47 protein-coding genes (1 of these 47 running past the window's edge) are annotated in these 57,671 nt (G+C 39.7%); 22 read left to right on the forward strand and 25 right to left on the reverse strand.

What is annotated here, in order from left to right:
- The 3 genes from H5182_RS12895 to H5182_RS12905 form a co-directional block, all read right to left on the reverse strand.
- The coding region (locus H5182_RS12895; protein WP_182760142.1) for a proline hydroxylase at positions 1 to 488 on the reverse strand (488 nt) is incomplete at its 3' end.
- A 70-nt stretch (positions 489 to 558) separates the two neighbouring features.
- Positions 559 to 3,333: a TonB-dependent siderophore receptor gene (locus H5182_RS12900; RefSeq protein WP_182732449.1), complete on the reverse strand. Its 2,775-nt coding sequence runs from the start codon at positions 3,331 to 3,333 to the stop codon at positions 559 to 561.
- Between the two features lie 279 nt (positions 3,334 to 3,612).
- Positions 3,613 to 6,003 (reverse strand): DNA polymerase II, encoded by a 2,391-nt coding sequence (locus H5182_RS12905; protein ID WP_182760143.1) that lies wholly within the window; start codon positions 6,001 to 6,003, stop codon positions 3,613 to 3,615.
- A 60-nt stretch (positions 6,004 to 6,063) separates the two neighbouring features.
- Here H5182_RS12905 and dinG point away from each other — a divergent pair, with 60 nt between their 5' ends.
- From dinG to H5182_RS12935, 6 genes are read left to right on the forward strand one after another with little or no spacing between them, the layout of a single operon-like run.
- Positions 6,064 to 8,139, forward strand: a complete 2,076-nt coding sequence (gene dinG, locus H5182_RS12910) for an ATP-dependent DNA helicase DinG (protein WP_182760144.1) — start codon at positions 6,064 to 6,066, stop codon at positions 8,137 to 8,139.
- Positions 8,139 to 8,915: a TSUP family transporter gene (locus H5182_RS12915; protein ID WP_182718406.1), complete on the forward strand. Its 777-nt coding sequence runs from the start codon at positions 8,139 to 8,141 to the stop codon at positions 8,913 to 8,915. Before dinG ends, H5182_RS12915 begins: the two co-directional genes overlap by 1 nt.
- 1 nt (position 8,916) lies before the next feature.
- Positions 8,917 to 9,537, forward strand: coding sequence for a primosomal replication protein (locus H5182_RS12920; protein WP_182718407.1), 621 nt, complete (start codon positions 8,917 to 8,919; stop codon positions 9,535 to 9,537).
- 2 nt (positions 9,538 to 9,539) lie between these two features.
- Positions 9,540 to 10,442 carry a histone deacetylase gene (locus H5182_RS12925; protein WP_182760145.1) on the forward strand — a complete coding sequence of 301 codons (903 nt, stop codon included), beginning with the start codon at positions 9,540 to 9,542 and terminating at the stop codon, positions 10,440 to 10,442.
- 38 nt (positions 10,443 to 10,480) lie between these two features.
- Positions 10,481 to 10,753, forward strand: coding sequence for a late competence development ComFB family protein (locus H5182_RS12930; RefSeq protein WP_145240967.1), 273 nt, complete (start codon positions 10,481 to 10,483; stop codon positions 10,751 to 10,753).
- Positions 10,746 to 10,913, forward strand: a complete 168-nt coding sequence (locus tag H5182_RS12935; RefSeq protein ID WP_145240969.1) for a DUF2496 domain-containing protein — start codon at positions 10,746 to 10,748, stop codon at positions 10,911 to 10,913. The genes H5182_RS12930 and H5182_RS12935 overlap by 8 nt, the downstream gene beginning before the upstream one ends.
- A gap of 32 nt (positions 10,914 to 10,945) precedes the next feature.
- On the opposite strand, the gene H5182_RS12940 is transcribed toward H5182_RS12935, so the two are convergent.
- From H5182_RS12940 to H5182_RS12950, 3 genes are all read right to left on the reverse strand, one after another.
- Positions 10,946 to 11,980 (reverse strand): isoaspartyl peptidase/L-asparaginase family protein, encoded by a 1,035-nt coding sequence (locus tag H5182_RS12940; RefSeq protein ID WP_182760146.1) that lies wholly within the window; start codon positions 11,978 to 11,980, stop codon positions 10,946 to 10,948.
- A 123-nt stretch (positions 11,981 to 12,103) separates the two neighbouring features.
- Positions 12,104 to 12,808: a SapC family protein gene (locus H5182_RS12945; protein ID WP_145240973.1), complete on the reverse strand. Its 705-nt coding sequence runs from the start codon at positions 12,806 to 12,808 to the stop codon at positions 12,104 to 12,106.
- Positions 12,809 to 13,162: 354 nt separating this feature from the next.
- Positions 13,163 to 13,861, reverse strand: a complete 699-nt coding sequence (locus tag H5182_RS12950) for a SapC family protein (protein ID WP_182760147.1) — start codon at positions 13,859 to 13,861, stop codon at positions 13,163 to 13,165.
- 63 nt (positions 13,862 to 13,924) lie between these two features.
- Here H5182_RS12950 and H5182_RS12955 point away from each other — a divergent pair, with 63 nt between their 5' ends.
- Entirely contained in the window at positions 13,925 to 14,926 is a 1,002-nt protein-coding gene (locus H5182_RS12955) for a cupin-like domain-containing protein (protein ID WP_145240977.1), read from the forward strand.
- Between the two features lie 50 nt (positions 14,927 to 14,976).
- On the opposite strand, the gene H5182_RS12960 is transcribed toward H5182_RS12955, so the two are convergent.
- From H5182_RS12960 to pgi, 4 genes are all read right to left on the reverse strand, one after another.
- Positions 14,977 to 17,628, reverse strand: a complete 2,652-nt coding sequence (locus H5182_RS12960) for a TonB-dependent receptor (protein WP_182760148.1) — start codon at positions 17,626 to 17,628, stop codon at positions 14,977 to 14,979.
- 1,014 nt (positions 17,629 to 18,642) lie between these two features.
- Positions 18,643 to 19,353: a 6-phosphogluconolactonase gene (pgl, locus tag H5182_RS12965; RefSeq protein WP_145240981.1), complete on the reverse strand. Its 711-nt coding sequence runs from the start codon at positions 19,351 to 19,353 to the stop codon at positions 18,643 to 18,645.
- Positions 19,354 to 19,355: 2 nt separating this feature from the next.
- On the reverse strand, positions 19,356 to 20,828 hold the full coding sequence (zwf, locus tag H5182_RS12970; RefSeq protein ID WP_145240983.1) for a glucose-6-phosphate dehydrogenase: 1,473 nt from the start codon (positions 20,826 to 20,828) through the stop codon (positions 19,356 to 19,358).
- Positions 20,829 to 21,129: 301 nt separating this feature from the next.
- Positions 21,130 to 22,776, reverse strand: a complete 1,647-nt coding sequence (pgi, locus tag H5182_RS12975; protein ID WP_145240985.1) for a glucose-6-phosphate isomerase — start codon at positions 22,774 to 22,776, stop codon at positions 21,130 to 21,132.
- 349 nt (positions 22,777 to 23,125) lie between these two features.
- Between pgi and H5182_RS12980 the strand changes: the two genes are divergently transcribed.
- A complete protein-coding gene (locus tag H5182_RS12980; RefSeq protein WP_145240987.1) occupies positions 23,126 to 24,154 on the forward strand; it encodes a LacI family DNA-binding transcriptional regulator in 1,029 nt (342 codons plus the stop codon).
- Positions 24,155 to 24,235: 81 nt separating this feature from the next.
- On the opposite strand, the gene H5182_RS12985 is transcribed toward H5182_RS12980, so the two are convergent.
- The 3 genes from H5182_RS12985 to H5182_RS22370 form a co-directional block, all read right to left on the reverse strand.
- Positions 24,236 to 26,485: an aminotransferase class V-fold PLP-dependent enzyme gene (locus H5182_RS12985; protein ID WP_182760149.1), complete on the reverse strand. Its 2,250-nt coding sequence runs from the start codon at positions 26,483 to 26,485 to the stop codon at positions 24,236 to 24,238.
- Between the two features lie 178 nt (positions 26,486 to 26,663).
- Positions 26,664 to 27,737 (reverse strand): AI-2E family transporter, encoded by a 1,074-nt coding sequence (locus H5182_RS12990; RefSeq protein ID WP_145240991.1) that lies wholly within the window; start codon positions 27,735 to 27,737, stop codon positions 26,664 to 26,666.
- Positions 27,730 to 27,948 carry a hypothetical protein gene (locus H5182_RS22370; protein WP_145240993.1) on the reverse strand — a complete coding sequence of 73 codons (219 nt, stop codon included), beginning with the start codon at positions 27,946 to 27,948 and terminating at the stop codon, positions 27,730 to 27,732. The genes H5182_RS12990 and H5182_RS22370 overlap by 8 nt, the downstream gene beginning before the upstream one ends.
- A 136-nt stretch (positions 27,949 to 28,084) precedes the next feature.
- Between H5182_RS22370 and H5182_RS12995 the strand changes: the two genes are divergently transcribed.
- Genes H5182_RS12995 through H5182_RS13015 form a run of 5 tightly spaced genes read left to right on the forward strand, consistent with a single transcriptional unit; the run spans position 28,085 to position 31,629 of the window.
- Positions 28,085 to 28,750 (forward strand): hypothetical protein, encoded by a 666-nt coding sequence (locus H5182_RS12995; protein ID WP_145240995.1) that lies wholly within the window; start codon positions 28,085 to 28,087, stop codon positions 28,748 to 28,750.
- 1 nt (position 28,751) lies between these two features.
- Positions 28,752 to 30,212 (forward strand): M48 family metalloprotease, encoded by a 1,461-nt coding sequence (locus tag H5182_RS13000; RefSeq protein ID WP_145240997.1) that lies wholly within the window; start codon positions 28,752 to 28,754, stop codon positions 30,210 to 30,212.
- A gap of 54 nt (positions 30,213 to 30,266) precedes the next feature.
- Positions 30,267 to 30,614: an arsenate reductase (glutaredoxin) gene (gene arsC, locus H5182_RS13005; protein WP_182760150.1), complete on the forward strand. Its 348-nt coding sequence runs from the start codon at positions 30,267 to 30,269 to the stop codon at positions 30,612 to 30,614.
- Positions 30,614 to 31,168 carry an NAD(P)H:quinone oxidoreductase gene (gene wrbA / locus H5182_RS13010; protein WP_182734934.1) on the forward strand — a complete coding sequence of 185 codons (555 nt, stop codon included), beginning with the start codon at positions 30,614 to 30,616 and terminating at the stop codon, positions 31,166 to 31,168. Before arsC ends, wrbA begins: the two co-directional genes overlap by 1 nt.
- The gene (locus H5182_RS13015) at positions 31,165 to 31,629 is read left to right on the forward strand and encodes a DUF2069 domain-containing protein (protein WP_145241003.1); all 465 of its coding nucleotides are present in this window, start codon (positions 31,165 to 31,167) and stop codon (positions 31,627 to 31,629) included. The genes wrbA and H5182_RS13015 overlap by 4 nt, the downstream gene beginning before the upstream one ends.
- 131 nt (positions 31,630 to 31,760) lie before the next feature.
- On the opposite strand, the gene H5182_RS13020 is transcribed toward H5182_RS13015, so the two are convergent.
- Together H5182_RS13020 and H5182_RS13025 are read right to left on the reverse strand one after the other, a co-directional pair.
- Positions 31,761 to 33,098, reverse strand: coding sequence for an ankyrin repeat domain-containing protein (locus H5182_RS13020; RefSeq protein ID WP_145241005.1), 1,338 nt, complete (start codon positions 33,096 to 33,098; stop codon positions 31,761 to 31,763).
- 260 nt (positions 33,099 to 33,358) lie between these two features.
- Positions 33,359 to 33,955 carry a phospholipid-binding protein MlaC gene (locus H5182_RS13025; RefSeq protein ID WP_145241007.1) on the reverse strand — a complete coding sequence of 199 codons (597 nt, stop codon included), beginning with the start codon at positions 33,953 to 33,955 and terminating at the stop codon, positions 33,359 to 33,361.
- 238 nt (positions 33,956 to 34,193) lie between these two features.
- Between H5182_RS13025 and H5182_RS13030 the strand changes: the two genes are divergently transcribed.
- Together H5182_RS13030 and H5182_RS13035 are read left to right on the forward strand one after the other, a co-directional pair.
- Positions 34,194 to 34,736, forward strand: a complete 543-nt coding sequence (locus H5182_RS13030) for an acyloxyacyl hydrolase (protein WP_145241009.1) — start codon at positions 34,194 to 34,196, stop codon at positions 34,734 to 34,736.
- Positions 34,737 to 34,790: 54 nt separating this feature from the next.
- A complete protein-coding gene (locus H5182_RS13035) occupies positions 34,791 to 34,937 on the forward strand; it encodes a DUF2897 family protein (protein ID WP_145241011.1) in 147 nt (48 codons plus the stop codon).
- A gap of 39 nt (positions 34,938 to 34,976) precedes the next feature.
- Here the strand turns inward: H5182_RS13035 and metE are convergent, their stop codons facing one another.
- Positions 34,977 to 37,250 (reverse strand): 5-methyltetrahydropteroyltriglutamate--homocysteine S-methyltransferase, encoded by a 2,274-nt coding sequence (metE, locus tag H5182_RS13040; RefSeq protein ID WP_182734936.1) that lies wholly within the window; start codon positions 37,248 to 37,250, stop codon positions 34,977 to 34,979.
- 289 nt (positions 37,251 to 37,539) lie between these two features.
- Between metE and H5182_RS13045 the strand changes: the two genes are divergently transcribed.
- Both H5182_RS13045 and H5182_RS13050 read left to right on the forward strand, forming a co-directional pair.
- Positions 37,540 to 38,427: a LysR family transcriptional regulator gene (locus tag H5182_RS13045; RefSeq protein ID WP_145241014.1), complete on the forward strand. Its 888-nt coding sequence runs from the start codon at positions 37,540 to 37,542 to the stop codon at positions 38,425 to 38,427.
- Between the two features lie 52 nt (positions 38,428 to 38,479).
- Positions 38,480 to 39,244: an ElyC/SanA/YdcF family protein gene (locus H5182_RS13050; protein ID WP_149982829.1), complete on the forward strand. Its 765-nt coding sequence runs from the start codon at positions 38,480 to 38,482 to the stop codon at positions 39,242 to 39,244.
- A 34-nt stretch (positions 39,245 to 39,278) separates the two neighbouring features.
- Here the strand turns inward: H5182_RS13050 and H5182_RS13055 are convergent, their stop codons facing one another.
- A complete protein-coding gene (locus H5182_RS13055; protein ID WP_182760151.1) occupies positions 39,279 to 40,031 on the reverse strand; it encodes a Nif3-like dinuclear metal center hexameric protein in 753 nt (250 codons plus the stop codon).
- A 150-nt stretch (positions 40,032 to 40,181) separates the two neighbouring features.
- On the opposite strand from H5182_RS13055, the gene H5182_RS13060 reads away from it, so the two are divergent.
- Positions 40,182 to 40,553, forward strand: a complete 372-nt coding sequence (locus H5182_RS13060; RefSeq protein WP_145241020.1) for a hypothetical protein — start codon at positions 40,182 to 40,184, stop codon at positions 40,551 to 40,553.
- Positions 40,554 to 40,586: 33 nt separating this feature from the next.
- On the opposite strand, the gene H5182_RS13065 is transcribed toward H5182_RS13060, so the two are convergent.
- Positions 40,587 to 41,060: an HPP family protein gene (locus H5182_RS13065; RefSeq protein WP_182718429.1), complete on the reverse strand. Its 474-nt coding sequence runs from the start codon at positions 41,058 to 41,060 to the stop codon at positions 40,587 to 40,589.
- Between the two features lie 99 nt (positions 41,061 to 41,159).
- Here H5182_RS13065 and H5182_RS13070 point away from each other — a divergent pair, with 99 nt between their 5' ends.
- Complete coding sequence (locus H5182_RS13070) at positions 41,160 to 41,741, forward strand: TetR/AcrR family transcriptional regulator (RefSeq protein ID WP_182734937.1); 582 nt, start codon at positions 41,160 to 41,162, stop codon at positions 41,739 to 41,741.
- Positions 41,742 to 41,788: 47 nt separating this feature from the next.
- Here the strand turns inward: H5182_RS13070 and H5182_RS13075 are convergent, their stop codons facing one another.
- The 7 genes from H5182_RS13075 to H5182_RS13105 all read right to left on the reverse strand — a co-directional run bounded on the left by H5182_RS13075 (position 41,789) and on the right by H5182_RS13105 (position 54,214).
- Entirely contained in the window at positions 41,789 to 44,971 is a 3,183-nt protein-coding gene (locus H5182_RS13075; RefSeq protein WP_182760152.1) for an amidohydrolase family protein, read from the reverse strand.
- Positions 44,972 to 45,078: 107 nt separating this feature from the next.
- Entirely contained in the window at positions 45,079 to 45,903 is an 825-nt protein-coding gene (locus tag H5182_RS13080; RefSeq protein ID WP_145241028.1) for a M90 family metallopeptidase, read from the reverse strand.
- A 142-nt stretch (positions 45,904 to 46,045) separates the two neighbouring features.
- Entirely contained in the window at positions 46,046 to 47,278 is a 1,233-nt protein-coding gene (locus H5182_RS13085) for a M23 family metallopeptidase (RefSeq protein ID WP_182760153.1), read from the reverse strand.
- Positions 47,279 to 47,446: 168 nt separating this feature from the next.
- Complete coding sequence (locus tag H5182_RS13090) at positions 47,447 to 50,341, reverse strand: ligand-binding sensor domain-containing diguanylate cyclase (protein ID WP_182732311.1); 2,895 nt, start codon at positions 50,339 to 50,341, stop codon at positions 47,447 to 47,449.
- A gap of 175 nt (positions 50,342 to 50,516) precedes the next feature.
- Entirely contained in the window at positions 50,517 to 51,152 is a 636-nt protein-coding gene (locus H5182_RS13095) for a CatA-like O-acetyltransferase (protein WP_182732310.1), read from the reverse strand.
- A 93-nt stretch (positions 51,153 to 51,245) separates the two neighbouring features.
- On the reverse strand, positions 51,246 to 52,286 hold the full coding sequence (locus H5182_RS13100) for a Glu/Leu/Phe/Val dehydrogenase (protein ID WP_182734943.1): 1,041 nt from the start codon (positions 52,284 to 52,286) through the stop codon (positions 51,246 to 51,248).
- 401 nt (positions 52,287 to 52,687) lie between these two features.
- Positions 52,688 to 54,214, reverse strand: coding sequence for a fumarate hydratase (locus H5182_RS13105; protein ID WP_145241038.1), 1,527 nt, complete (start codon positions 54,212 to 54,214; stop codon positions 52,688 to 52,690).
- 165 nt (positions 54,215 to 54,379) lie between these two features.
- On the opposite strand from H5182_RS13105, the gene pabB reads away from it, so the two are divergent.
- From pabB to H5182_RS13120, 3 genes are all read left to right on the forward strand, one after another.
- Positions 54,380 to 55,726, forward strand: a complete 1,347-nt coding sequence (gene pabB, locus H5182_RS13110; RefSeq protein WP_182732308.1) for an aminodeoxychorismate synthase component I — start codon at positions 54,380 to 54,382, stop codon at positions 55,724 to 55,726.
- Positions 55,727 to 55,731: 5 nt separating this feature from the next.
- Positions 55,732 to 56,325, forward strand: coding sequence for a CoA pyrophosphatase (locus H5182_RS13115; protein WP_310741347.1), 594 nt, complete (start codon positions 55,732 to 55,734; stop codon positions 56,323 to 56,325).
- 99 nt (positions 56,326 to 56,424) lie between these two features.
- On the forward strand, positions 56,425 to 57,671 hold the 5' portion of the coding sequence (locus H5182_RS13120; protein WP_145241045.1) for an L-serine ammonia-lyase. 130 nt of this gene lie beyond the right edge of the window; the window shows 1,247 of its 1,377 coding nt (coding positions 1–1,247); its start codon is at positions 56,425 to 56,427; its stop codon lies beyond the right edge, outside the window.

Consider the following 57,671-nt stretch of genomic DNA (forward strand, 5'->3'; position numbering starts at 1 on the left):
GCAATAGCTCTACCTTCACTAGGTAGCACATCATTATGCCTTGTTAAAAAATTACCTGATATATAGCGTGTTACTTGTACACTTGCACTAATTACATTTTCATTACCAGTGATCTGTCGAATAAAATTAAGGCAAACATCTGAATTCAGATAATTAAAAAGAGCTTTATATAAAGAAAACTCTGTATTTTTATTGATATTATGTCGCCCATAAAAAAAGCCAATTCCATTTGAAGCATCTTTATAGATTGTCCTTTGGAGTTCTCTTTTTTCTTCTGTAGTCATACTCCCTAATTCACGATCTGAAGATTGAATATATTTACCATCTATAGCAAAAGCATTTAGAAAACTCGTCTTATTTTCGATCGCTTCGTGCAAAAGTGATGCACTTTCATCTGTCCATACGTCTGAGAGCATGACCCTTTTATTTTTCATATACTCTTCTTGTATACTCTCCAGCTTTTCACTTATATTTTTTAACTCAACCATTTTTACCTCATAAAAAAAAGCCACTCTAGAGTGGCTTTAAATTAAATTAAATTAAATTATTAATAATGCATTAAAATTTAATAGTTGCTCGTAAATATACAAAGCGATCCATATTTACATCATACTCAGTAACTGAGAAGTTGTTTGTAGAGATAGCTATATCGTTATTGCTATATTCTGGTGATGGTTCTTTAGCGAATAAATTCTCAATACCTAGTGTTAACTTAGTATTATAAGCATCTAATGCGTAGCCTACTGAAACATCATGTACAAAGTAAGAACCGATCTCCGCTGCCATACCTGGGTAGTTTTCAGCACCATATAAAACATCGTAATAGTTCTGTAAACGATCTACATAACGAGTTTGCCAATGAGCGTCAAAATCACCCATCGACCAATCAACTGCAAATGTACCTTTATATTCAGGGTAACCAGCATCACCATACTGAATCCCAACTTGATCTTCACCATCAAATTCATTCGTCATCACATATGACAAGTCTAGTGACGTTTTAAAGCTACCGTATTCAGTATCAAATTTATAGGCTGTAAAGAAGTCAATACCTTCTACGTTGTATGAACCTGAATTTTGTAGGAAGTTACGTAAATCAACAACATTACCGTTTGCATCGCGATCAATATAATCACAAGACTGAGCATTATCGCCTGTTGAACATTCATTCAGAAGTCTTGAAGCACCATAACGACCGATTGAGTTTGTAACTTCAATATCATAATAATCGATTGTGAATTCTAAACCATCAACATAACTTGGGTTATAAACAATACCAAATGTTTTTGATTCTGACTCTTCCGGCTTAAGATCTGGCGATGATACATTTGTAATACGAATTTGAGTATTTGCTTGTGCATAACCATCTGGTACACCAGCACAACCTGGAAGGTTAGGAACTGCACCCTCAACTGAATTACATGGATCTGTTAGTGTTGGATATGAATCAGCATTACCTGCATATAAATCCGAAATTGAAGGAGCTCTATAACCTTCAGCCCATGTACCACGAAGTAAAATGTCGTCGATTGGACGGTATTCTACACCCACTTTAGCAGTAGAGTTGCTACCATATGCACTGTGATCTGAGAATCGAATTGCTGGTGAAATAGTTAAGCCTTCAAGAACAGGAATTGATAGCTCAACATATGCCTCGTCTAAGCGGAAACCACCAGAAGTAGCATCACGTTGGTTACCTGACGTTTCACCACTTTGCGTTAGTGGATCTGGAGTATCATAACCAGTCTCTTCACGACGCTCTAAACCGATAGCCATACCAACTACACCAGCTGGTAATTCAAATGCATCACCCGCAAAGTTTACTGTATAATCTTTTAGCTCTAAACCTTCACGCGATACGCTATCAAACGTTACGAAATCAACCATTTCCGGTGTAATTGAACCAGCACCACCAAATAAGTTAAGCGGTACACATGACGTTGATGCGTTACAGTTATCACCAAGTGCCTGATTAATACGCGTTAAATTTAATAGACCTGTTGTTAATACGTCTTGGCTATTTTTACCGTATATATATGATGCATCCCAAACCCAAGATGTATCGCCAACATTACCCTCTAAACCAACCATTGCGCGGTATGTTGTATCATTTTGTTTGTAAATACGATTACCCGCTTCTACAAATCGACGTTGACCTGCATAAGGTACATATCCGTCAACACCAGAACGTGCGCCATCACCATATAAAGTTTCACCGAAAGGGTTATAGATATTATTTGCATGAATATCTACTTTACTTGCAGATGCACCAAAAGACGCACCAATAGTAAGTGGCATTGCAGCTAATAACTGAGATGACTCACGGTTTGTCATCATGAAATCAGATACTACTCTAAGATCATCAGAAAGGTCATAAAAAGCTTGTACGTACATACTATTACGTACTTGTGGAGTCGACAAATAGTTTTCTGGTGCATAGTTATACACATCACCACTGCGATCTCTGAATGAATCAATGCCTACACCTGAACCAGCACCATTTGGAACTAAATCGAAGCCAGCATTAGATTTTCCAGCGTTATTTTCAGTATAACCTTGAGCTAGCAAATCATTTCGAAGTGAATCTGAAATAGCACTAGATGTTAAACGAAGACGGCCTTTTTCTGTTGTTGAACTGTTACCCATTGATGAGATATCACGATCACCAGCCCAAATTTCAGCTTGAGTAACGTGGCTAAGGTTCATCATCAAGCCACCTTTATCAGAGGTGGTACCAATTGTTAAATCAGCTGAATATTGACGGCCATCGTTATATTTTAAGTTTTCACCACCATAAACTGAAAGCTCTGCACCTTCAAAATCTTTACGTGTGATGATGTTCACAACACCAGCTATCGCATCTGAACCGTAAATAGCTGATGCGCCATCTTTAACAACTTCAACACGTTCAATTGATGCTGCTGGAATGGTATTTAAATCAACTGTTGAACCTAAAGATGATATCCAACGTTTGCCATTCACTAAAACCAATAGACGCTGTGCGCCTAGGTTACGCAAATCCATGTTAGTTGAACCATTACCGCCATTATTAAATGCAGTATTCAATGCAGCACCTGCGGCAGGGATTTGCTGTAAGATATTACCGATACTGATCTGGCCACTTGCAGCAATATCTGAACGGTCTAGTACAAGTACAGGACTAGCACTTTCTAAATCGGTTCGTTTAATACGAGAACCAGTAACTTGGATACGTTCTACTTTATCAACACCTTCTTCTTCTGCTGCGAATGAAGTTGCTGAAAATGCAGCTGTTGATGCTGCACCAAAAGCGATCGCTAAGCGAACTGCCTTTGAAACTTTATTATTTAACATTTGATTCTCCCTGGACCACTATATTGTGGGTTATTTTTATTTAGTTTTTGTAAACTATCGCAACACTTAATGTTGCAACTGCACAATGATAGTAAACAAAAAAAACCAAGATGCCAACATTTGTTCACATTAATTTAATTTAAATGTGGGGTAAAATCGATAACATACTGAAAAAAGGTACTAAAACGACTAAAATAGCAACAGTGATATTTAAAACACTTTCCTATGTATACTTTTTAGCAACAAAAACAGCTCAATAATACCCATATTTGGAACTATCTAAAGGAGTTGTAATTGTATTTTATTAGACGAGTTAAAATCTTTATTCAAGGGAAGCAGGATCATTTGTGCGATTGGTTTGAGTTGTTTTTCTACATAAATTGCATAGTCATATTTTTGACTTGTCTGGGTTTGCTGCATGTTTGCATAGAGCTCTGCACCAATATGGGTGTACACATATTCAACAATTTGGCCTTTATTAATGACAAACTCAGGGTGAGTTGCTTGGTATTTTTTGACAGCTTGGACTTGAGGAGGGATGTTTTTTTGATAATCAGCCAAGTGTTGGCCGAGTTTTTTTCTGTATACGAGTTTGTCGTCAAATTCCCCAGCATACAAACGCGTAATGTAACTTTCAATAATCGGTGTTAACATTTCAACAGTAAAACTGTCGCTGAATAAAGTTTCAAACAGTTTGGTTTGAAATTCATGCGCTAATTCTGTCCAGTCACTTCGCACGGTTTCCATGCCTTTGAAAATTAGCTCTTTTTTATCTTCGCATTGTACCTGGCCAACATAACGTTTTTTTGAGCCGGTGGTTTTGCCACGGATAGTCGGCATAAAGAATGGGCTATAAAGTGTTTCGAATTCTATTTCTAAATAACTTTGTGTCGCAAAGCGCTGTTTTATTGTTTGCTGCCATTTTTCATTAATAGTATTCGCTAATTGCTTGCCAATTTCTTTGCAGTTATCTGAATCAAGTTCATCTGGTAGGCTCACAAATGTTGAATCGGTGTCACCATAAATAACAGTATAACCAAGCTCTTCGATCCACAGTCTGCTAGTTTGCATTATTTCATGACCACGCAAAGTAATAGAGCTTGATAAGCGTGGATCGTAAAAACGACACCCCTTTGAACCTAACACCCCATATAAACTGTTCATGATGATTTTTATAGCTTGCGATAGCATGGGCTGAGCAGTGTTTTTTGCATGTTGCCTTGATGAGGCTAACTTTTTTATTAAATTAGGAAGGTGATGCTCAGTGCGAGAAAAAAAAGCGTCTTTAAAACCTGCAATCGCGTTATCAGGCTCCTCTAAGCCGCGAATTAACCCAAGCGGATCAATACAAAACGTTTGCATAATCGATGGATACAAGCTTTTAAAATCCAACACGATAACATTTTTATAAAGCCCAGGAATTGACTCCATCACAAAACCGCCAGGGCTTTCAAACGATAAGCCATGATCGCCTAGATTCGGTGCAACATAACCGCTTCGATGCAATAACGGTAAATATAAGTTAGTAAAAGCAGCCACTGAGCCACCCATTCGTTCTAACTCTAATCCTGTTAACTGCGTGCGAACAATAGCAAATTCAATGAGTTTTAACTTTGCAAATATACGATTAACTAACACACAATCTTGACGATTATACGCCGCTAGCGAGAGCTTATCTTCATTATATTGACGAATAATTTCACTCAAGCGGTTATCGCTTTGGATTAACTTTTTCTCGCCTAGTATTTTATGGCTCACATTAGCCAGTGAGAAACTATCAAAATGATAAGTAGCATTTTTTAGCGTATCTATGCCATCGATAACACAGCGCCCAGGCAGAGTTAAACGGGTAAAATGTCCTTCTCTGATCTGTAATTGACCATTACCTCGACCCAATAATAATTTAACGCCAAGGGCATCCGCGCGTCGATTAAGTACATTAAAATCAAATTCAATGACGTTCCAACCAATAATAATGTCAGGATCTGCTTGTTGTACCAGCTGTTGTAATTGAGTCAGCAAATCAATTTCATCATGGCACCAATGAATAGTCTGTTCACTCTGTTGTGGCTCGCCAACCATAATAACGCAATCAATCCCCTCACCTACTAAACCAACTGAAAACAACACGCCTTCACCACTGCACTCAATATCCAATGACAGCGTTTTAAAACGTGGTTTATACGAATCAGCTGCTTTTAGCTGGGCATTGTCGATTTGGATAAAGCCAGCTTGTTGAGTAACGTCGCCTGTCACCCACACCCCACCTCGAATAAAACGCTCCATTAAAAAGCGATCGCTGTGGCGTACATCACCTTCATATACTGTGATCTGGTTTTCTAGGGGTTGGTTTTCTAAAAGCTGCCTTGCTTGATATAACGCTTGTGAGCTTGAAAAATAGCAAGCGATGCATTGTTCGCCACTAAAGTGTTTAATCGCAACGTCTTTAAATTCGACATTGATATTGTGCTTTGATAACAACTGAGCAGCTAAAGCACGTTGTTTTATTAAAATAAAAAATACCGCTTGTTGATTTGGCACTAACACTTTTATTGGACCGTGATCAGAGCTTAGCCAATAGCACAGTGTGATCCCGCTATGGCGGCTATACTTATCAGCAGAATATTGTTGCCTAGAAAGTATAAAGCCTTGATAGATTGCTTGTGTCAATGTTCGATCCCAATTAATATACAGCACTGTGATTATATACATACTTTAGGTTATTAACCCATGCTTTCTGATGCATTAAAAACAACGATAAGAAAAATTCACAAGCATGTGGCCGATAACCTCAGTGATTATCGCCCTCGCAGTAGCCAAAATTACTTAGTAGCCGAAATTGCAAAAACACTGGCGGGCGAGTACCACAAAAAACAGCGGATCTGCGTTATTGAAGCTGGTACTGGTACGGGTAAATCGCTGGCTTATTGTTTAGGTGCATTACCGCTGGCGCTTGCACAAAAAAAGAAGTTAATTATTTCTACTGCAACAGTAGCTCTGCAAGAGCAATTAATAAGTAAAGAACTCCCCTTTTTTAAAAAATATTCAGGCCTTGATTTCAAGTTTGATTTAGTCAAAGGCCGCCAGCGCTACCTATGTGCACACAAGCTACATAATGCGGTTAATGGTGACAATCAAACACAAATGGACTTTATGCCCACCCTTACTTCGCCATTAAGTGCGATGGAAACTAAATGTTTGCAGCAACTCTATGATGCTTACACCAATAAAAAGTGGCAAGGCGATCGAGACAGCTGGGCAGATACTATCCCTGATCGCGTTTGGGGATTAATTGCTTGCGATAAACATGCTTGTCAAAGACAAATGAAAGCACATCAAACCTGCCCTTTTCAACTTGCTCGTCAACGCTTGATGCAAATGGATGTATTAGTGATTAACCATTCATTATTATTAGCTGATCTTGATTTAGGTGGCGGGAAAATTTTGCCCGAGCCAGATAATAGTATTTACGTTATTGATGAAGCTCATCATCTTGCTCATATTACGCGTGACTTTTCATCTGCCGCAGCGACGATTAAAGGCACCATTGATTGGCTTGATAAACTCACTAAATTTAGTGGCAAAATGGCCAAAGTATTAGTAGGTCAAAAAGCCATTGGGCAAAATTTTAAGCTCTGTGACAGTATTAATGATGCCAATAAAGACTTAAAAGTTGTTCGCGATATTTTGGATAATGCCGATTTTAACTATTCAAAAGACGATACATACCGATTTGAACATGGTGAAATACCTGAATCGTTACACGCTAAAGCCAAAGATATCAGCGAGGCGACCCTCGATGCTCTGCGCTGCTTAAATAAAATGCACGATACCTTAGTACAAGATGTCAGTGATGGTGATATCAAACCCTATGTTGCCGATCCTATTTTAGGCGAAAGCGGTCATTACATTAATCGTTTAGAGCAACTAAACAAACTTTGGTATAGCTACGCCACCAAGGGTGAAGGCACACCACATGCACGTTGGATAAAGCGTTTAGAATACAAAAACCATCACGACCATCTACTCAGCGATTGCCCTATTGAAGTTGGCTACTATTTAAAAGATAAACTGTGGCGACAATGTGCCGGTGCGGTTTTATGCTCAGCGACCCTGACTGCACTTGGTTCATTCGATCATTTTGCTTACGAAAGCGGTCTTACTAAAGAAGCAGGTGTAAAATACTTAAAAGTACCTTCTCCGTTTGATTATCCTAATCAAGCCACTTTGCACATACCAACATCACACATCGAGCCGACCGATAAAGAATTTAGTGATCATCTGGCCAAAGTATTGCCGGATCACTTAAATACGCAACATGCTAATTTAGTGTTGTTTGCGTCTTACTGGCAAATGGATCATGTAGTAAAAGCTTTGCGCGCTAAAAACCTCGACATTTTAGTACAAGGTGAAATGTCGCGTGAAGCACTGTTAAAGCAACATACAAAGAATATAGATGCGGGTAAAGGCAGTATTTTATTTGGCACACAAAGCTTATCCGAAGGACTCGACTTACCGGGTAAATACCTTGAGAACTTAGTGATCACTAAAATTCCATTCGCGGTACCCACCTCCCCCATTGAAGAGGCACAAGCAGAATTTGTACAAAGTAAAGGGGGTAATCCGTTTTTATCTATCACGGTGCCTGATGCGGCTAAGAAATTAGTGCAAAGCTGTGGTAGACTGCTGCGTAAAGAGAACGATCAAGGGCGCATTACAATCCTAGATCGCCGTTTAGTGACCAAGCGATATGGCAAAGCCATGCTTGACACATTACCACCCTTTAAAAGACAAATAGATTATTAATGTTTGAACTTGCACTAGACCCAACAACCTGGGCACTTCTTTGCGCAGTGGCACTTGCCGCAGGCTTTATAGACGCAATAGCCGGTGGTGGTGGCATGTTAACCGTGCCAGCACTTTTAACAGCAGGATTGCCGCCCCATTTAACACTTGGCACTAACAAATTAGCCGCTAGCTTTGGCTCACTCACCGCAAGTGTTACTTACTTCCGTAAGCAATTATTTAATCCTCAATTTTGGGCAGCGTCAATTATAGCAACCGCCATTGGTGCTTTACTTGGTACCCTTATTGTTGACTACCTGAGTATTGAATTTTTAAACAAACTACTGCCTATTGTTATCATTATGGTAGCCTGCTACAGCTTATTTGGCAGTTTAAGTACGGTAGAACATGATCAATTACCACCATTGAACAAAACAACTAAAATAAAACAATGGCTACAAGGCTTAAGCTTAGGCTTTTTTGATGGCTTGGCAGGCCCTGGGACCGGGACTTTTTGGACTGCATCAAATAGTTTACTCTACAAAATGAGTTTACTGCTAAACTGTGGTTTAGCCCGTTCAATGAATTTTGTGTCAAATTTTGTATCACTGATCACTTTTGTAGCGCTTGGTCATGTTAACTTTTTACTCGGCATCACAATGGGCTTCTTTTTGATGTTTGGAGCCTGGCTTGGAGCTCATTCAGCAATTCGGTTTGGCAGTAAGTTTATTCGTCCTGTTTTTAATACTGTGGTGATAATTTTAGCGTTAAAACTAATTTACGAGGCTTATTTATAAAATGCGAACAGCTTCTTTTGATAAGCTTTGCCAACAAGTTGCAACCTTAAAGCAGCATGCTGAGCAATTTGATAAAGCCAAGTTATTTGCTAAAAACCGCTATATGCAGGCACAACCCAGTTTATTTGACCGAGGTGTGTTTACTACTAAAAGCATGAAATTAGTTGATTATGTGTTAGAAATTGAAGATGAAGTTAATAGCCTTCCACCACTGGAGCGTCGCCATGCTCATAATTATGCTTTAGAGCGTATAGGTAATCAGGTGCAAGCCGTATTTAACGTCATTAAATCAACCCCTATTTGGGAAAAAGAAAACAAAAGCACTTACAAACCCCGTAGTAAAACCTATAATAAATCGGCACCTTACCAACAAGCTGTAAAACAAATTATGCAACCCGCCCATGAGCTATATGACGAACTCAAACAAAATCATGAGTTCGAGCGTCGCTTAGTGCTAATGGTTGAAGAATGTAAGCTAAGAATGCAAAATGTGGGTCCTGTAAAAGCAAAAGCCATTAATTTAGAGATCCTTGCTCTTCATGGCCGCCTTGGTCGCTGCCGTAAGGCAATATCTGCCACCGAAGAAAAAATTCAAATAGTTGAAAAACAACAATTACGCTAGCTATGACTGTTTTTTATCATCCACTATACTCTGCGCTTGAACTGCCTTTACGACATCGTTTTCCAATCGCTAAATATAAATTGCTAAAACAAGAAATTGCAGAGCTTGGTTTTACTGACTTTATTAGCCCAAATAAAGCGACTAATGAACAGCTCCAGCTTTGCCACAGCCATGAGTATGTTGAACGCTTTATTAGCGGGCAGTTAACTGACAAAGAAATAAAGAAAATGGGTTTCCCATGGTCAAATCAACTGGTAGAGCGCACTTTATTTTCTGTTGGTGCAAGTATTCAAGCCTCTGAATACGCTTTAAAAACGCAGCTGGCGGTAAATCTCAGCGGCGGATATCACCATGCTTATAATGCTTACGGCAGTGGTTTTTGTATTTTCAACGACCTCGCGGTTGCTGCCGCTCATCTCATTAACACTGAGCAAGCATCAACGGTGCTGATTTTTGATTGTGATGTACACCAAGGTGATGGCACAGCCGAAATTTGTGGCTCTCTTGATGGAGTGATTAGCTGTTCGATTCATTGTCAGCAAAACTTTCCACGTTTAAAGCAGCATTCTGATTATGATTTCTCACTCAACACTGGCTGCAGCGATAATGAATATTTAAAAACAGTCGCTAATGCCTTGGCTTTTTGTATCCGTCTTCATCAGCCTGATATTATTTTATATAACGCCGGAGCTGATATTTGTAGCCAAGACGAATTAGGCTATTTTGATGTTAGTTTAGAGGGTGTATATCAACGCGATTCGCTGGTTTTAGCAACCTGCAAACAGCACTCAATTCCTTTAATGTGCGCGCTCGGTGGCGGTTATCAGCGAGATACACAAAAGTTAGTTGAGGTTCATAAGCTGCTTTTTCAAGCGATTGTCGATTTATACCCGCACTTGGTATAAACTAAAAACAGCTTAATACTACCAAGGTAGATAACACAGTGCGATTACATGACGACATACACAATTACTATGAAAAAATTATGATTGAAGAAATCATTAAACGACAACTTGAAAAGCACTATAATGAAGACGTAATGGCTGATTTTTGCTGTACTGTATTAAACCAACTACCTGCCCGATACATTCGTTATGATGTGGATATGGAGTTTTACTTACCACAGGTCGAACGGATCCATATGGAGGAACGAGTAAATATTGCCATTGATGTAGCAATCAGCCAAATAGCGAAAAAAAAGGGCGGACATGAGTAAAGAGTTAACCCAAGCACCTACACACGTAAAATTAGCCGTAGACTTAATAATGCTGCTTGAACAACATGAAGTTGCCGCTGATGATGTGCTCAAAGCACTTGAAATAATCAAAAGCGATTATGAAAAAAAGCGCCTCAATACTAACATACAGCCAGCATAATTTTCTGGCTGTAGTACATTTGCATAATCGTATTATTCGTCTTTAAAAATTGCCACGTAGGTCGCTTGCGTATTCGATTTACTGGCCCGATACATACCACTAGTATTAAACGGTAAACTGATATTACCTTTACCATCAACGATGATCACTCCTCCAGTACCACCAATGGGCTTTAGCACACTATTAATCACTTCATCACCCGCTTGTGTAATAGTCTTACTTTGATATTTAACTCGTGCGCAAATATCAGCCGCGACGTTATAACGAATGAAATACTCGCCGTGGCCAGTGGCAGATACCGCACATGACGCATTTTCAGCAAATGTACCTGCACCAATTACAGGGGCATCACCAATGCGACCAAAACGCTTTGCAGTCATCCCACCCGTTGAAGTACCTGCCGCCAAGTTACCATTTTTATCAAGTGCAACAGCACCCACAGTGCCCATTTTATAATTGACGGGTAACGCCTGATGCGCAGCTTGATAATCTTTACTGGTAGCTTTGGCTTTATCTAGTTTTTCTTTTGCTTTTAATAACGCTTTATAACGGTTATCCGTATCAAATAAGTTATTTTCGACCAATGGAACGCCCTGCTCTTTGGCAAACTCTTCAGCACCTTGACCACTGAGCATCACATGAACCGATTCTTCCATCACCAAGCGCGCTAAATTAATCGGGTTTTCAATATGTTTAACACCCGCAACAGCGCCCGCTTGACGATCACGACCATCCATAATTGACGCATCTAATTCATGGCCGCCGTCATAGGTATATACCGCACCTCGACCGGCATTAAAGTATGGCGAGTTTTCTAATACATTGATTGCAGCGGTTACTGCATCTAGGCTTTCGCCACCTTGCTCAAGTACTTTATAGCCAGTTTCTACCGCCTCTTTGAGTTTAGAGCGATAAGCTTGTTCTTGCTCTGGAGTAAAACGGCTTTTTTCAATCGTGCCCGCCCCACCGTGAATAGCGATAGCCAAAGGTGTACTAGCGCTTATGGCTAATGGGCTAAACGTTATACAGCACGCACTAACTAAAGCGCTAAAAAGTGACTTGTTCATACAGGTAGCTTGTGTTGGAAATAAGTATAACCAATGTGAATAAATTGGCGCTAAATTACAACCCTAACCAGATAAAAGACATAAAAAAAGCGCCCAAAGGCGCTTTTTAATATTTCGTTTAAATTACGCTTGTTGCGCTTTCAAACGAGCTAAACGTGCTACTTGATGCGTAGACGTTAAGAAAGAGAAAATAGGCGCTAAATAACCACGCTTACGAAGCTCTAAAAAGTCTTCGTCGCTTAACTCGTTAAGCTTTTTCTCATCAATAAGGTAAATACCATTGATGTCTTTTTTCTCGCCTTTAATATCAACTGTTAGTGTTTGCGCTACTAAAAGCTCTTTATCAGCAAGATATTTTGTGAATGCTTCAGTTACATGAGAAAACTCAATAAATGATACAAGTGCTTCTTTACGACGTTTTAAGTAATCTGTCTCTTCACCGTTTTCAAATAATGCATTTCCTTCAGTTTCACCCACTAATGGGCTTGCTTCGTCAATCACAATACCGTATTGATCTTCTTGTGGGTGTTTAACTAGACCCAGTGGGTAGCGTGTTGTTGCCATAGGAGCAAACGCTGCAGTCCACTTACCGTCTTTTACAAAAAGGTTTTCGCCAGGCTCTAAACCAAACATAGCTACAGCTTGAAATTGACCAGTCTCGTTATTTTTTACGAAAGACATTGGAAACTCATTTGCTACACGCGCGAACTCATGTGCAACGACAGGCACTAAGTGTTGAGTTTTTAAAAATTCTACATTGATGCCGTTTTGAATTTTAGTGTTGGCATGCTTTTCATTGTGTAAAGGCTGTACTTGTTGCTCCGCCATGTTACTGCTCCGTTATTAATAAGTTTATATTTTTGCTGTTAGTACCCTAAGGCTAAAGGTTTTGCCACAAAAATGGAAGTGAAAATTTTGTGTCAATTTGCATGTTACCAAGTAAAATAAGCCTCTCAAACAGTTGCATACAGATAAAAAGTTTATCGTTGTTTTATAGCTTCCTAAAAAGTATATGGCTGGTAATAACCATTTTTAAAAAAGCTATGAATTAATTAGTTGACGTTGAGTACTATTAGCTAAATTCCTTAATACTGCTCTCTGTATAGCTTTTTCTTAAATCAATTATATTTTATTCATAAAAAATAAAATTACTGTTAATTTTAATTTTAATTTTTCGTTATATTAAGTATTTGCAGATAAATCTATAACACGTTGAAATTGACCAAGTGAAACAAGGTGTGAATATATCGCCTCTAGCATCCCTTGTTTTTGCAAAGATAATAAAGACTCATCATCTAGAGATTTTAATAAATCCCTATCAACAGAATAAAGGCCTGAAATTTGCTTTTTTTGACCATCACCTAAATCAAATTTAAAAGAACATTCAGTGAGTAGCCCAAGTTCTACCAGTCGACTAGTGAACTGTGTTGATAACTCCTCTTGTCGAGCAAGTTCTTTTAGTTCAACTTGCTTATAAATCAAATAGTCAGAAGGTTCTCCTACATTGTCAAATAGTGCTTCACCATTCTTTTCTGTATTTAATGCAGCGGTTTCAACAGCAAGAAAAACTTGACCTTCAGGCGTTTTAGCTAGCGTGAATGGTTGTTTTTTAACATGTTGAGGCACGTACATTGCATTGAAATGACCATCGTTGTAAAAAACATTTCGACCCGATTCAAGCCCTAAAATAGCAACCATTTTAAATGGGTTCTCATCGCTTGATTTCATAAAGCATACAGGAAAATTGAGTGCTACTTTTGCAATTTCAATAGGGGTGATAGGAACAACATGCTGATCCTTTATATGTGAAAAATTAGCATCAACTTTTACATACTGCCCTTTGTGTTTTTCCACGTTAAAAACTTCAAATTTATCTGACATTAAACACCTATTAATATATTATTATTTACTTAAAAATAGCACGTATAAGAGGTAATTTAAAGTATGCAAATAGATAGATTAAGTATTAATAACATAAAAAATATACAAGAATTTTTGTGCAATTTAAATGAGCCAATTATAATAACAGATTTATTTTCTAATTGGCCAAGTGTTACACTTGCAAAACAATCACCTTTAGCACTTCTTAGAAGCCTTGTTACTCAAGCATCTACTGAATTAGTGGATACTTTAATTATTGACAAGAAGTATAAAGGCCTAATTGGTTATACTGATAATAAATTTAAAAATTACACTTTCGAAAAACACAATGCACCACTTATTTCTGTACTTAAAAAATTAATAATTAATTTTAATAATCAAGGTTCAGATACTATTGCAGTGCAAAGTGCACTAATAAATGAATGTTTACCTGATTTTTGTATTAAGAACTCTGCACCTAAATTTTTAGCTAACGTTCCTCCTCGTATCTGGCTAGGCAATGCTGCTACGGTTCCTGGACATTATGACACTGAACATAATATAGCCCTAAACCTCTGTGGTAAAAGAACTTTTTATTTGTTACCCGCAAATGAAATAAAAAATCTTTACGTAGCACCCATTGATAGAACTGTGGCTGGCCCTGCAATCAGCTTAGTGGATTTTGAAAACCCTGATTTTGAAAAGTATCCAAAGTTTAAAGCCACAAAGGAGAAAGTGTTAACTGCAAGTTTAGAGATCGGTGAAGCTCTCTATATACCTCCACTTTGGTGGCATAATGTAAAAGCCATTGATCCTGTTAATATACTAGTAAATTATTGGTGGGATCCGACATCTACAAAATCGGATTTAGGATTAGAGGCAACAGATAGTTTATTACATAGTATATTAACACTTCGTAATTTACCTGAATCACAGAGACTTGCTTGGCAAGCTATTTTTTCTCATTATGTATTTGAGAAAACAGATGAATTTAAAAATAAAAGTAATGAATATCACGGTATTCTTTCAAACTCTCATGAAAGTCTAAAGTCAGTTGCAAGTGCATTAAAAGAAAGAATGAAATAGTAAAAATAAAAATGCCGCTATACAGCGGCATTTTTTTACACTCTGTTCAATTAGAATCGGAAGTTTGCACCTAGTACGAATCTACGACCATTTTGGTAGATAGATAGTACACGATCTTCACTAGTGTTGAACTCAACAACTTTTTCATCAGTTAAGTTTATAGCTTCTAATACAACCGAAATATTTTCAGTTACATTATAAGTAGTACTAAAATCTAACTGACCGTAGTCATCATTCCACAATTCTGTACCTGATGAATGAAGTCCTTTGTACCATTTAGTACGATAGTTATACATTGCACGAACAGAAAACATATCATTTTCATAAAATGCAGAAGCGTTTAACATATTTTCTGATGCGCCCATAACTAAACCTGAACCAGGATTTACTACATCACGTTCGCCATCATTATTTGCATCTGTGTATGTATAGTTAGCAGACACACCAAAACCATTACCTAAATCATACTGAAGTGATGCTTCTAAACCTGTTGTAGTACCACCTTCACCATTTGCAGGACGAGAAACTGTTGCTGTAACCCAGCTAGAAGTTTGCTGATCATAAAAATCTTGTGAAGATGTAGCTGTAGTTTGATAACTTTCAATATCTTTATAGAATAACGTTACAGCGAATAATGACGCATCATCAAAATAGAACTCCCAAGCGGCATCAAACTGATTTGCTATTTGTGGAGCTAGATTAGGATTACCGGCTTGTGCTGTAGGGTTGGTTTCACCTAAATCACCAGGCGCTGTAATTGGTGATATATCAAAGAAGTTAGGACGAGCCATTGTTCTAGCAGCAGAAAGGCGGACAATTTGGTCTTCGGCTAAGTCATATGACAAGTTAAAGTTAGGTAAAATCTCTGTATAGCTGCGAGATTCAGTAACCCATTCTAGTGTCGCAGGTGCTAAATCTGCATTTTCACCTGGATTTTTAACTGTTAATAGACTAAAAGAGTCTGAAGAGTATAAGTAACCTGAAGAGTCTTGATCTGTTCTCGCTACACGAATACCGATATTACCGCGGTAATCATCGCCAGAAAAATCACCTTGTACATAATAAGATGTTTTCTTTTCAACTACCTCAAATATCTCGCCTAAATTTTTATGTACAGCATAAGATGCATTTGGACCTAAGCCAAGTTCTATCATTTGAGCGCTGTTATGGGTTAATTGTTGAGTGATATCACCGTTAACAACATCGGCACCAACGCTATCAGTACCTACCGCAAGATCACATTTAGCTAAGGTATCACATTGCGAAGACAAAATCTGGGCCATGTAATTAGGGCTTGTACCATCAGTTGCAACACCCCAATGCCAGCTATATGCATTTCTGTCTTGTGTACGTTTTTGATCGCGATATTTCACACCAAATTTAACAGCTGTGAATGCACCTAACTCTACAGGAACATCAAAGTCTACTTGTCCATATGACTCATCATCAGTTGTTGGTTTATTTCCACCCCAAATCCAACCACCATTAAATTTAGAAGGATCAGTACCATCAACCCCAGCATTTACTGTAGGTGTAGAGCCTGTTAGATCGAAGTTATAGTCACCTTGTCCACCATATTCCCATGATGTTTCATTTAAAGTACCACCTTCAGCTGCAGTAGTACCTAACTCAACATTCATAGAGAAAGAATCAGTTGCAAAGTCAACATCTAGGTGAATTGAGTTTGTATCTGTTTTTGAAATACGGTTGATGTGGTTCCAGCGAACATCGGTACCACCAGTGCCTTTTACTGCATTACTGCCTACGTATGTTAAGTCAGCCCCTGCGCCAGGATTCATAAGTAAGAAATTAGAGTTAGTGTTATTAACATCCATTTTCGAATCTAAGATGTTTAATGTTGCGCTAAAATCATCAGAAGGTGCAAACTGAATTGAACTGAAGAAAGTTGTTCTTTCACGATCTTGACGGAAAACAGGAACGCCCATAGTACGTGGAGTATAAGTACCGTCTGCTGAATTTGCATCCCAACCTAGTACTTCAAAACCTTCACGACGAACTGTACGGTCAGATTTTGAACCTGAGATCAAAATACCAAACTTTTCGTCTTCGTTTTTCCAAGAATAAAAGCCTTCAACTAATGGATCATGTTCTTCTGATGATTCTGAGTACTGGCTCTGTAACGTGATATGAGTAGTGCCAGAATCTAAATCGAGTGGTTTACGAGTTCTTAAAATAACAGTACCACCAATTGAACCTTCATCTAAGCGGGCTTCTGGTGATTTGTATACTTCAAGGCTACTTACAAGTGAAGAAGGTAGCATAGTGAAGTTGAAACTACGAGATGGGTTGTCAAGTATAAACCAATCTGCTGTACCTACGTTTTGACCATTTAATAAAGTACGGTTTTTAGTCGGATCTGAACCACGAACAGTAATTTTTTCACCTTCACCAAACTCACGGCTAACACCAACACCTGTAATACGTGAAAGTGATTCAGCAACGTTTTTATCTGGGAATTTACCAATATCTTCTGCAGTAATGGAGTCGACAACAGCATTTGCAAAACGCTTATTGTTAATATCAGCTTTAGCTGAAGCGCGAATACCACGTACCTCAATGACTTCTACGTCTTCTTGAACTTTTACTTCATCAGCTGCGAATGCAGCACCAGTGAATCCGGCACTCATTACAAGACCGATATTTACTGCTAATAAGCTTTTTTTAAAATTTTTAGCTAACACAGGATTCCCCTTGAATCATTTTGTTGGTTTTATTTATCACTTCTGCCCAGTGATGATGACAGCGTTGTCATCTAGTAACAAACCATACACTCTAAATTACATTTGTGCTACATCTTTTTAGCCGTTTTGTGCAAAAAAATAGCTATAAAAATACTAACCAATTGAATATTAATAGATTAAAAAAATAGAGTTTATAAATTGTTACAGTTTTACGGCGGGAATATAGCATGGTTAAGTTCAAAAAGAGAAAACCAAATGCACTGTTTTAGGTAATTTTATGATTTTAGATAAGTCTTAGTGTAAAAAAAACGTTCCACTTCAACTATACAGAAATGACATTTCGCTTATTTGCTGATAAAGATATAACTTTAGCTGGATGAACAAAAACACATCTTTTCACATTAATATTGCAGAAAAATTAGGGCAAATAATTTATCAAGGGGAATTTATTAATAGTTATCAATATCAATGACAGCGTTGTCATTTTGTATTTTAAAGAGTTACGCTATTAATGTCTACCTTTATTTTCCCCCATAGCCTACCCTTTTCATTGAAAATTTTAGAGAGCTATAGGAACCGTGAAAATTACTCATATAATTGTTCTATATGGATAATTTTTAATGTAGTTAGTGAAGTTTTTTAAACCACTAAGATGCTCATGTTTTTAATAAAGTAGGCATAAGTAGCCACATTTCAACAAACAACTAGTTAACTCACACTATTTGTGAGGCTTGTTATTTAGTGAAGATAAGTCACTTACAGATAGATCACATTACGCTCCAAACTTAATAATTGCCGGGCGTTATATAATAACAATCGACTTAAATATTTAACCATTCTAGCGAAGCTATAAATGGTCAGTAACTTAACACGATTGTATAACTGTTGTTTTCGATAAAAATAAATAAGCGAAAATAATAAAGATCTTGCAAGTGCGATACAGATAAATTTAGAAGAGAAACAAAAATGCAGGCTTTATAGCCTGCATTTTAAAGTTTGGGTCGATTGGGGTCGTTACGGAGCCCAATAAACTTCAATATTTATTGTTGGGTGATTTAAAACTGCACGTAGTGGCATGTCGTTTTCATCTCCACCGGCTTTTGCTGCTTTATATACAGCAAGCTTTTCTTCTCCACTGATCAGTAACTTAACCACTTTAGACTGCGCAATCGCTGCTAAAGTTAACGTCATACGTTCGGTAATATTCCCTGTTACTTCACTTTCAATAGCATTAATTGCACATACCAATTGTGATGTTTCAAGCCCTTGCTGTAAACCGCCCGCATGTGGAAATAATGAAGCAGTATGACCATCCGGTCCCATGCCTAATATAGTAACATCAAATGGACGTTTCAGTTGTTGGTACGCAGCTTCACATTCTGCACTACCCTGTTGCGCAGTCTCGGCATTATTTTTCATAGTAATGAAGTTAGCTGCCGCGCCATGATTTTGTAATAACGTGCTCTTAATAAACGCTTCATTACTTTTTTCATGTGCTACATCAACCCAACGTTCATCAACCATAGCAACATCTATCTTTGCCCAATCTAATGCTAGATTAGATAAGTGCTTATAAGCGGGTGCAGGTGATGAACCACCTGATACCATCAGTACGGCACGGCCATCAGCTTCAATACCGCTGACTAAACTTTGTTCAAGTGTTGTAGATAACTCAGCGGTTAATGCATCTTTTGAATCAAAAAATTTCTCTACGATGGTTGCCATTGTTATGCCTTATCGCCGGTGTTAAACCAAACATGGTTATTTTCAGCTAATAGTTCATCAGCATCATCAGGCCCCCAGCTACCAGCACGGTATAAAGCAGGCTTACCTTTTTCTTGCCAGCGCTCGATAATTGGGTCAATCCATTTCCAAGCTTGACGTACTTCATCACGGTGAATAAACAGGGATGGATTATTTGCAGCCGCATCTAACATCAAGCGCTTGTAAGCATCTGAATGGAAACCATTGCTATAAGCTTGCGATAGTTCAATGTTCATGGTTACCGGCTCTAATTGCATCTCTAAATTATCAAGACGCTTTGACATCAAGGTTAATTGAATTGTCTCTTCAGGCTGAAGGCGGATAACCAAACGGTTTGGTTCAATATTGCCAACATTATCACCGTAAACATTGTGTGATACTTTTTTGTATTCAACGACAATTTCGGCACAACGTTTTGCCATACGTTTACCTGTACGAAGGTAAAATGGCACGCCCGCCCAACGCCAGTTATCAATATGAGCACGAATAGCAACAAATGTTTCTGTTTTACTTGAACCTTCATTTAACTCTTCTAAGTAACCTGGGACAATTTTGCCATCCAAATCACCGGGTACATATTGACCACGAATGATGTTGTCATCTACATCCGTTGCAACAAGTGGGCGTAATGATTCTAATACTTTCAGCTTTTCGGTGCGGATGCTGTTTGCATTAAGTTTATTTGGTGATTCCATCGCGACTAAACATAACAATTGTAATAAATGGTTTTGCACCATGTCACGTAAAGCGCCGGCTTTATCATAAAAACCAGCACGGCTTTCAAGGCCAACAGTTTCAGATAAACTGATTTGAATATTATCGATTGATTTAGCATCCCACATATTTTCAAATAATGAATTTGAAAAACGCAGTGCCATTAAGTTTTGTACCGTTTCTTTACCTAAGTAATGATCAATACGGAAGATTTGCTCTTCGCTAAAATATTCAGCAATTTTTGCATTGATCTCTTCTGCTGAATTACCGCAATAACCAATTGGTTTTTCAACAACGACACGTGATGTAGCAGTGATCAGACCTTTGCTAGACAGTATTTCACAGCAGCTACCATATACCGCAGGTGGAAGTGATAAATAGAACACCCGAGATTTGTCTGCATCGTGCTCATCTAGTATTGTTTTTAATTTATCCCAATCATCGTCTGCTTCGGTTACATTCGTGACTACTGGCACCAAGCACGCTGAAAAAGCTTTCCAATCTTTGGCATTAAACTCACCTTTACCTAAAAATTCTTTTAGTGCTTGATGAGCTGTTTCTATGTATTCCGCACGTTTACTTTCTTCACGAACCGTCGGTAAAATACGCGAACCTTGTGGAAGGTTGCCTTCTTGATATGCGCGATACATTGCAGGTAATAATTTGCGTAATGCAAGATCACCACCGCCCCCAAAAATTACAATATCAAAAGGATTTAGCATAATTTACTCTCTACGTTTGCTATGCCCCGTTGTCGACTATCCACTATTGATAGTGCGGGCATACATTCTTGTTGTTTAGTTGATGTCAGCTTTTTGGCATCGTACTCGAGAAAAAGCCTGTTGAATTCGCTTGTTTTATCGCTGAATATTGATTCAGCTGTATTCATTTCAAACTGGTAATTAAATGAGTCTTAGGGGCTCTGTATATCCTCTCACAAATATACAGGCCCTAAGAACTCCAGCGCTACCCGTTCAAAGGTATTTGGTTGCACAGCAGATGTGTATCTGCTGTACGAATTTTTTATTGCGCTCGACGTTGTTTATAATAGCTCATTAAGCCATTTGTCGAACTATCATGTGGATGGTTTATATTATCATCCAGTAACTCAGCTTCAATTTTTGAGGCTAAGCCTTTACCGAGCTCAACACCCCATTGATCGAAAGAACAGATCTCTAAAATGATGCCTTGGCAGAAAATTTTATGCTCATATAAGGCAATTAAGCGACCAACCGTTTTTGCATCAACCGTATCTAACAGCATTGATGTTGTAGGACGGTTACCACGGTGGATTTTATGATCAATTAGCGCGGCTATTTCAGCCTCTGATTTACCTTTTGCGGTTAAATCAGCGCGAACTTGCTCTGCATCAACCCCCATCATCATCGCTTCTGTTTGTGCAAAAAAGTTCGATAATAAAATGTCGTGATGCTGACCAATATTAACCTGAGGTTTAATAGAGGCAATAAAATCAGCCGGTACAATCACATTGCCTTGGTGCAAACACTGATAAAAAGCATGTTGACCATTAATTCCGGTCATCCCCCAAATAATTGGCACTGTAGTATACGGTACGGTATTACCCGCAAAATTAACGTGCTTACCATTACTTTCCATTTCACCTTGCTGCAAATAAGCTGGCAACATGTGTAATGCTTGATCGTAAGGTAAAATAACCTGTGAGTCGAAACCTAAAAAGCTGGTATTCCATACGCTCAACAAAGCCATTAACAATGGTACATTTTCTGCAAATTCGGCCGTTTTAAAGTGTTCATCAACTTCAAAAGCGCCTTCAAGAATCGCTTCAAATGCATCAAAGCCTAAATACAATGCAATTGGTAAGCCTATCGCACTCCATAATGAAAAGCGACCACCTACCCAATCCCACATTGTGAATACGTTTTCATCAGCAATACCAAACGCTGCCGTTTTTTCTAAATTAGTGCTCACTGCTACAAAGTGCTTAGCAATAGCTTGCTTGTCATCGGCTGACTCTAAAAACCATGCAACGGCGGTTTTTGCATTGGTCATGGTTTCAGATGTAGTAAAGGTTTTTGACGAAATCACAAACAAAGTTGTTTCAGGATCGATGTCTTTCAATACTGACGCAATTTGTACGCCATCAACATTTGAAACGTAATGTACTTTTAATGAGTCATCTGCATAGCTTTTTAGTGCTTCAGTGGCCATTTGTGGGCCTAAGTTTGAACCACCAACACCAATGCTCACAACATCTTTCACGGCTTTACCGGTATAACCTAACCATTTCCCGCTACGTACTTTTTCAACGAACAACTTAATTTTTTGTAATTCAGCGTTAACCACCGAACTTACATTCTCGCCATCTACAACTAATGATGATGCACTACGGTTACGAAGTGCAGTATGAAGCACGGCTCTATCTTCGGTGATATTAATTTTTTCACCGCTGAACATTTTATCTCGCCAGTTAGCGATATCGCACTCTTGTGCTAATGACAGTAACTGTGTCATCACACTGTTATCAATCAATTGTTTTGAATAATCAAATAAAACACCTGGGATCTGAGTCGAAAATTGCTCGAATCGCGTGCTGTCATTGGCAAATAAATCTTTAAGATGAACTTCCTTCATCTTATTTGCACTTATTTTTAATGCTTGCCAACTAGCTAACTGTGAACGACAACTCATTTTTAACATCCCCTTAAACTTGCAACAAACTGATTTATAACTATCTTTATATTAATAAAGTGAACTGATAGCGTATTAACTTACAAAGAAAATTAACGATAAGTTAGAATGACAACGCTGTCAACAAGCTACTTTTATATTTTACAATCGAGATAATAACGCACTTTTACTCATTTGACACCGGTATCATAAAAATTATCTCAATTATTTTACTGCTAATTTTACTGAACATTAGATACACTAACTGGTCTTGATGAAGAAATAATGAATAACACGTTTGTTAAGTCTACTTAGGTGTATTCTTATCAGGACCATGACAACACTAAAACAATAACCTAAAAGTAACTCTATGAAAGTAACTATAAATGATGTAGCGAGGCTCGCCGGGGTTTCGATGAAAACGGTTTCACGGGTAATAAATAAAGAACCATCTGTTCGTAAAAAAACTTACGATACAGTCATGGATGCTGTAAAAGAGCTGAACTATCAGCCAAATCTTGCAGCACGAAACCTAGCTGGTACGTCATCATTTACGGTAGGCTTAGTTTATGACAATCCTAATGCGTATTATGTGATTGATATGCAAAATGGTGTGCTTTCTCGCTGTAAAGATGAAGGCTATGAATTGGTGATCCATCCATGCACTTATACAGATGCAAACATGAAAGATGAATTTATCACCATGATAAAGCGCTCTCGCTTAGCTGGGCTTGTGCTTACACCGCCATTATCAGAGCAAAGTAGCATCACCAATTTACTCGATGAGTTAAATATTCATTACGTTAGGGTGTTATCTGGGCGACCATCAGATGATGATCAAGACACCTGTATTTATGTTAACGATTATAAAGCCGCGTATGAGATCACCACTCACCTTTTAACTCATGGACATGAAAATATTGGCTTTATCTGTGGCGATAAAGAACATAAATCGACGTCTGAACGCCTTGAAGGTTATAAAGCAGCGCTGGCAGATCATCATAAAGAATTTGATAAACGCTTTATTTACGATGGTAAATATTCGTTTGAGTCGGGTGTTGAAGGTGCAAAGCACTTGTTAGCCGAGAATAACACCTTGGCTATTACCGCTATATTAGGTGGCAATGATGAAATGGCCGCTGGCGCTCTATTTGCGTCACGCTTAATGGGTATTGCCATTCCTGAACAGTTATCTATTACTGGCTTTGAGGATTCTCCTTTCTCCCGTCAGACATGGCCAAAGTTAACTACCGCTCATCAAGCAAACGATGTTATCTCTCAACATGCAGCACGGTTATTATTTACCAAAACTCGCGGTGCTCGTAACCAAGATAAAGACATCATCACATCATTTACACCGTCAATTGTGATCCGTGAAAGTTCAGGTCCTAAACAGTAGCTACAGCCTTCACTGATAATAAATAAGGCGCTATAAGCGCCTTATTTATTATCAGTCAATTGCCAGTCTTCTGCCCTGTTATTATAACAGTGCCATTCCACCGCTGAGATTATACACGTCAGTAAAGCCAAGCTGAGATAAGTTAGTTGCCGCTTGTTTTGAACGATTACCACTGCGACAAAGTAAAATATACTTACCCTGTGGGCTCAATTGCCTGTCCACTAATGCATTTGCCATTCTACTTAGCGGAATATTCATCACTCGCGCGGGGCTAACTGCAAATAACTGAGGAATATTGTTTGCCCCATGTTCATATGGTTCACGGGTATCAATTAAATATACATCGCTTGCAGTTAACATATCTTTTGCTTGCACGGCGTTCAGTTCGTAAGCTCTACTGTATTTTAAACTGTCAGCATAACCACACAAAGTTGCAAATTTACATAAATTGTCTTCATCGCTGCGCTGCTTGTTGTTAGCAAATTCAGTATCACTTAGTTCATTGTTCAATAATGAATGCAATAACGGCGTTTGCTGCTGTTGAACTTGCCAATTAATAGCAAAACATTGCTGGTAGTCATGACCAGAACAAATAACTGTCGACTCTGCTAAGCATGTTGATAGTTGACGTAATGAGTGTGCCATAGCTAACGCATCCCCACCGTCAATTGCAGTATTACCAAGCCCAGCAGGCAGCAGCAAATCACCGCAAAAGCAAAATAGCACTTGTTGAGAGTTGTTACACCGCAATAAATAACTAACACTATCTTGGCTGTGCCCGGGTGTTGCTAAGCGCTCAATGGTGCATTCAGGTAATGCAATACTCGTTTGCTGCACTGGCCACCCCAATTCATGCTCGTCTTGCAAACTGAATTTTAAGGCCTGAGCCAACAATGTAGTCGCACAGCATCGCTCTTGATGGGCATGTGTGTCTAAAATGGCTGCTACCGTTAAATTTTGTGTGTGTACTATTTTTTCAAGCCGCGGGATAAGCTCAATAATTGGGTCAATGATCACTGCTTGTTTATCTTGACTGACATACAACCAACAACACGCACCTTGATGTCTAAATTGTGTTAACCCTAATGCACACGCTTCTTGCTGTGGTGATGACGAATCTGAAACCACCAAACAATTAGCTTGTAATATTGGTTTAAGTGAACGAATACGCGCACAGGCAGTGGTTATTTCAGCCTGTGTTGTCGCCGGTCCAAATGATAAACGTATTGCATTTTCACTACGCCAATCACTCACGCCCATGGCATCTAACACAAAACTACGATTTGCGCCTGAGCTACAGGCTGAGCCACCACTGATACGAATACCTGCCGCATCGAACAAATCCATCACTTCTTTACTACTGAGTTCATCAACAGCAAAATTTAACGTTGTTGGTACTGACAATGCAAAAGTATGATTAAAGGTTATATTACCAAAGGTATCTACTAAAGCCTGATGTAATTGTTCACGATAGCCGTTTAACACATCGATTGATTTAAACGTATCGTTTGTTTTATCCAGCAATAAACAAAACAGTTTGTTAAGACCTGCGATACCTGGCAGGTTTTCAGTACCGGAGCGCATGCCACTTTCTTGACCACCACCGGCAATAAATGGCGTATAAGCACTGCCTTGACGAATATACAACACGCCTATACCTTTCGGCGCGTAAAGTTTATGGCCTGAAAATGGCGCGTAGTCAATCGTTGTATCACTAAGGGCCAATGCGGTTTTCCCTAGCGCTTGTACGCAATCCACCATCCACGCAACTTCCGTGTTATGTGCTCGTATTACCTTTTCAATCGCTTTTAAATCTTGATAAACACCGGTTTCATTGTTAACCGCCATGGTACAAATCATCAGTGCATCACCAGCGTGTTGAGCAATAAAATCTAAATCTAAAAGGCCATCACTCGATACCGGGATCGCAAGCACGGTTGCGTTTATACCCAATACGGCATTCCAATGTATTAATGTATTAGGTACTGCTTTATGTTCAGTCGCGCCATACAGTAATACTGGATTTGGTTTAGCATGATCTTTAGCTGCTATGAGCGTAGACACGACAGCTGTTTGAATTCCTTCGGTAGCCCCAGAAGTGAATAAAATATCCCCCTGCTGTGCACCTATCACATCACGTGCTTTTTGACGTGTTTGCTCTAATAAGTGTTTAGCTTGAATACCGGTAATGTGTGAAGAAGAAGGGTTACCAAAGCAGATTTGCATAGTATGCGAAACAACCTCTGCAATACAAGGTAGCACCGGTGTTGTTGCGTTTGCATCAAGGTAAATTTGTGACGATGAGTCAGTAGGTAATATTAAATCAGACATTAAAAAACGCACCATATTACTAAAAGATATATCTTATAACCCATTCTACATAAAATTAATGGGCCGCGTAAGAATCAATTAGTCTCTCAGGTGCGTTTTCTATACCATTTGATACTATACCCAAAATACCTAAATCTTCAGGTGATTTAGGTATAAAGCTAATTAACCAAAGTTCGTGTTAGCTATGCTCAATCAGTTGTTCTTCTTGTTTCGTTGACCAAGCATTGAGTAAGGCTTTTACCAATGACGCTAGTGGAATTGCAAAAAACACGCCCCAAAAACCCCATAAGCCACCAAAAAACAGTACCGCAACAATAATAAATACCGGGTTCAGATCAACCGCTTCAGAAAATAGTAACGGCACCAGCACATTACCATCTAATGCTTGAATAATGCCGTAGATGATCAGTATGGTCCAAAACTGGGTTTCTAAACCAAATTGAAATAATGCCACGGCCGCAACAGGTATGGTAACAAGTGCCGCACCCACAAAAGGGATCAATACTGATAAACCCACTAATACGCCCAATAGCGCTGCATAACGTAAATCAAAAATAGTGAACGCGATAAACGATACTGAGCCTACAATCAAAATTTCAAACACCTTACCACGAATATAATTCATGATTTGTTGGTTCATTTCGTGCCATACCTGCAGGATTAAGCGTCTTTGTTTTGGAACGAGTTTTTCTGCACTTCTGATCAACTCCAGCTTATCTTTGAGCATAAAGAACACCAGTAATGGTACTAAAATAAGATAGATCAACCACGCCACTACATCTTTTAATGATGTCAACGAGACCGACAATAGTACTTGGCCAAACTCAATTGCTTTGGCTTCAACGCTGCTGACCACTGATTGTACTTGCTCTGCATTAATCAAACTGGGGTATTGCTCAGGCAAGTGCAGTAGAAAAGATTTTCCCTGTTCTATCATGTGCGGGCTTTCTTGCACTAAATTACTTGCTTGCTGCCACAGTATTGGACCCATGCCGATCACTAAGGTCAGCATCAACCCTGAAAAAATTAACATCACAATAATAGTGGCAGTAAAGCGGTGTAAGCCAAAACGCTCTAAATGCGCAACTGGCCAATCAAGCAGATAAGCAATCACTAAAGCAATCAAAACAGGTACAATAAGTGCACCAAAGAAATAAAACATCGCCATTAAAGCGAGTAATAAAAACAATAGAGTTACTGAATGTGGATCTGAAAACTTCCTTTCGTACCAAATTTTTACATATTCAAACACGATTTAGCTCCACGATTAACAACCCACGTTGTTGATCTAATTTGTACGGATAATGATTTTTTAGCAAAAAGCGCTCCATATCTTGAGTTGGTTGATCCACTAATAATGTAAACTTTATCGGTTGCGCAGTTGCTAAAGCTTGGCGTAAAGTCAACTTAAACTGGATAAATTGCTGCGGACATTTGAATCCGCGCAAGTCTTGCTCTAGCATAACCAATTATCTGCCCTATAAAAATGAATAATAATACGGTCTTTGTCAGCGTTGTTAATAACAAATGTAACTTTTTCTTAAAACACGCATCGCAATAGTTTATCCTTATAGCATAGTTAGTAGTAAGGATAAGTTAATGTCTGGCACGCATAATAAAGCGCAACTACCGAGTAATCCAACTCTTAAAGAAATTAACTGGTATAAAAAACAAATAAACTGGGGCGAACTTCCGCCCTTCTATCACCTTGTCGCCTCATCAGTGAGCGAGTCAGAGGGGATATTAGAACATGGTTTTGATAATGCCGTAAAAAAAATAATTGATAGGCGCAATTGGAACCTCGATTTACTCGGAGGTCATGAAGACGCTCTTGGAGAGATATATTGTGAAAACAAGCCAAGAATTGCGCTGCACCAAGTATTTACCGACCGGGGCTTTGAATTATGGGCACTGCCTTATGCAAAAGACGTTACAATAGATAAATACGTAAAAGATAACCGCTTTATAGAGTTTAACGAGTGGGATCCAGTGTCAATGAAAAGTTTGATTCGGATTAATCAATTACATAAGTTTATTGGCTTTTACTTTGAGCGTGGTGACAAAGCAGATAAAGCACTTATTCTTCATGCGCACAAAGTAGTACATAAAATCATTAGTTTTTTACAACGAGAATTGAACGTTGTAAAGCTAGATGGGGTCACAATCAAAGAATTGTATCAATTGTGCGAACGAGATAGCAGAGCATGCAGTGATGAAATTGACATTGCTAAACTCATGCTAGGTGAAGATCATAACAAGGAATAAAATGCAGCTTAAATCAGCCTTTATTACATTACTCACTACACTTTTAACTTTTAGTGTGCTGGTAAGTGAGCCATTAAAGGCACAAACTAATTTTACATTACCCGATCTTGGTACTTCAGCATTGCAAGCTTTGCCTCTAGAAAAAGAGCAAGCAATCGGGAAAGTAATGATGATGCAAATTCGTGGCTCATCACCGGTTGTTAATGATCCTGTGCTTGATGAGTATTTAACAACGATCGGCCACAAGCTGGTTGCTAATGCAAATGATGTTCGCTTTCCGTTTTCATTTTTTTGGATCAACAATCCGGAAATAAACGCATTTGCTTTTTATGGTGGCCATGTTGGGGTACACACCGGTTTAATTGCACAGTCCGATAACGAAAGTCAGTTTGCCTCAGTACTTGGTCACGAAATTGCCCACGTTACCCAGCGCCATCTTGCACGTCGCATGCAACAACAACAAGATAACAGCGCCCTCACTATTGCCGGTATGATTGCCGGTATTTTAGCATCAGTTGTGTCACCAGATGCCGGTATCGCGATTATCTCAGCTAGTCAAACACAAAGCGCATTTAGTCAACTCACTCACAGCCGTTCAGCTGAGCAAGAAGCCGACCGAATTGGTATGCAAACACTCAATAATGCAGGATTTGACCCATACGCATCCAGTGAATTCTTAACCAAACTTGCTGCGCAAATTCGTTATAAATACAAGCCACCGGCCTTTTTACTTACTCACCCATTACCTGAGAGCCGCGTGTCTGATGTGCGCTTGCGTGCACAGCAATTTGAAAAACGCCAACTTCCGGATAGCTTAGAATTTAATCTTGCCAAAAGCCGCGTGATTGCTCGCTACCACCAAACACCAGAAGCAGCTGAAAATTTCTTTAGAAAGCTCATACGTGAAAACAGTTTTTATAATAAAACAGCGCTTAATTATGGCTTGGGTATTAGTTTATTGGATCAAAAAAAGCTCGATGAAGCGGCGCCTATTTTAGACGAACTTTTAAAGTCTGATCCTAAAAATTTATTCTACATTGATACGCATACTGATCTACTGATAGCACAAAAAAAAGCCGCCGAGGCAGTAAAATTTTTAGCCGCATTGCATGAAAATCGTCCTAACAATCAAGTTATTACCTTAAACCTTGCCAATGCAGCACTTGAAGCTGAGCAATACGATGTTGCAGTGCAAATATTAAAATCATTTTTACTCGAAAAACCTGAACATAATTTAGGCATGCAACTTCTTGCAGATGCCTATAAAAAGCAAGATAACTTAGCCGCTTATCATGAAGCAAATGCCGACGTTCTTGCACAATACGGCGCCTACTTAAAAGCCGCTGACGAAGTACAAAAAGCACTCAACTTTGTAGAACCGCAAGAGCTAATTAAACAACAACGTCTCAAAGCATTGTTAACGCAATACCGACAAATGCAAAAAGAGCTCGCAAGGCTTTAAGTCTGGTGCTGCTTGCCCTAAAATAGCCTTACTTTATCTAATTGGATTGTTACTATGTCTGTTACTATTTTTCATAATCCACGTTGTTCAAAATCGCGTGAAACATTAGCTCTACTTGAACAAAAATCGATTCAGCCAGAGATAATCGAATACTTAAAAACTCCACTGAATCATGAGCAAATCAGCATTTTAGTTAAACAGTTAGGGTTTTCTTCAGTTCGTGAACTAATGCGCACTAAAGAAGATATTTACAAAGACCTAGACCTTAAAAATGAGTATGATGAAAACGTACTCATTGCAGCCATGGTTAGCAATCCAAAATTAATTGAGCGCCCTATTGTGGTAAATGACAATAAAGCCGCTCTGGGTCGCCCACCAGAAAACGTACTAAGCGTACTTTAATGAGCGTCACTATTGTTGTGTTGTATCATTCAAGTCACGGCTCTGTTGCAGCCATGGCACATGAGATTGCAGAGTCGATTGAATGCCAAGGCGGTACTGCAATGCTAAGAACCTTTGTAGCAAGAGAACCTCACGATATTGTGATCAGCAAAGATGACTTAATCCAGTGTGATGGGTTAGCATTTGGCACCCCTACTCGCTTTGGTATGATGGCCTCACAAGCCAAAGCTTTTTGGGAAACCACCAGCGACTTATGGTTAAAAGGGCAATTAATAGATAAACCAGCCTGTGTATTCTCATCATCAAGTAGCATGCATGGTGGCAATGAGGCAACGTTGCTTAATTTGTCACTGCCGTTATTACACCACGGTATGCTGTTAATGGGTGTGCCGTATGAAGTACCTGAGTTACTTGCCACACAAACCGGTGGCACTCCCTATGGTGCAAGCCATGTTGCTGGTGCACAAAATAGCGCGCAATTAAGTAAAGACGAAATTAAAATTTGCCAAAGCGTTGGCCAACGCTTAGTTAAAATTACGAGAAAATTACAATGACATCGCACAGCGATTTAAACCCACAACTGACGCCGAAAAAGGCTATCACTATCCGTTTTCAACGTATTGCAATAATTGGTTATATTGGCTTGTTACTGCTGATGCCACTTTGGTTGTTTTTATTAGAGCCTAGAGAAGGTCATAGCAATGGATTTATTTTTGTTGTGTATATTCTGCCGCTTTTACTGCCGCTAAAAGGCATCATTCAAGATAAACCTTATACGTATGCGTGGGCAAACTTTATCGTTATGTTTTATTTTATTCACGGTTTTACCCTACTGTGGGTCGCACAAGAACAACTAATATGGGTCGTTTTAGAGCTGCTGTTCGCCAGTATGATGTTTATTGGTTGTACTTATTATGCACGTCACCGCGGTCAAGAGCTGGGACTAAAAATTCAAAAACTAAAAGATGAGTTAGCAACAGAAAAAGCGGCTCATGAATTTAATAAAAAAGACTAAAGTTAATACCAAACGACTTAAATATTTAACCATTCTAGCGAGCTAAATGGTCAGTAACTTAACACGATTGGTATAACAACTAAAAAACGCGCTTAATTAGCGCGTTTTTGTCTACGGTGCATGCAAGAAGCTTAAACAACTTCACTTAACGTTGCCAATGCCACAATACTTGCTAAGCCTAGCTGCCCAACTAAACTGATCAATGAGCAACAACGCAGTACAAATAACCCCCATGGGTGTTTAATATGCGGGTATAAAGCGCAGCGCTTCAAACTCATTGCAAAAAAGAAGCAAACTATAGCTAATATAGTCAAGCAAAGCGTCAACTCACTTTTAATCGCAAGTGTATCATCAAAAAAGAAAAACAACTGTAGCGGCAACAATAAAGTCACGATGGCATGTAAGGCGTGAACTTTTTTGATCCGCGAAAATTGTCCATCCGGCGATAATTCTTTAATACCAAAATCACGCTCTAAGCATTTCACTAACTGACTGGCTTTAACACTCACTGCTAAACGATAACAACTTAAGCCATCACAGTTACGAACACGAAAGTCATAGCCAGACTTCAATAATAGCACCATCAAAGGTTCATTTTTTGCTAGTACCGCATAATGTAAAGCACTGTTACCAAGGGCATCACGTTGTTTTTTATCTTGTTTATCTAATAAGGTTTGTACTAAATTAACAAACCCTTTTTCAACTGCCCACATAAAGGCCGTTTTACCATTTTCATCCGCCAACGTGCCTGTTGCACCTTGCTCTATAAAACGCATCGCCATCGTTTGTTTAGCTGTGTCAAAACGCAAATGCGCCAACAGTGCTTGTTCTAATAGCACCACTGAGTCAACATCTGGTGATACTTGGGTCAATAAGGTGAAATAATCCTTTCCACCAGCAACTTTTTTCGCCGCTAATTCACTTAACGCATTAACGTCATCGATTGAGTCAGGTATAAAGGTGCTAAAACGTTCACGAAAATCAACTTCTTTCCACAGTGCCAAAGCATCTTCAGCACTCATTTTACTGCCCGCATTGAGCGCATACTCGATGATTGTAAAATAGCGTTTTGAGAATAACTGAGATAATAACGTAACGGGTGTTTCTATCGTTGTTTGTGACGCTACAGCTGCATATTTTTCAAGGCGTTGGCAAAGTAATAGCACTAAACTCTCTGGGCTATACTCGTTATCAAAATAGTAATCTTTAGCTGCCGAAATATACTGTTGAGCGGCTTCATCATATTCACAGATATGTTGGAAAAAACACTCTTCAAATGGCTCAAGGGGAGTTAACCAGGTTAAATAATAGATAGGCGGTAGCACAGTTGTACACACGCCATTGTCTTCTTCAGTCGAGCGACAAGCCGGCCATGCTTCTAAAGCGTCTAAAATAAATGCACCGTTTTGCTCAATAAGTCCTTTGACTAATAACGGGTATTCTTTAGGCCAAATAAGTACATTTTCCATTAAAAAAACACAACTCCAGTGTCTATCTTGCTCGGTACAAAGGTCAGTAAAAGAGTTTAACAACTACAAACTGACACTGCGCTTAATATAATTTTAAGTACCCCAGTAAATTAGTGATACCAGTGGGTATGTAAGCGCTTATTCTAGCATACCCAAAACCACACGCTATAGCCAAACCGTGTGATTTTAAAAGAAAATAACAAAGCACCATGCAGTTAACACTGCATGGTGCTTTAGGTTGGAGACTTACTTGGAAATGATTACTTACTGTTAAGCTCAGCTGTCACTTGGTCAAGGCCAACTTCTGAAATTCGTTGAATAACTTCTTTTTGCTTTGCACTGAGTAACGAAATACCTTCAGCGACAATATCATATACTTTCCAGCTACCATCTTTACCTTGGCGAAGCTTAAAGTGTAAGTCAATCGTTGGCGCATTATCTGCAATAATTTGCGTCTTAACCGTGGCAAACTCACCCTCTGCAGCATCGTTACTCTCTTCGAATTTTATTTCTTGCCCGGTATATTTCATTAATGCACTAGCATAGGTAGTGGTTAAGTAATGCTCCACTGCACTTATAAATGCAGTCGCTTGTTGGCGATCGATACCTTTAATGTGCTTACCTAATAATTTATAGGAAACAAATTTAACATCTATATTAGGCATTAAATACTGATCAACAATGTGTGCCATGTCACTTTTACTCGCTGTGCCTTGGCTGTTTATTTTGCCAATTTCACTAAACAGCTGATCGCCTACCTGAGTTAATAACTGATTAGGTGACTGTTGTGTTTGCGCAAACAAGGAAGCACTAAAAACTAGCGCGATTAATAATAAATAACGACCAAGTGAAATCATTGTTGATAAGTCCTAAGTAAATCTTGTAGCGTAATTTACGCTGTTCATAAGAGATTAAAAAGCCTCAAAATAGCACCTTATTAGTGCCAGCACGGCATCAATTGATTTAATCTTTTTATTTCATATTGTTAGCTAAGCTCATGCAATAACACACAGAGTCTGTGAATTTATGCCACTTGAATTAGCCTCCCCCACGCCCTTATTTTGTAAATAACGTTTTCATCTAAAGAGCTTTACCATGTTATTTAAAACATTAACTGTATTGATTTTATTATCTATTTCCATGTTCAGCAGACTATCTTATGGTGCGCCCTATACACTTTCCCCTCATGGCTATGCCATTGATTACATTCAGGGGGAAGGTGATGTTAAAGGCTTAAAATTGGCATACCAATACCATGCTCCGGCACTACAATCATTAATTGAAAATACCCATATTTACTTAGAATCAAGTATTAATATTTGGGAATACGGCGCAGATAATAGCCATCAGACAAATGTTGTCCTTGCAATGTCCCCGGTATTTCAACATCTGATCAGCTCAGTGCGCGGTATTCCTCTGTATTTCGAAGCCGGCATAGGAATTTCATTAGTCAATGACACTCACTTCGCCGGCAAAAATGTGAGTACCCACTACCAGTTTGAAGACCGACTAGGCTTTATTGCTGATTTTGGAAAAACCAAAGCTGCGGTGCGTTATTTACACTATTCAAATGCAGGGTTTAAAAGACCAAACCCAGGTCTTGATTTTATTTCGCTGTCGTTTTCTAGACGTTTTTAACCCTAGAAATCTTTGCTACACTGAGTACTTATAAATGACTCATTAGAGATCACCATGCAAATTTGGCATATACTCATCATCATCTTAGTGTTGGCAATCATTATCGGTAATATTTTGCTGATCAAACACTCAGCAAAAATGGATTTTAAAAAACCAACCGATGAAGATGAACTAAAATCAGAGCAACAAAAAAAGCCCTAACTAAGTTTTGTTAGGGCTTTACATCGTAGGAGATGTTCTTTACTGCAGCTCCTCACGCAGCTCTTTGGTTGCTTTAACCATATTATCAAGAGCTTGTCGCGTTTCTTCCCAACCACGGGTTTTCAAACCACAGTCCGGGTTTACCCATAAACGCGCAACCGGTATTTTTCGTGCGGCTTTATGGATCAACGTTTTCATCCATGCAATATCCGGTACATTCGGAGTGTGAATATCATATACACCTGGACCAATATCATTTGGATAATCAAAATTCTCAAATGCTTCAAGTAGTTCCATGTTAGAACGTGAGGTTTCAATGGTGATCACATCGGCATCCATATCTGCAATCGCGGCAATAATACCGTTAAATTCGGCGTAACACATGTGAGTATGAATTTGTGTTTCATCTTTCACACCGCTTGCTGAGACCCTAAATGCATACGCTGCCCATTCTAAATATGCTTGCCATTGGCTACATTTAAGCGGCATACCTTCACGAAATGCAGGTTCATCAATTTGAATAATATCAATACCGGCATTTTGTAAATCGACCACTTCATCACGTAACGCAAGTGCAATTTGATTAGCGATGGTGGGTTTGTCTAAATCATCACGAATGAATGACCAAAACAGAATAGTTACAGGACCTGTTAGCATGCCTTTCATTTTCTTACTCGTCAGCGACTGTGCGTATTTTGTCCACTGAACCGTCATCGCTTGTTCACGTGATACATCCCCCCAAATTACAGGTGGTTTCACACATCGCGAGCCGTAGCTTTGCACCCAACCAAACTGGGTAAAAGCAAAGCCTTCTAATAGTTCAGCAAAGTATTCAACCATGTCATTACGCTCCGCTTCGCCGTGCACTAACACATCTAAATCAAGCGCCTCTTGCTCTTCAACAGCGTAACGAATTTCTGCTTTCATTTGCCTTTGATAATCATCCGCAGATAATTCACCGGCTTTATAATCACGGCGTGCTTGACGAATTACTTGAGTTTGTGGAAATGATCCTATCGTGGTGGTCGGCAGTAGCGGTAAATTAAGTGCTGCATGTTGTTTTTCAATACGTTGAGAAAATGCATGATTACGCTTACCGTCTTTTGCGGTGAGTGCAGTTACACGCTTTTGTACAGCTGTATTATTTACACGAGTAGAGGTTAAGCGTGCTTTAATAGGTGCTGAATAAGCAACGAGCTCACTGCTATCATTGCTTTCAAGCGCGGCTTTTAATAATGACAACTCTTGGCCTTTTTGTTTTGCAAATGCAAGCCATGAACAAAGCTCATCATCGAGCTTTTCTTCTTGCTCTAAATCAACCGGTGTATGCAGTAAAGAACAAGATGGAGCAAGCCATAGATTATCACCGCGCTTTAGCGCAATGTCTTTTATGCTATTAAATACAACCTCTAAATCAGTACGCCAAATATTACGGCCATTTACTACGCCTAATGATAAAACTTGATCGGTACTTAATAATATATCTAGTTTTGCAACATCAACATTTGTTGCAACACAATCAAAATGTACGCCATCAACAGGGTAACCTGCAATATCATCAAAGTAGGCAGTGACTGAGTCAAAATAACTAGCAAGTAACAACTTCACGCCTTGACCTGCAAGTGCACGAAAGCTTGTTTTTAATGCCTCTTGATAATCTTCTGTCAGCTCTAAACCTAATATAGGCTCATCAACCTGTACCCATTCAATCCCTTGCTGCGCTAATTTAGCGAACACGTGTTGATAAACAGCTAATAGTTTTTCAAGTAAGCTAAGTTTATCAAACTCCTCACCTGCACATTTTGCTAAGTAAAGATAAGTGACTGGGCCGACCAATACTACTTTTGCATTGTGCCCCAATGCTTGTGCTTGAGTAACTTGCTCGAATAACTCAGTCCAGGTTAGTTGAAACTGCTGATCATGAGTTAGCTCTGGAACTATGTAATGATAATTAGTATTAAACCACTTTGTCATTTCGCTTGCTGCACATGAACAACCGCTTGGTGCGCGACCACGCCCAATACGAAATAATGTATCAAGATCAATGCTACCATCCGCTTTTTGATGACGCTTGGGCACTGCGCCAATCAATAAAGAGGTAGATAACACATGGTCATACCAAGCAAAGTCACCTACCGGTAATAAATCAATCCCAGCATCTGCTTGAAGAGCCCAATTTTCTGCGCGGATCGTCTTACCTTGTTCAAGCAACTGCGCTTGGCTGATTTTACCAGCCCAGTATGATTCTACTGCAAATTTTAGTTCACGCTTTCTACCTATGCGAGGAAAACCTAAGTTATGTAATTGTGCCATGTTGAAATTCCCTTCCAGCTGTTTAGATAGCTAAAACCATAAACCTATACCTGACATCAAACAATTGATGCTCCCTCAGTTTCAACTTGAGGTAAATTCATGGAAATATTTTTTTGCAAACTCAAAAAATATAATGACAACGCTGTCAAATATGATGCTATAGTATATTTGTAAATTTCACGTAAAAAAATGGGATTTATAGCCATCTAGACGTTGATGCATCTTAATTTAAGGCGTATTATGGCTGTAATCTGAGTTAAACTCACCTTTACCATGAGAATTATTAAAGATGATTGATGTAAAACACTTAAAGACCATCGCAACCTTGAAAGAAACCGGTTCCTTGGTAAATACTGCGCGCGAATTATTTTTGACTCAATCCGCTTTGTCTCATCAAATCAAAGATTTAGAAAACAAACTTGATTGCCAACTATTTGAACGTAAAACTCAACCGGTGCGCTTTACCCCACAAGGTATGCTATTACTTGAACTTGCCAGCGAAGTACTCCCGCGTGTTGAAGCAACCAAATGCCGTTTAAAAGAAAGTCTTAATCAACCAATTTCACAATTACGACTTAGTGTTGAATGCCATGCTTGTTTTCATTGGTTATTACCAACAATTAAAGAATTCAATAACTTTTGGCCTGATATCAAAGTTGATTATGAGCGCGGCTTTAGTTATGACGCTATTCCTGATCTGCTCAGTGATGAATTAGATTTAGTACTCACTTCAGACATTCGTGAACCAGATAAACTTGAATACGCACATTTATTTGATTTTAAACTTAAATTAATTGTTGCTCCTGATCATGAACTAGCGAAAAAAGCCTATGTAACGGCACTTGATTTGAAAAACGAGACGATTATTTCGTACCCTATTCCACGAGAGCGTCAGGATATCTTCAAACATTTTATTCAAAATGCACGTTTTGATGGCACCTTGAAAACCGTAGATCAGGGCTTGCTCATTTTTCAGCTTGTCAGTGCCGGAATGGGGGTTGCAGCATTACCGGATTGGTTAGTAACACCATATGAAAGCCAAGGACTCATTAAGTCGATTCCATTAGGCGCACTGGGATTAACCCGTCCAATGTATTTAGCCATGAAAAAGAATATGAAAGATAACCCAGTGTATCGCCACTTTTTAAATACCTGTAAGTTAAATAACGGTCGATAAAATAGGTTTAACCCAGTAGCATACAGAAAACCCCTTTATGTGTGCTACTGTGATGTTTGAACTGAAAAAAATCCTCGGTGCAATGCTGATGCCATTGCCTCTGTTTGCTCTACTGTGCTTTGTTTGCTTATTAATCGCACTGCGTACCAAGAAAGTCAGCGTATTTATTGGTTTAATCGCAATCACCAGTTTATTGCTGATTAGTACCCCTTTTATTGGTCAAAAAATAATTGCTCCAAATTCACAGTTAAAGTATATTTTTGATACAAGTAAACAGCCGATACTCGATAAAATAGTGGTACTTGGTTGTGATATAAATCCTAACCCAAAACTTAACGCCAATAGCCAACTTGGTAATTGTGCTAAAAGCCGCCTAATCGAAGGTATGCGCTTAGCATATGTGTACCCACAAGCTCAACTTATTGTTTCAGGTGGCGGTTACAATAAAGTGACCAACAGTAGTTTGATGCAACAAACCGCGATAAGTTTAGGTATTGATGCGCAGCGTATTAAACAAAATCCTACGGCTATGGATACCGCCGATGAAGCGCGGCTTTTAGCACCTGCTCTAGTTGATTTTAAAGTTGCACTGGTAACTTCGGCAAGTCACATGGCACGAGCAAAAGATCTATTTAATAGCCAAGGCGTTGATGTTATTCCCGCCGCCACTGATTTTTACGATTTCTCAGCGTGGCCTCATCACAAACAATATATTCCGAGTGTTGAAGTATTAAAGGCAGTCACAAGTTATTGGCATGAAGTAATCGGTAGTACGTGGATAAGTGTGCGCCGCTGGATTGATCCAGAAGCGCTTTAACATCTCACTCACTTAAAGTGAATTAGCTGGCAACTCAAACTGGGTTGTCTATATCAATAAAGGTTACATCAAAGCCATGTTGCTCAGCCAATAACTCACCGAGCGCTTTTATGCCATAGCGTTCGGTGGCGTGATGGCCTGCGGCAAAAAAATCGATCTTTTGCTCACGCGAACTGTGAATGGTCTGCTCTGAAGCCTCGCCTGTTAAATAGGCATCAATCCCCTGGCTAGCAGCCAAATCAATATAACCTTGACCACCTCCAGTACACCAAGCGATGGTCTCAATTAGCTCATCACGTACTAGGCTAACTAAAGGTTCACGAACGAGCACTGTTGATATTTTTTGTGCAAATTGCTCACCACTCATTGGGATTTTTAAACGCCCTTTGACTGCGACACTATTTGCTACAGGCTCCAAACCATCGAGTATTTCTAAATCAAGTAGCTGTGCTAATTGCGCGTTATTACCGATTGCTGGATGCACATCAAGAGGTAAATGATAGGCAAATAAATTGATATCATGATTAAGTAACGCAGCTATGCGACGCTTTTTCATACCGGTAATAGGTTGCGCTTCACCTTTCCAGAAGTAACCATGATGAACCAATATTGTATCTGCGCCATGTGCAATTGCAGCATCGATTAATGCTTGACTAGCAGTGACACCTGTAACAATTTTTTTAATCTGTTCACGTCCTTCGACTTGTAGCCCATTTGGGCAAAAGTCTTGAATAGAATCAGGTCTTAAAATGGTATTTAGTAATTGGTTAAATTCTCTGCGCTGCATTTTTTTATTCCAGATTAGCGTTAAATTTTGTGCAAATTTTGGCGTTTATAGGGCTAAAATGGAAGGAAAATCGCAAAAAATTGAAAAGTAAGTCAAAAATAGGTATAAATAAATATTCTCAATCTGTGTTTACAACGTATAGGGCCTCTGATGAGCAAACTAGACAAAACAGAAGTATTAAATGCCTTTGAAGCAGCATACCAAGCAGCCAATGGTAAGAAACCTGAAATCACCAGCAAACCTGGTTGGTACAGCATCGACGGCGGCAAAAACTTGCGCCTTGCAGAAGTTGCTGAATTAACAGAGCAGCTAACTTCAGGCGATACGTCTGCACAACCTGCAGCAACAGCACCTGCTAAGAAAACTAAAACTAAATCAGCAGTGCCAGCTAAAGCAGCTGTTAAAAAACCACCATTTACTATAACAACAGCTAATGAAGAAGGTTACACTGCCGAAGAGTTTTGGATTGTGTACCTAGCTAAAAAAGATCACGATTGCCGCTTACCTCGCGGTGTTGTGTAATAACTTTAGACTCATAGCATAAAAAAACCGCTTTTAAGCGGTTTTTTTATGGCCAACAACGTTGAGTTTTGTATTCAACCACCCTGATATATACCCACAGATAACAATAAACACGGTACCAACAAGAACTGGCATAATCAAAAAGTCCCAACTTTGACCACTGACCATAATCAAAATAGGGTTGGCCCCTGCTGCAGGATGTATGGTGTTAGTCAACATCATTACGGTCACAGCTAATCCAGTCGCAATAGCAATACTGATCGGATCCACGCCTATAAAACTAATAAAAGCCAAACCTATCACGGCAGTGATGAAATGCCCTACAATAACATTTTTTGCTTTTGCTAAAGGGCTGTTTGGTACACCAAACACCAGTACCGCAGTTGCGCCAAATGGTGCCATAAGCCATACACCATAATTCCCTAAACTTTCTAAATATGCTAATACCGAAAGTGTCAGTGCTGAAAAGATACCCGCGATAACGGCTTTGTAAAATACATCATTCATTAATATTACTTCCTTCAGAGGTAGACCGACTTGTCTACATTTAGATGATAGACAAGTCGGTCTACTTATGTCAAGCTTACTTTTTGACTAGGAGCAACCATGGATAAACGTACCCAGATAATTAATACCGCACTCAGTGCGTTCTATCAAAGAGGGATCCATGCGGTAGGCATTAATGAAATACTTAAAGAAGCAGGTGTTGCAAAAAAAACGCTTTATAATCATTTTGTCAGTAAAGATGAGTTGATCTGTGCGTGTTTAGAGCTCAGAGATCAGCGCTTTAATCAGTGGTTGTATGAACAATTAGAAAACTGCAATACCCCCTTCGAAGTGGCTGATGCACTTTTTAGCGCACTCTCCGCTTGGATAGACAATAAAGTCTCTGAGCTTGGACCTTTTAATGGCTGTTTTTTTATTAATACCGCAGCGGAGTTTCCACACAGCGAGCACCCTATCGCGATGCTTTGCAAAGCACACAAAGAATCAGTTTTACAGTTATTGTTCGATAAACTCTCACACACAGAACAACTTAAAGGTCAGTTAGAAAAAACCATACAGTTAGCACAATTATTAATGACCTTAAAAGAAGGTATGATCTGTCAGGCTAGAGTGACGCACTCCAGTAATACACTAATGCAAGACCCAGTATTATTACGCCAACTTATAGCAAGTAGCATATAAAAAAAGCGGCTATTCAGCCGCTTTTGATTGGTTTATAACACTAATAATTACTTATCTTCAAAGTACAATTTGTCGCGTGCTTTTTTGCCAACTTCATTCATAGTCGTGGCATCAAATAACCGACCGTTGATCATCGTATAATCAACTTTATCTGTATCACGAATATTAGTCAGTGGATTACCATCGATCACCATTAAGTCAGCCAGTTTACCGACTTCCAATGAGCCGATATTCTGATCAAGGCCGATGTACTTGGCCGGATCAAGCGTCGCCGCACGAATAGCTTCCAGTGGACTCATACCACCTTGAGCAAACATCCAAATCTCCCAGTGCGCTGCAAGGCCTTCGCGCTGACCATGTGCACCTAGATTCACTAAAACACCTAAATCTTGTAGCTCTTTTGCTACCCGTGCATTGTTAAAGTGATTATAGTGGTGATCGGGTGCTTTAACACGGCGCATTGAACGTGGTAGTAATTGGTTTTTTGGCACAAATTTACTTAAGCGCGGGTGATTCCACACATCAGTCTTATCATACCAATAGTTTTCTCCCCAGATGCCGCCATATGCCACACCAAGTGTTGGCGTGTAGCCTACATCACTTTGTGACCAAAGCTGCTTGATATCATCATAAATATTCGCCACGGGAATTGAGTGCTCAATGCCCGTATGACCATCAACCACCATCGTTAAATTATGCTGTAATAATGAACCACCTTCTGGCACCACCATCATTTCAAGCTCTCGGCCAGCTTCAATTACTTGTTGGCGTTGTTCACGTCGTGGTTGGTTGTATGATTTAACACTAAACGCGCCAACTTTCTTTAATCGCTCTAAGTGAAATTTAGCATCATCTAACGAATCAATGTGTGATGTATAACCTGGCATATTGGCACCATATAAAATAGTACCGGTTGAGAAAATACGTGGGCCTACAATAGTCCCCGCTTTTTGCATTTCGCTGGCTGTAAAAATCTCTGTTGTATCGTTTGATGGATCGTGAATTGTCGTGACGCCTAACGATAGGCCCGCTAAGTTTTTCCAATTTTGCTCAGGAATGATCTCATCGCTGCCTTGTGAACCATGCGCATGCGCGTCAACAATTCCTGGCATAATTGTTTTGCCAGATACATCAATTACCTGTGCGCCTTTTGGAATGTTAATATCAGCAGCTGTGCCAACGGCTTTAATATGTTTACCATCGGTTAATAGTATTCCATTTTCAATGACTTGCTCACCTTTCATGGTAATAATACGTGCGCCCGTTAAAGCTATCATGCCTTTTGGTTCAGCCATTTTGCTACTAAAGCCAATGTTATCGCCACTTTTTACTTTGAAGTCAGCGTCATCCGCTTTATTGATATCAAATAAACCTGCCAAACTTGCATGATAAAGCTCTGGGCCTAGCGTCCAATACAGTTTATCGCTGCTGGCGCTCCAGCTGATATTCTCACCGGCACGAACAGATAACTGCTCAATCGGAAATTGGCTGTCTTTAGGACCAATATTAATGGTTTTACCACTTTGCACTAATGGCGTAACAAACACTTTAAAACGTTCAGCAAAAGCGAGGTACTTGCCATCAGGCGATACTCTAAACTCAGTAGCATGCTCTGACTCATAAAGCTTAGTGATTTTTTTCGAATCAAGTTCAACCACACTTAGCGTTGGCTTAGGCCATGGGCTCATCACAAAAACTCGATCATTAGCTGATGCAAACTGCGGCTGATAACCACTTTTAGAAATCAACTCAGCTTTCCCGCCTTTGCTACTCACTGCATAAATACCCGGATGCAGTGACCAATCAGGGTTTAAGATGCTGCCTCCTGAGGCTTTACGGTACACCACTGTTTTGCCATCAGGGCTGAATGTTGGCTCAACATATTTACCTGGCTCTGTGGTAATATCATCACCGCGACCACTACGCGCAGAGACAACTCGAACAGCACCCTGTTCGTTATCATCCCAGGTTACATAAACTATTTTTTTACCATCACGGGAAAACTGCGGGAACAACTCAAAGTGGTCATCTTGTTTAGTTAAACGCTTTATTTTTCCTGACTCTAAATCGCGTTTATAAATATGTCCTAGCGCTTCAAAAATTGCTGTTTCACCATCCGGCGAAATCTGTACATTACGCAACATTTTTACAGCAAATTCATCGCTATCAATGTTTTGTGTAAAACGCACTGCTTGTTGAATTTTTTTACTGGTTTTTACTTCAAATGGTACGGTTTCTACATCGCCATCTTGCACATCAAGTTTATGAATAGTACCGCCAGCCCAAAATACCAGTTGGTTATTATCTGGTGTCCATGCAATGGTTGGATACACGCCATGAATAGCCCAAGTCTCTTGCATATCACGTTCAAGCTTGTCATATAGCTTAGTATGCTTACCGCTGGTTAAGTCATATAGGTAGAGGCTAGTTTGAAAATCATCTCGTTTAATATACGCAAGCTTCTTACCGTCTGGCGACGGGGTTGGTCTAATCGCGCCGCCCATACCATCAATAATCGTTTCTATCTCACCCGTTTCGCGATCGTAACGCTTGATTTTATAAATGCCAGCAACCGAATCTTTTGAATAATGAAAGGTTTTACCCGGCGTCGCATCATGTGAAAAATAAACATATCGGCCATCAGGTGAAAACATCGGCTCACCTAAATCTTTTTGATCATTCTCACGTTTAGTGAGTTGTACACCTTTGCCACCCGCTTTATGATAAAGCCATACTTCACCTGCGCCTAATGAACGGCTCGCTGTAAAATGCTTACGAGCAACAATATAGTCGCCGTCGGGACTCCATGCGGGGCTGTTCAATAAGCGAAACGTTTCATCGGTTACCGCGGTTTGATTCTCACCGTTTAAATCCATCAACCAGATATTATCGCCGCCACCTTGATCAGAGGTAAACGCAATATGTTTACCATCAGGACTAAAACGCGGTTGCATTTGCCATGCGATATCAGAGGTCAGTTGAGTGGCAGTGCCACCAGCCATCGGCATAGTGTAAATATCGCCCAGCAAATCAAACACAATGGTTTTGCCATCAGGACTGACATCGATATTCATCCAAGTGCCTTGAGAGACACTAATATTAGCATCAACAAATTGCCCTTGTGGCGCATCCACTTGCCATTTTTTGTCATCATTATCTTGTGCCTGAGCCTGACCATATAGCGCCAGTGACACAGCTACAGCCATTGCTGTATGAAGCATTTTTTTCATCGCCTTCTCGCTTATTTTTATTGCGGTTTTTCATCTTATAAACATGATTGCAACAAAAACGGCAGCAACTTACCAGCGATATCTGATAAAGCGTCGTTATTTGGCGGTTAATGCCATTTTATTGGATCAAACTGATAATAGCCGACCAATAAACTGTATATTTCAGGATCATAATGGCGCAGCTCACTGGGCTTTTCGAGAAAAGTTTCGGTGATCACGGCAAAAAATTCGGCTTCATTTGTTGCACCATAACTATGAATAACATGCGGCATATTATACGCAACATGCGTTTTTAACTGATTATAAGCGCGGCTAAAAACACGCCCCCACTGTTTATAATCTACTTCTTTAGCTAATATAGGCGTGCCTGTGGTTTTACCTGTTTCTTGATCGAGTTGGTGAGCAAATTCATGAAACACTAAATTATGTCCGTCACTGGGTAAGCGGTTCCCTTCAAGCACATCGTGCCAGCTCAGCACTAAAGTCCCTCCAGGCCATGACTCGCCTTGACGAACAGTATTATGATAGCTTACTAATCCGGCACTATCACGAGATGTCTGCGGCGCGTAATAAGCACTTGGGTACAGCAAAATTTCTTTCACATTTTGATAAAGTGGCCATGGTTTATTAAGCACCAACACACACGCATCCGCAGCAATTATTAACTTCATACTCTCGTTAAGAATTAAACCATCACAACCAATAAAGCGTTTTTCATTTAGAAACCAGACAATATGACGCTCTAATTTTTCCCGATCAGCATCCGTCATTTTTTGATAGATAGGCATATACCGTAACAATAATGTTTTTTGCTTTTCATCTAAACGATAATCTTGATACTTTTTTTGCCACAAGCGGTTTTGAATAACCGGCCAACGCCAATAAACAACTACAAACGCAATCAGCGCAAATATTAATAATCCATTTACCATTAAAAGGTCCTATCAACAGGTGTAGCTTATTAATATGTCCTGTGAGGATAAAATTCAATCATCTAGCCTAGCAACAGCTAAAAAAACCGCCCATAACTATGTTATAGACGGTCAGCTATATTATTTCGTAAAATCAATTATATTAACGATATAAACGGTCCCAAGCACAAGTACGGTAACCATTACGTTCAAAGTAAAAGTTATTACAATTGTCATCGTAGTTGCTATTGCCGACATCAATACGATGACCACTAATATATTGATTATGTAATGACACCTGCTGGCCGTTATACAACAAAGTAAAATGCACGTGAGGACCTGATGATTGTCCCCCTTCACATAGTGCTTGGTAATAATTGTTCGCATAACGACCGAGCCATGCACCTGACTGCACAAAATCACCGCTACTATACTGCAGATTAGACATATGATAATAGTTGGTTGAATAACCACTCGAATGCGTTACGCTGATATTACATGACGAAAAACGTGTGATAGTACCACCATGCGCCGCTTGAACATATGGTGTATTTGCGCCCCAACCACCAGAGCCATTATTAAAATCAAGCGATGAATATGGATAACCAGAGCCAGTATTAGAGTGAGCCCCACCGCTGTACCAATAATAACCTGATGACCATGGTAAGTTCATTGAAAAACTAGCCGCAGCAAACTGCTGATTGCTACTTTGTAGTGCACTTTTAGAGGATCTTTGTAACTGAGCGCGACTATCAGGGAATAGACGCTCAAACGTCGCTAAAAAGCCGGTCAGATCGCTCTTAGCGTAATTAACATTATCTTTGCTTAATGCTTGTTTTTTAAGAACACTGACCAATGCTACTGTCGCTGCAGTACTGCTGTTGGTATTGACTCTATTCGTGATTTCCTCGCCCGCATACTTCGATGTATTCGAGGAGGCTTGGCTATCTTGCCACTGTTTAGATGCATAAAAACGTTGACATAACATCATTACCACATCTTCAAGCTGGGCATCAAAACCGTGTTCGTCCGATAAACCTGCAAAAGCATTATTAAGATCTGCGTCAGGATCAGAAAGTAAGCCACTTTGCAGCTCAATCAAGGCTAAGATAACTTTAGGGTTGATACTTGTATAACCTGCCCAGTGCAAAACACGCTCTTTTTTATCTTCCAGTACTGGCGCATGCAGAGCAAAGAAATTATCCCAATCTTCACGCAACAAGTCATTATTGAACACAAACTGAGTATCGTCCACAGCCACCAAGGAGGTTAACTTAAGTGACTCAATGGACTGTGCAGTAAAGTTAAAATAATTCTGCTTATGGCCTTGTGCAAACACCGCTGGCGACACACCTAAAACACCTGCTAATGCTACATATATCATCTTACTTTTCATCTTTTGTTCCTTCTGTTCACATCAAAAGACCCCAAAGTGGGAACAAAAGGTATAGCATCAAACCCAATTAAATGTTAATAAAATGTTTTAATATATGTATTAGTATATATTATGTACCCGAAAAGCAATGGCCTGTAGCGTGTTTTCCCAAATACTCTACTATAACTTTTAGAGTGTTATAACTTCGACTCGATTTCGCCCATTACTTTTTGCTTGATAAAGCGCCTGGTCAGCTTGCGCCAGTAACCTGTCATAGTCATTAACTGCCAATGAATCAGCGACTCCAAAACTAACCGTTACCGATAACCCGCTAGCGATGTTTGAAAAATCGTAGTTTGCAATTTGCACACGTAATTCTTCACATAATTGAGCGGCTTGTTGCGCGGTTTTATGAGGGAATAGTAATGTAAATTCTTCACCTCCCCAGCGAGCAACTTGACTATCATCACTCTCATTGAGCTCTCCTAGCATATGAGCAACCACACAAATTACACGGTCGCCAACAATATGTGACCACCCATCATTAATTCGCTTAAAATGATCAATATCCATAATCGCAATAGCGAGAGGTGAACCATGCTGTTTAAAATCAGCAAAATTGTCCGCAAGCCAACAGTCAAAGGCACGACGGTTTGGTAAATCAGTTAGTTGATCATGGGTTGCTTGATGAGCAAAGGCATCTGTTTGTTGTTGCAGATCATTAGTTTGTTGCTCAACCCGCTTAATCAGCTCTATCTCTATTTTTTTATAATGATAAAGCCGGTATCTATAAAGCCCGTAGACTAATGCTAATAAACCGATAAAAACCATTATTTTAAAAGTAGTTTTTTGCCAAAAATATGACTGAATCACAAACGTTAAGGTTTTATCATTATTTTGCCATTGCCCATTAGGGTAGCCCGAACGTACCTTAAAAGTATACTTTCCCGGTGGTAAATTAGTGTATTCCGTAATGGTTAATTGATTACGATTAACCCACACATTATTATAACCAGTCAATTGGGTCTGGTAATTCAACCGATGAGGCATAATAAAACTTAGGCCAGCATAATGAAAAGAGAGCCGCGAAACACCAAGCGGTAAAATAATTTCTTCATCTTGCTGCACCAAGGGGGTCATTTTGCCATCTACATACATTGCCTCAATAATTGTCGGTAATGTTTTCTTTGTAGCTTGCTTTAATCGTTCAGGGACGATAGTACTTGCCCCTTGCGCTGTAGCAATCCAAATACTGCCATCTTTGTGCAGCACTGCAGAAGGATTAGACCCGCCATTAGCCTGAGCGCTTAGCATGCCATCTCCTTCATCATATAGCTGATACTGGATTGGCAACGCATTATTTTGTGCTAACTGCGCTAGCCGCTGTTTGACCTGTTTTTGATTTACTTGGATCACACCGCGATTACTAGATAACCAAAACGAATCTCCCTGTGCCACAACTTGAAACAACTTATCAACTGGCAAGCCTTGTTCACGCCCAAGAATACTCATTTCTCCAGTTGGGATATGACACCGGACAAGACCACGGTCTGTCGCCATCCAAATATATTCAGATTCAGCATAAAAACCAAAAGCATATTCAGCATCAAAATGGGCAGGAAACACTTTAGCCGTAAATTTTTCTAAATTTGGGCTAAAAGATGCTACTCCAACGCCGGTTCCAATCCATACATTGCCATAATTGTCTTCACTAAGGGCTATAATAAAATCACCAGGTAAACCATCTGTACTTGAAAACTGCTTCAGAGAGCCATCCACGTCTATTCGTGTCAAACCTGCTGCAGTTCCCACCCATAAGCGCCCTGCACTATCAAATAACAACGCCCTAACTTCATTACTGGCTAAGCCATTTTGACGATCCAGAACAGGATAAACTTTACCATTGATAATCCGCATCAAACCTGAAGTATAGGTCCCGAGCCAAATTTGACCTTGCGCATCTTCGGCTAAACTTAAAACCGATAACGGATCATTCCCATAAGCAGGAGGGAATGTGTTTACTTTATTATCTTCAATGCGATTTAAACCAAGGCTGCTGCCTACCCATAAGCTACCATCAGAATGCGACAACACGGTACGGACATAATCGCCTGTCAACCCTCGTTTTGTGGTCCAAGTCGAAAAAGCGGCTTCACGCAATCGGTATAAACCGCCATTTGTGCCAACCCAAATACTATTTTCACGATCTTGTAATAACGATAAAATCCGATTTGCAGGTAAACCAGCGTCAGCATCAAGTTGTTCAAGTCCTAACGGGCTTAATCGAAACACCCCTTTATTGATCGTACCAAACCAAAGATCATCATGGTCATCTTGTAAAATACTTGAGATAGCCTCATTTTTAAGTTGAGCATGAATACTGATAAAACGATTGTTTACCTGTTTCCATGCACCTTGTTCACTGCCTACTATGAGCTCACCTTGGCGGGTCAAATACAAGGTGTATATTGGGCTTTGTGGTAAACCGGAATCGGGAGTAATTAAACGCGCTGTTTTATTATTAATTTGATACAAGCCATTGCTGGTTGCAACCCAGATAATACCTGCATTGTCTTCTATTAGACGATAAGCACTGAGGTTTTCTAAAATCGCCGTGTCCGGCGCACTATCAAACTCTCGATATACAACACCTTGGCCCTCAAGGGCTAACCAAGTTTCATCTGAAGGCGTTTTTAATACGTGATTTACCATCGCAGTCGCATTTGGCTTGGCATGCCATTGCCCTTGATATAAATGACTGATCCCCCCTCGAGCGCCCACTATGTATAGACCGCCATCAGCTTGTGGGGCTAAACTACGTAAACCAGAATCTGGTAAACCAGTTATTTCCGTACGTGTAAACAGTTTAAACTCTCGGCCATTAAATCGGGCTAATCCTTCCCAAGTGGCAATCCACACGTAACCATCATTTGTTTGTACCACGCTATTGATACTATTATGAGGCAAACCAGAACGGGTATTCCAGGTTTCAGCAAAGTAGTCATTAAGAGGTAAGCGGGTTTGCTCAGCAGCAAAGCAACTAAAAACAACAAAAAAGAAAAAGCAAAGACCTAAACGAATCATTATACTAAACGCCTTCGTAATTATGGCGAGCTAACAACTTAGCATGAACGCAAATTAAATAGATAATGATTTTCCAGTAGTTAACTATCATTATGTTTTCTTGTATATGAATTATACTAACATAGTCTGAGTTTTATTTTCATTAACTAAATAACACAATTCGTTTACGGCCACGCTAAGCACACAGAGCGTCTATACTCTGCTGCAGCTGTTCAATAAACTTCGCTACATGTAAACCATCCATCAATGCATGGTGCACATCTATTGAGATAGGCATTGTCCCTTTTTGTGCATCAAACTGTCCAAACACTAATTTAGGAATGCCGAAATGATTACCTTGTGTATGTGCATGAGAGAAGCTTGTAAAGTTCAACCACGGTAAAACCGAAATATGGATCAAATCAGTCTGACCTTCGGTTTGCGCAAAAGCAGTTGAGAATAATGGCTGTTGCTTTGCCGCTAAGCTAACTCTGTTTGCATGTATTTGAAAGTCGTTCAACGTAGCTTGTTGTGAAAAGTAGCTAAACCTAAAGGTATCATCATCAGCAAGCTCTACAACACTGGCACGTTGAGCAGCTAGTTGCCAAGGTACACCGTCAATGATCCTCAGTAACATTGGTTGATAAGCATTACTTGCCTGCAATGTCGCATAGATATAGGCATGAAAAAAAGAGCATTGCTGTGATTTACAATGCTGATACAGCGCCCCCATATCTAATTGTACACATACATTAAAGTAGGGTTGCGTAAACTCTTTAAACAGTGAGAAATGTTGTTCGCGTGGCCATGTGGCTAAATCGATGGGCGTCATATCTTTAAAAACTATACAGGTCAGGTTGACCGTATCGTGAGGGATTTACTGAATAATGTAAAGGCGTGCAATTGCACGCCTATAACGCGTTTATTATAAACCGTTTTTGATGATCTCTTGTGCGAGTTCGTCTGCGATCAAATGCGTTGATTTTTGCTCTTTCTCACTTCGCGAAAAAATTTCAGTTAAGGTCTTGAAGATCCCCTCAACATGTTTATTTGATGCCTCAGCACTGTAACCTTCTGGCGCTGTTTCATAATAAACATTAATAATACCACCTGCGTTAATCACATAATCTGGTGCGTATAAAATACCTTTTTCACGAATGATCTCACCGTGACGAGACTCGGCTAATTGGTTATTTGCACAACCAGCAATAATTGTCGCTTTAATGCGTGGAATAGTCGCATCATTTACTGTTGCACCAAGTGCACACGGTGCATATACATCGACATCAAGGTCGTATATTTCATCAATGCCTACAGCAGTCGCTGCAAAATCATTCACGACTCGATCAATTGCCACTTGGTTGATATCAGTTACAAACAAGGTCGCACCCGCGTCATGCAAATGTTTACACAAGCCATAAGCAACAGCGCCTAAGCCTTGTACTGCCACTTTAATGCCACTCAAGTCTTGGTGACCACGTTGATGTTGTAACGCCGCTTTAATTCCTAAAAATGTGCCATACGCTGTAAATGGTGATGGGTTACCACTTTTACCTTCAAGGCCTAATACATAGTTAGTTTCTTTATTCATGATAGCCACATCATCACAGGTGATGTTTACATCTTCAGCGGAATAATAACTACCATTTAAGCGCTCTAATTGGCGACCAAATGCACGGAATAATTGTTCAGACTTAATTTCTTTGGCATTTCCAATGATCACAGATTTACCACCACCAAATGGTAAACGTGCTACCGCATTTTTGTAGGTCATACCCTTTGATAAACGAAGCGCATCGACAACAGCGTCGTCATCACTTGCGTAATCCCACATTCTGCAACCACCAACAGCAGGACCTAAATTAGTATTATGAACGGCAATAATTGCACGAAGGCCTGATTCTTTATCTGAACAAAAAACCACTTGTTCGTGGTTATCAAAATCAACTCGATTGAACACAGCCACTTTATCTTACTCCGAAATTTGTAACCCGTGAGAGGGTATGCACGCTGAAATTGCCGAGACTCTACCACTTCATATTACAGCTTGCCACTATATGAGATGATAAAACCTATCAATATCAGGCGCCGTAATGAACAAGCTAAATTATCGCAATTTTAAACATTTTAAATTCAAAAATAGTCACTTTTTAGAATAGTTAATTAACTTAACTAAAAATATAGCATGATAACGTTTACGTGAACGTCAATTTAAATATTATTGTAAAGTTTAAATTACAAGGCAATAAACAGCAACAAGAGAGTAATGATGGGTCTTTGCGGGAGGTTAGGTGGTTTACATCCAACTGGTCAGAGCTGATAAGCGGTATCTGAGAAAACTCAAATACCGCATAATAAAGCGAATACTTATTTTAATTTAGCGTCTAACTCTGCAATTTTAGCTTTCCAAATTGCTGGGCCTTGGGTATGCGCATTTGCGCCTTCACTATCCACTGCGACAGTGACTGGCATATCTTCTACTTCAAATTCATAGATAGCTTCCATACCTAAATCTTCAAATGCCACTACACGGGCTTTTTTGATAGCTTTAGATACTAAATAAGCTGCTCCACCTACGGCCATCAAATACACAGATTTATTGTTTTTGATAGACTCAACCGTTGCAGGGCCACGTTCCGCTTTACCAATCATGCCAATAATGCCGGTTTTTTCTAGCATCATGTCAGTGAATTTATCCATCCGAGTTGCTGTTGTAGGACCCGCTGGGCCCACTGCTTCATCACGTACCGCGTCAACTGGGCCAACGTAGTAAATAAACTTATTATCAAAATCAACACCTGCAGGTAACCCTTCACCAGAATTGATCATATCTTGCAGACGTTTATGCGCTGCATCACGACCAGTTAATATAGTCCCTGACAGTAATACTGTTTCGCCCATTTTCCATTCATGCGTGTCTTCTTTAGTTAGCGTATTTAAGTCAACACGACGCGTGCCCTCACCCACTTCAAATGTGACTTCTGGCCAATCTTCAAGTTTTGGCGCTTTTAAGTTTGCAGGACCTGAACCATCTAATGTGAAATGTACATGGCGAGTCGCCGCACAATTAGGGATCATAACCACAGGTTTTGAGGCCGCATGAGTCGGTGCGGTTTTTATTTTCACATCAACCACTGTTGTTAAACCGCCAAGGCCTTGTGCGCCAATACCGAGCTTATTTGCGCGCTCAAATATTTCTAAACGAAGTTTCTCTTCGGTGGTTTCTGCGCCACGTTCCATAAGCTCATGGATATCAACTGGATCCATAAGTGATTCTTTTGCCATTACTGCGGCTTTTTCTGCCGTTCCGCCAATACCTATACCTAGCATGCCTGGTGGACACCAACCAGCGCCCATGGTCGGCAAGGTCTTTTCGACCCATTCAGCCACATCATCAGATGGATTAAGCATCACCATTTTACTTTTATTTTCAGAGCCGCCGCCTTTTGCTGCCACCATTACTTCAACATTGCCGCCTGCCACTAAATCAATGTGCACGACCGAAGGCGTATTATCTTTGGTGTTTTTACGGCTACCTGCAGGATCTGCAACAATAGATGCACGTAATGGATTATCTGGATTCAAATAAGCACGACGCGTCCCTTCGTCAACCATTTGCTGTACGGTTAAATCTGTTTTGTCCCACTTAACATCCATACCTACTTTCACAAAACAAGTAATAATACCTGTGTCTTGGCACAAAGGACGTTTGCCTTCTGCCGACATCCGCGAGTTAATTAAAATCTGCGCAATGGCATCTTTTGCCGCTTTACTTTGTTCTTTGTTATAGGCTTTTTCGAGCGCTTGAACAAAATCAAGTGGATGATAAAACGAAATATACTGCAATGCATCTTCAATGCTATCAATAAAGTCTTGCTGACGAATTGTACTCATAGGGGTTCCTTAAATTACCTTTACGTGAGAACACGTAAACTAGGCCAAACCAGTGACGGTGGTTTGTACAGCGCTTAGGCAACGTCACTAAACGCTGCCAAAAAATTATAACTTATGATACCCTCCTAGCCCGTTTCGAGCCAGTTCTTCAGGGTAAAAAAATAGATGATAAAGCAACAAAAAACCTGTATTCAATTAGACATTTCGCTCAACTGCCTAGAGGTTTTCGCCTATTTTGCCCATTTACCTTATGCCGTTCTGCTGGATTCAGCCAACAGCGACCATATAAATAGTCGTTACGATCTGATTGCTATTGCGCCAAAAATGCGCCTAGAAGTTAAAAATAACCACACGTTTATTGATGACAAGGCAACTGAACAAGATTGTTTTAGCATCATTAAAGCACAGCTAAATACTCTAGATAGCAGTAAAACTCAGCCTAACCTACCTTTTAGTGGCGGCTGGCTCGGGTATTTTGGTTACGACCTTGGCCGAGTCATTGAAAAACTTCCCAGCCAAGCTATCGATGATATCGATATGCCACAACTAGCTATTGGTCTCTATATGGATGCACTTATCTATGATAAAAAGCTGCACAGTTGGTTTTATGTCGCACAGCCTGATGTTGATAGATCAGCAATGTATCTACAGGAGTTAGCTCACGCCTCTCCAATTACCTCGCCATTTGAAATCACCCGAGGCTGGTCATCAAATATGAGCCGCGCACAATACAGCGCTAAGTTTGCAAGAATTCAGGGATATTTAAAAAGTGGCGATTGTTATCAAATTAACTTAGCACAGCGTTTTACAGCGCAGTATCAAGGCTCACCGTGGCATGCTTATTGTACTTTGCGCGAAGCTAACAAAGCACCATTTTCAAGTTTTATTAATCATCCTGATGGCGCTATTTTATCTATTTCCCCTGAGCGCTTTATTGCCATTAATGATAATCAGGTTGAAACCAAGCCAATCAAAGGAACGCTGCCACGGTGTCTTGATAAAAAAGAAGATGCGTTACAAGCAACTCGATTACAAAATTCAGCGAAAGATCGCGCTGAGAATGTGATGATTGTTGATTTACTGCGCAACGACTTAGGTAAAGTTGCCAAACCTGGTACCGTGCAAGTCCCGTCACTCTTTGCGATTGAGAGTTTTCCTGCAGTACACCACTTAGTCAGTACCGTGACAGCGCAGTTAGCTGACGATAAAACTGCGGTTGATCAGTTGTATGCTGCTTTTCCGGGAGGGTCAATCACCGGTGCACCCAAAATTCGTGCGATGGAAATCATTGAAGAATTAGAACCGCATCGGCGCAGTATTTACTGTGGTTCAATCGGTTATTTAAGCGCTTGTGGCAATATGGATACCAGTATTACCATCCGAACTTTAGTGTGTCACAAACAGCATATTTATTGTTGGGCTGGCGGCGGCATTGTTGCTGATTCACAAGTGGATTTGGAATACCAAGAAACTTACGATAAAGTAAATAAAATCTTACCTTTATTGAAGTAACCTGTGTGAATAGCAAACAGCTTATGGCTCGTTTTCAGCTAACTGCGCCTGCCAATGAGTATATACAGCCAGCTGATAAGAGACATTTTAAACAACGTCCTCAACGAGCCAGTGCCGTTATGTTACCGCTGATTGATGTAGATAACAGCGCGCACATATTACTATGCAAACGCCCAATGTTCTTAAATCACCATCCTGGGGAAATTTGCTTACCAGGCGGTAAGCATGAGTTGAGCGATGCAAACTTACGCCATACTGCACTGCGTGAACTAAGTGAAGAGCTAAATATCGCCCCATCAAATGTCACTGTCATCGGTCAATTAGGCGATTACTCTACTCTTACCGGCTTTACGATTACACCGTTTGTTGGTGTATTAGCCCCAGATACACATTGGCATGCAGACCAAAATGAAGTGGCCGCCAGTTTTTTGCTGCCCATCAGCGCACTCGCTGATGTAAACAATTGGCAACCCTTACCTTTTCATCGCTTTGGCAAAACTATTACTTTACAAGGTTTTTCAACTCCTTACGGACTACTTTGGGGAGCCACTGCTAGCATTATAAAAAACTTTATAAAAAAGCTTGCCATACCAGTTTAAATCTCTATTGCAAAGGGTTACAAGGGTACAATTACGCGTTATTATGTGCGACCGTTCAAAGGCAGCAATCGTGCTGAGTAAAAGTAGAGTAAAGTTATTATGATCAGTGCATTCGATATGTTTAGTATTGGCATTGGCCCGTCATCATCACACACCGTCGGCCCAATGCGCGCATCGCGTTTATTTGTTAACGAACTACAACAACAAAACTTGTTAACCGATGTCACCAGCATTAAAGTTGAGCTATATGGCTCATTGGGACAAACAGGTATCGGCCATGGCTCAGGCAAAGCAGTTATCCTCGGACTTGCGGGTTATGATCCGGAAACCATTGATGCCGATTTAGTAGACGATATTCTCGCTAAAATTGAAAATGAACAAGTGATCCACTTAAATCAAGTGCATCAAGCAAAGTTTCCAAAACAAGGAGCGATTGTATTCCACCGTCGTAAAACTTTGCCAAAACACTCAAATGCAATGGAGATCATTGCTTTTAAAGGCGACGAAAAACTCCATAGTAAAGTTTACTATTCAATTGGCGGCGGTTTTATTGTTACCGATGAAGAATTTGAAAACGAAAAACAAGCTGCGCTCACTGTCCGTGAAGAAAACCCAGCCCCCTTTCCATTTGGCAGTGCCAAAGAATTATTAGAAATGTGTAAGGAGTCAGGTTATAGCGTATCAAGCTTGATGATGAAAAATGAAAAAACCTTACGCACAGAAGATGAAATAAAAGATGAACTATTCAATATTTGGCAAGTAATGAAAGCCTGTATTGAACGCGGTATGCGCACCGAAGGAATTTTACCTGGTGGTTTGAAAGTAAAACGTCGCGCCCCTAGCCTGTACTTAAAGCTCAATATTGAAGTCAGCAATGACCCCCTTCGCGCAATGGACTGGGTGGATTTATTTGCCCTTGCTGTTAATGAAGAAAACGCTGCAGGTGGCCGTGTAGTTACAGCGCCAACTAATGGCGCAGCAGGTATTTTACCTGCGGTATTAATGTACTACCACACATTCATTAAAGAAATAGACCGCGATATTGCAACTCGTTATTTATTAACTGCCGCCGCAATTGGCATCTTATATAAAAAGAATGCCTCAATTTCAGGTGCTGAAGTTGGTTGCCAAGGCGAAGTTGGCGTCGCATGTTCAATGGCTGCTGGTGCACTGACTGAAATTGTCGGTGGCAGTGTATTACAAGTAGAAAATGCCGCGGAAATTGGCATGGAGCATAACTTAGGGTTAACCTGTGACCCTGTCGGTGGATTAGTACAAGTGCCGTGCATTGAACGTAATGCTATGGGAGCTATCAAAGCAATTAATGCATCGCGTTTGGCTATTCG

Source organism: Pseudoalteromonas sp. SG44-17, assembly GCF_014164235.1.
In the GTDB taxonomy this organism is placed as follows: Bacteria; Pseudomonadota; Gammaproteobacteria; order Enterobacterales; family Alteromonadaceae; genus Pseudoalteromonas; species Pseudoalteromonas rhizosphaerae.

Excerpts from the sequence above, each read along its gene's own strand:
- H5182_RS12900 (WP_182732449.1), bottom strand. The coding sequence starts at position 3,333 with ATGTTAAATAATAAAGTTTCAAAGGCAGTTCGCTTAGCGATCGCTTTT.
- dinG (WP_182760144.1), top strand. The coding sequence starts at position 6,064 with ATGCTTTCTGATGCATTAAAAACAACGATAAGAAAAATTCACAAGCAT.
- H5182_RS12915 (WP_182718406.1), top strand. The coding sequence starts at position 8,139 with ATGTTTGAACTTGCACTAGACCCAACAACCTGGGCACTTCTTTGCGCA.
- H5182_RS12920 (WP_182718407.1), top strand. The coding sequence starts at position 8,917 with ATGCGAACAGCTTCTTTTGATAAGCTTTGCCAACAAGTTGCAACCTTA.
- H5182_RS12925 (WP_182760145.1), top strand. The coding sequence starts at position 9,540 with ATGACTGTTTTTTATCATCCACTATACTCTGCGCTTGAACTGCCTTTA.
- H5182_RS12935 (WP_145240969.1), top strand. The coding sequence starts at position 10,746 with ATGAGTAAAGAGTTAACCCAAGCACCTACACACGTAAAATTAGCCGTA.
- H5182_RS12940 (WP_182760146.1), bottom strand. The coding sequence starts at position 11,980 with ATGAACAAGTCACTTTTTAGCGCTTTAGTTAGTGCGTGCTGTATAACG.
- H5182_RS12945 (WP_145240973.1), bottom strand. The coding sequence starts at position 12,808 with ATGGCGGAGCAACAAGTACAGCCTTTACACAATGAAAAGCATGCCAAC.
- H5182_RS12950 (WP_182760147.1), bottom strand. The coding sequence starts at position 13,861 with ATGTCAGATAAATTTGAAGTTTTTAACGTGGAAAAACACAAAGGGCAG.
- H5182_RS12955 (WP_145240977.1), top strand. The coding sequence starts at position 13,925 with ATGCAAATAGATAGATTAAGTATTAATAACATAAAAAATATACAAGAA.
- pgl (WP_145240981.1), bottom strand. The coding sequence starts at position 19,353 with ATGGCAACCATCGTAGAGAAATTTTTTGATTCAAAAGATGCATTAACC.
- zwf (WP_145240983.1), bottom strand. The coding sequence starts at position 20,828 with ATGCTAAATCCTTTTGATATTGTAATTTTTGGGGGCGGTGGTGATCTT.
- pgi (WP_145240985.1), bottom strand. The coding sequence starts at position 22,776 with ATGAGTTGTCGTTCACAGTTAGCTAGTTGGCAAGCATTAAAAATAAGT.
- H5182_RS12980 (WP_145240987.1), top strand. The coding sequence starts at position 23,126 with ATGAAAGTAACTATAAATGATGTAGCGAGGCTCGCCGGGGTTTCGATG.
- H5182_RS12985 (WP_182760149.1), bottom strand. The coding sequence starts at position 26,485 with ATGTCTGATTTAATATTACCTACTGACTCATCGTCACAAATTTACCTT.
- H5182_RS22370 (WP_145240993.1), bottom strand. The coding sequence starts at position 27,948 with ATGCTAGAGCAAGACTTGCGCGGATTCAAATGTCCGCAGCAATTTATC.
- H5182_RS12995 (WP_145240995.1), top strand. The coding sequence starts at position 28,085 with ATGTCTGGCACGCATAATAAAGCGCAACTACCGAGTAATCCAACTCTT.
- H5182_RS13000 (WP_145240997.1), top strand. The coding sequence starts at position 28,752 with ATGCAGCTTAAATCAGCCTTTATTACATTACTCACTACACTTTTAACT.
- arsC (WP_182760150.1), top strand. The coding sequence starts at position 30,267 with ATGTCTGTTACTATTTTTCATAATCCACGTTGTTCAAAATCGCGTGAA.
- wrbA (WP_182734934.1), top strand. The coding sequence starts at position 30,614 with ATGAGCGTCACTATTGTTGTGTTGTATCATTCAAGTCACGGCTCTGTT.
- H5182_RS13015 (WP_145241003.1), top strand. The coding sequence starts at position 31,165 with ATGACATCGCACAGCGATTTAAACCCACAACTGACGCCGAAAAAGGCT.
- H5182_RS13020 (WP_145241005.1), bottom strand. The coding sequence starts at position 33,098 with ATGGAAAATGTACTTATTTGGCCTAAAGAATACCCGTTATTAGTCAAA.
- H5182_RS13025 (WP_145241007.1), bottom strand. The coding sequence starts at position 33,955 with ATGATTTCACTTGGTCGTTATTTATTATTAATCGCGCTAGTTTTTAGT.
- H5182_RS13030 (WP_145241009.1), top strand. The coding sequence starts at position 34,194 with ATGTTATTTAAAACATTAACTGTATTGATTTTATTATCTATTTCCATG.
- H5182_RS13035 (WP_145241011.1), top strand. The coding sequence starts at position 34,791 with ATGCAAATTTGGCATATACTCATCATCATCTTAGTGTTGGCAATCATT.
- metE (WP_182734936.1), bottom strand. The coding sequence starts at position 37,250 with ATGGCACAATTACATAACTTAGGTTTTCCTCGCATAGGTAGAAAGCGT.
- H5182_RS13045 (WP_145241014.1), top strand. The coding sequence starts at position 37,540 with ATGATTGATGTAAAACACTTAAAGACCATCGCAACCTTGAAAGAAACC.
- H5182_RS13050 (WP_149982829.1), top strand. The coding sequence starts at position 38,480 with ATGTTTGAACTGAAAAAAATCCTCGGTGCAATGCTGATGCCATTGCCT.
- H5182_RS13055 (WP_182760151.1), bottom strand. The coding sequence starts at position 40,031 with ATGCAGCGCAGAGAATTTAACCAATTACTAAATACCATTTTAAGACCT.
- H5182_RS13060 (WP_145241020.1), top strand. The coding sequence starts at position 40,182 with ATGAGCAAACTAGACAAAACAGAAGTATTAAATGCCTTTGAAGCAGCA.
- H5182_RS13065 (WP_182718429.1), bottom strand. The coding sequence starts at position 41,060 with ATGAATGATGTATTTTACAAAGCCGTTATCGCGGGTATCTTTTCAGCA.
- H5182_RS13070 (WP_182734937.1), top strand. The coding sequence starts at position 41,160 with ATGGATAAACGTACCCAGATAATTAATACCGCACTCAGTGCGTTCTAT.
- H5182_RS13075 (WP_182760152.1), bottom strand. The coding sequence starts at position 44,971 with ATGAAAAAAATGCTTCATACAGCAATGGCTGTAGCTGTGTCACTGGCG.
- H5182_RS13080 (WP_145241028.1), bottom strand. The coding sequence starts at position 45,903 with ATGGTAAATGGATTATTAATATTTGCGCTGATTGCGTTTGTAGTTGTT.
- H5182_RS13085 (WP_182760153.1), bottom strand. The coding sequence starts at position 47,278 with ATGAAAAGTAAGATGATATATGTAGCATTAGCAGGTGTTTTAGGTGTG.
- H5182_RS13090 (WP_182732311.1), bottom strand. The coding sequence starts at position 50,341 with ATGATTCGTTTAGGTCTTTGCTTTTTCTTTTTTGTTGTTTTTAGTTGC.
- H5182_RS13095 (WP_182732310.1), bottom strand. The coding sequence starts at position 51,152 with ATGACGCCCATCGATTTAGCCACATGGCCACGCGAACAACATTTCTCA.
- H5182_RS13105 (WP_145241038.1), bottom strand. The coding sequence starts at position 54,214 with ATGAGTACAATTCGTCAGCAAGACTTTATTGATAGCATTGAAGATGCA.
- pabB (WP_182732308.1), top strand. The coding sequence starts at position 54,380 with ATGATAAAGCAACAAAAAACCTGTATTCAATTAGACATTTCGCTCAAC.